Source organism: Bacillus mycoides (genome assembly GCF_001757995.1).
Taxonomy (GTDB): domain Bacteria; phylum Bacillota; class Bacilli; order Bacillales; family Bacillaceae_G; genus Bacillus_A; species Bacillus_A mycoides_B.
This window is the reverse complement of sequence record NZ_LXLV01000021.1, coordinates 1-48,279: the sequence shown is the minus strand read 5'-3', so window position 1 is coordinate 48,279 and position 48,279 is coordinate 1. Positions and strand designations below refer to the sequence as shown.

Sequence of the window (48,279 nt, the reverse complement as noted above, 5' to 3'; positions counted from 1 at the left end):
GAGTATATTTATTTTTATAACTATAAACGGTTCCCAAAACGACTCAACCACCGAGCTCCGATAGAATATCGAATCTCGATGGCTGCTTAGTCTTTTTAATATTGTCTACTTGACAGGGATAAGACCACTATTTATTTCAGGCAGTCTCACTTTTTATTTCTTTAAATCAATTACAATATCATCTAATACAATATCTTTACTCTTCGCTTCTTTTTTCGGCACTTCAATTTTCTTCTCTTTTCCATTCACATACTCCACTCCACCATGATTTTCAGGTGTATGCACTCGCAAGTGCACGTGAGGTGTAACGATAAGCTTTGTTGCATTTTCGTTCAACTTTTGGAAGGTAGCACTCCAACTACTTTTATGTGGCTCTGCTACTGTACTACTTCCGCCATTTCCTTCACCTGCATATCGATTTCCTAAATCATCTTTTATTTCTAATTCCACATCTGCACTATCCCATATACTTCTTAATGCCTTAGACTCTTCCTGATTGAAAAAAACGATAAATGACATAGGGGTTACTTCCATTTTGTCTATATTTACTTTTATGCCTTCTTTCTCGGAAACACCATTAACCTTTACTTCCTTACTATCCATTGCCTTTAAACTAAGTGCGAAATTCCAATTTCCCTTAATTGAATTACCTTTATAATCCATCTCAATTGCTTCTATATCCCACCAAACGTTTGCAACATCTAACCTTTCATTCCTATGACCACTCATTGTAGTCATACCTACGTACTTTTTCTCTCCAACCTTTGTTACTTGAGAACTACCTCCCGCACCATTAAAGCCCATAACTTGCGGGCTTCCAAATAGGAACGGTTTCTCTCCTAAATCTTTATCACTCTCAATAGAATAAGTAATTGTGATTGTTCTACCATCGAACACAGCATCATTAATTGTGACCTTAACCCCATTACTCTCCCTCGTCATATTCAACTCAGTCGAAAACTCTTTATAATTTTCATATAGCCCTGTTCTACCATTATCTAAAAATCGGAATATATCCCCTACTATAGGCAGCCCTCCGGCGTATGTAGGAAATCCAATGCCTAGCGTTGCAACTGATAATCCTACTAAAATAGACGCAGCAGCGACACCTTTTTTCCAAGTTTTCATCTTTTTCTTCGTACGTATCGATTGTTTTAAATTACGTTTTACTTTTTCTTTTTCAATTTCAGAAGTCTCAATTTCCTTAAGTTCTTTTTCATCTATATCAATCTCATTTAATAGTTCATAAATGTCTTTCATATTACACTACCCCCAAAACTAATATTCGTAGCATTTTGTTGTAGTTTCTTTTTCCCACGATACACACGATTATCTATCGCTGCTCGAGTTAATCCTAATTTGTCTCCTATTTCTTCTGTCTTCATACCGAGGAGATATTTCATAATGAATACCTTTTGATCTAAAGGCTCCAATTGATTAATGAGATTCAATAATTCTTCCCTATCTTCCATAACGATTAATTCGTCTTCTGCCGATTTTTCAGTACTTATATGAAATTCATCTGAAATGATTTCTACTTTTTTATTTGCTTTTCGGTAATAGTCAATTGCTTTAAACTTAGCAATCGCCGCAATCCACTTTTTAAAATCATTTGGTTCTCCATGAAATTTATTTGCGTTATTCCAAATGGAAAGAAATATATCATTTACACATTCCTCTATCAACCCATCATTTTGAACCGGAAGAAGAACTTTATGCGTTATCCCCTTTATGAGTGGTAAGTATGTATCAACAACAAATTCTAGCGCATCTTCTTTTTGCCGCTGTAATCTTTTTATAAAATTTTTCTCATTTGATTTCATGTAGCGATTCCCCTTATTTTTTTGTAAAAGCTTTTACACCCTATATAACGTCCAGAAAAAAGTTTTCTCTCATCTTTTTTATTATTTTTTGTATGTAATGGAATACTCTTCCACATCTATTGTCTCATATAACTTTGAATTTGAAGAAAATTTTCTCAAGTCTACAGTTTAATTCATGTAGTACACTATTTATGTAGTCGTTCTTTAACTTGGTGTATATTTTATTTTGTTAATCTACTATTTTAAATTAGGAGATGAACTGTATATGTGTGGAATTACAGGCTGGGTAAATTGGAATAAAGATCTTTCTACTGAACATGTTATTTTAGAAAAGATGGCGAATAGTATTCAGCATCGCGGTCCGGATGCTGAAGGATTTTGGTTTTCACCTCGCGCGGCTTTTGCACACCGTCGATTAATCGTAATTGATCCTAAAGGTGGCACACAGCCAAAAACATTCCGTGCTGGTGATTATACGTATGCTCTTACCTATAATGGTGAAATTTATAATTTCCGTGAGCTTAGAGAATTACTTCAAAAACAAGGTCATACATTTGAAACACACTCAGACACAGAAGTGCTACTACATGCTTATTTAGAATGGCGAGAAGATTGCGTACAACATTTAAATGGAATTTTCGCTTTTGCTATATGGGATGATCAGAAGCAACAATTATTTTTAGCACGAGATCATTTAGGGGTAAAACCACTCTTTTATACAGAAAGAAATAACAGCATTATTTTCGGTTCTGAAATAAAAGCCCTATTAGCTCACCCATCTGTTCCTGCTGAACTTGATACGGATGGAATAAATGAAATATTTGGATTAGGATTATTTCGAACTCCAGGTTGTGGCGTCTTTAAACATATTCAAGAAGTTCGCGCTGGACATTCTATAACATTCACACGTGATAAAAAAGTAGTTAAGAAGTATTGGAATTTAGAAAGTAAGATCCATACAGATTCTGTTGATGATACATCTTCACACATTTTATCTATTTTACAAGATACAGTAAAAAGACAATTAATTGCCGACGTTACCCTCGTTTGTATGTTATCAGGCGGATTAGATTCTAGTGGTATTACTGCACTGGCAGGTAAAGAATTTGCAGAGGAACACAAAACACTTCATACGTATTCAATTGATTTTGTAAACAGCGCTAAAGATTTCGAACTTACATTTGCTCGCACTGGTCTAGATGCCCCTTGGGTAAAACGTGTTTCTGAGCACGTAGGGACGTCGCATCATGACATTATTGTCAATGCAGAAGAATTAGCAAATCACTTATTTGTTCCCCTTCATGCAAGAGATTTACCGAGTGCTGGTGAAATGGAAACTTCACTATATTTACTATTTTGCGAAATGAAAAAAGATGCAACCGTGGCTTTATCTGGCGAATCTGCTGATGAAGTATTCGGGGGATATCCTTGGTTTCATCAAGAAGAACTATTATATGTAGATAAGTTTCCGTGGTTAACAAACTGGAAAAACACATCTTCTCTATTATTAAATGACGTAACGACTCAATGTAATCCTGAGCATTATATTAATAAACGATTCCACGAGGCTGCTCTTGAAGTACCTACTCTTGAAGGTGAAAGTAAAAAAGAAGCGAAACAACGTCAAATGTTTTATTTATTTTTAACACGATTCCTTCCCTTCTTACTCGACCGTAAAGATCGTATGAGTATGGCTGTAGGTTTTGAAGTTCGTGTACCGTTTTGTGATTATAGACTAGTTGAATATTTATGGAACGTTCCTTTCAACATAAAAAGTATTGATAATATTGAAAAAGGTATTTTACGTAGAGCACTGAAACCTGCTTTACCTGATGACGTACGAAATAGAAGAAAAAGTGCTTATCCAACTTCACAAGATCCACACTACTTACAAACAATCCGTAATTTAACACTTGATATGTGCAGTAATAAAAACAATCCTGTTTTCTCACTTATTAACCATTCCATATTACTTGCAATTGCTGATCAAAGTAATAAAGTGGTTAACAATTTTGAAGCAAGAAGTGCTATGGAGTATATGCTACAAGTAAATGAATGGTTAAAAACGTATCATATTCATATCGCTTAACAAAAAAGAGTTCAAGGACAAAAACCCTTGAACTCCCTTTCATTTATTAATTGGCACATTGTCTATCTTCAGTATCGATGGACCATCCAATAATAGTGGCACAATCTCTACCTTTCCACTGAAGTACATTTGTTAATACAGGCTCAATCTGTAAACAAGTTCCGTCGTGTAATATTTCTACTAAAGATTGATCATCGTCAAACTTTCGTTTATCACATTCTAAAATACCATCCGTTGCCATTACAATGTGATTCTGACCTTTTTCTAATCCCCTTATCCCTGATGTAAAGCAAGGTGTATTCGCTGCAAAAATATTTTTTCTTCCTATATATTCATAGTTCTTACGCTTATTTAGCCTACCTTTTCCATTTTTCGTTTGCTCTGAATGGAATAAATACGCGAAGCAATCACCAACTGATAGCCAATATAAGAACTCGCCTTTTCGTAAACAAATTAAACATGCAAGTTCCTCATCATCTTGGTCACATTTCTCGATAAATAACTCATCTGTAAATAACGCTAATAAATACATATGTGTATGATGAAATGCTAAATGGATTGGGTATGAAAATAACTCTTTTAGTTTTTCTTCTCTTTCTGAAATCGCTTCTATTATATAATGTATATTTTTCGTTTTATGATGTGTATCAAAAATCATAACAAATTCAAATTCTAATTTCGGATCCCACCAAGCTAGCACTGCATCTCCTCTTTCATATGCATCACTCTCTTGATTTCCTCCATATACGCCGACTGAAAGAGGACCACATTTTTCAACATGTATTTGATCTACATACATCTTTTCATGACTAATCCATTTAAATGTATTCACAGCTATCATCCTCTCTCTTGCTAAATGTATACCTTTACACATAGATTACCTTATATTTCAATAAAAATAAACTTTTTCAACATTTATTATGAAAATAACAGGATTTTAATTCTTACAAAACGAATATATCTTATAATACGATATAAAAAACAGGAGGATTTATTTTATGAAAGACATTAATCCACATTGGGAGACAATTTACTACCACTTGCGCTATGAATATGAAGACAATCTTACTCATCAAGCAATTCGTATTTTACAAATCACTTCCCGGGAGAAAGATATAACAATTGGAAAAATTGCTTCTGAACTTGGTTTATCTCATAACACAGCGTCCGAACATGTAAAACGCCTTATTCAAAAAGGATTTATCATTAAAGAAAGAAATAAACAAGATGAAAGAGTTGTGAACCTTACATTAACGACAGAAGGAATTGAAGCATTAGAAAAACATACTTTGCTAGATAAAGAAAAGATACAAATATTAGAATCACAGTTATCAAAAGAAGAGCAACACCTAATAGAAAAAGCCTTTTCGTTATTAGCTAAGGAGGCAAAATATGCATTTCCTCGTTAAAGTTATCGTTTCGGCACTTATTATCGGCGTTATTACTGAAGTCGCTAAACATTATAGTACGATAGGCGGCTTTATTGCTGCCCTTCCTCTTGTAAGTTTACTTAGTCTATTTTGGATTTCTTTCGAAGGTGGTAACAAACAAGAATTGAGTCAATTTGCTTTAGGCGTATTATATGGATTTCCTGCATCAGCACTACTATTATTTATCGTCTATATTGGTTTAAAAAATTCATTTGCACTTAGTACATCTGTCCTACTCGGTATAGGTGTTTGGTGTATCGTTTTTGCTTGTCAAAAATTATTTCAAGCTTAGGGGGAATTATTATTCATAAATTTGTAGAGATATTGGGACAAAATGTAGAAGTATATATGAGAGGTAGTAGTAAACAAACTGTAGTCATTCAAACAGGAATGGGATGCTCATTTTATGATTGGCTTCCTATTATCGAAAAACTTTCACAAAACTATACAGTCATTTCATACCATCGCCCAGGTTACGGAGAAAGTGAGCTTGGAACTAATCGACGTACAACAATGCAAGTTGTAAAAGAACTACATATGTTACTACATAAACTAGATATTTATGAGTCAATCATTTTAATCGGTCATTCCTATGGAGGTTTATGCGCACAACATTTTGCAATATTACATGAAGATAGGCTGCAAGCACTTCTTTTAGTTGATTCTACTTCCATGAACTTACACCGATTAGATGAACTGCATTTACCGGTTTCTGATCAAACTGATTCTGATGATATGTGGCTACAAAAATATCATACCTACTCCAACATGGATGCAGAAGTACTTTATAATGAACTAAAATCTATGTTCGTCAACACAACAAAACAGCATATCAAATTTTCTACATCTCCTTCATTATATAAAGCGATAGCTTCTGAACTGTCCGAGTGGAAAAATTGTGCTCGCTCAATAAAAAAACAACATAAAACATTAGAAATACCATTAATCGTTATCGGTAGAGATCCTCAATATTCTATTGCCCAATTGATTGAGGGCGGTATGCCAAAAGAAGAAGCTATACAACTTGAAGATATGTGGCAAGAACTTATTCGTGAACAATTAAATCTCTCAATAAACAGCCAGTATATTTTGGCTGAAGATGCCGGCCACAGTATAGAAAATGATCGCCCAGATACTATCATTGAAGCCATTCACTCATTGTAAATAAAAAAAGGAAGCAACTAAAGCTGCTTCCTTACTTATCTATTCATAATCTTCTTCGTCATCATCAACTTCTTCATAATACGAACTCCCATTGCTTACATATATAGGACCATTCGCAACATCAATACGTAGTACCCATGCCCATGGCACAGCTAAACGTTTATGTATTGCTCTCCAAAAATTCATTGATTTTCTTTCGTACTCCTGGAACTCCTGAAGTAACTCTTTATAGGAGGAACCGTCTAACTGAATATTTGCTTCTAATAAACGAGAATGGGCATAGTACTGTAACTCTAGTTCAGCAGCAATCTCCATTTCTTCTTCCGTTGCCATACCTATAATTGCTCCATCTGCTGGTGCGATTTCATATACGTTGTGAACTTCAATAAGCCCTTCTTTCTCTTTCTCAAACATGTAAACAGCCTCCTTTAACCAATATTTTTTATGTTACAAAGTCATACTTCTACAATACCTTCTCTCTTTCCTCTTTTTTTGATAAACTTTTACAAATTATTAATCTGGTAACCTGTTTTCTCTATTCTTTCAGCAGAAATGAAACGATTATTATCAAAAGCTAATTTATACACATCAGGCATATGAAGGGTTTTCCAAAACTGAAAATCATATTTCGAATCAAAATAATTCATAAGTAAAACCATAATATTCCCATGAGTACCTATTACAATATTCTTCCCTTTATATTTTCCCAATATATTTTGCATACATAATACAGCACGCCTTTGCGCTACATCATTTGATTCCCCACCTTCGTATGCAAAAGTCCAGTCTTCCCACACTTTCTGAATAGCATCGTTAAAATCTGTTACTGGCTCTTTACTTAATAACCTTTCCCGTAAATCTTCTTCCAGTTGTATTGATAAATTATATGTATTCGCAATTCCTTGCACGGTTTGAATCGCCCTTTTATACGGACTAGAGATCACAACATCAATATGTTCCTCTTTTAATAAATGTATTACATTATCTGCATCAAAGTGTCCCTTGTCAGATAAGGGACGTTCCCTTTCTTCCTTTGTATATGTAGAGTGAGCGTGGCGAACGAAATATATTGTAGTCATTTGTTCCTCTTCCTTTCTTAGTTTCAATCTATATTCAATGGAGTAAATAGGAAATCCTGTATCAGTAATAGAAAAGGACGCTTTCAAATAAGCGCCCTTTGTTTACATAATAAAATTATTTCATTATAACTTTCTTCTGAATTCTTCATCTGTTATAACATCTCGAATAAAATAATCTATATTATTTCTAAGCTTTTGGTATGTAATTTGATTATCTATATCATTAAACATTATTACAACCTCAACCTTATTTCCCTTCTTATCTGTAGTATACAAACTTTTTGTCAATACGAATGCGGTAGAGCCACCTTTTTGACCAGCATATTCGAATTTACTATTTTGAACTGTTCCTTTAAAAACATTCTCCATTTCATCTTGCATTGATTTTGGAAAATAATTTCTACTATTTATCTTTTCCATTAAACTCAAATAATCTTTAGCATTTGCACTCACTAATCGATCTGACCAAATACGCTGGAATTCCATATCTATTTTTAATGGTATATCACGTTTCTTCCATTCACTTTCATTTTTCATCCATTCATGTATTTGTAACACATGTTTATTATATTCATCATTAGACATGTTACGTATCATTTCTAATGATTGATCCTCTGATACATGAAGCTCTTTTTCTGCATATCCTCTCATATATAGTGAAGCAGTATACGAAGAGAACTTATCATGACTAGTAAGCTCTAATTCTTTTATACTTTCATTTACTCTATCTATCCCAAGTTTCTCTAATAAATATGTTGTATTTGCATTAGAACTATAATGAATCATCCCTTTGGCAACTTCTTCTAAAGTGATTTGTTCATTTTTCACTAACTCTCTAACTTTGGCATCTTCTAACCATGCAGGATGCGCTCCACCATCAGTGTCTTTAACGTAGTATTTTTCTAGTTCTTTCAATGAAATTTGTTCATCGCGGCGGATTTTTCCTTCTGACACTTGTTTAGCAAACTCAACTGCTATTACGATTTTTGCCATACTTGCTAATGGTAATTTTTTATTTTCATTTACAGATGTTACTACTTCACCGTTTTTTCTAATAAGTAATGAACATGTTTCATCACCTTTATGTTCTTTTATGTAGTTTAATACGTAATCAGGATCTTCTTTTGACAAATAATATTTCATAACTGCAAAGAAAGCTATAACAACTACTATAATAACTCCCGCAATTATCCCTATAATTTTTAATATATTCACAATGTGCCTCCTCTAACAAATTGCCTTCTATATATTAATTATACCGAAATGAATTACAATTTTATACAAAACAGAATAACTCTTCCTAAAAAAGAAAAAGTTATTCTATTTCACATGAAGTTATTTGTCCATTTAACGTAACTACTATATTTGAATCATCAATCTGTTTATCACTTTTTAGACGATTTGATGTGGGCGGTCCAATTACAACTGATTCTTTAATTGGCGAAAGATCAATCGCTAGCTTCTCTGCACTTACACCGTAAGCAGCTTGAAATACTTCTGGAGGCGTTAATCTAAGTACGTCCGATCCTTCTGCTGTTTCAAACTGATCATTATTGAAGAATAAATGTAATTGTACTTCCTCTGTTACAGCTGTGATCCAGTGCCACCAACCCATTGGAATAAAGACAGTTTGCCCCGCTTTCAAATGATAATTTTGTAATTGATTCGTTTCAGGATTTAAAATAGATGTAACGGCTTCTCCAGAGACAACAACATCTAACTCCCAAGCATTCGGATGCCAATGTGGTTCTCGCATATGCCCCTTCGTCATAAACAAATCAACAAATGCTCCTCCAATCATCGCCGGTAACTGTGTTGACGTTACTTCATACGCAACATTTTTTTCATCTCTTTTAAAAAAGACATTTTTTCTTGAATCAAAGAAAAGATTTGGAGTTCCTGAGCTTTTCTTTAAATTTTTATTATCCGTAACATAACCTGAATTACTCATTTTATCCCTCTTTCCCGCTCCGAACATTCTGTACTTAACGATGTATCGTATGGGAAAAATAGATGATATGTGCCTATTCAGCACATAATAAAAAACATGCTTTCCTAAAGGGAGCATGTTTTGTGATATTCTTCACATTGTTTAGTTAAAAAATAAACGTTTACTTACCATGATGTAACATTAAATCACTAAGTTCTTCTTCAATGTGATTTAATTTCGCAACGCTTTCTTTCCATTTATGAATATAACGTGAAACCCCGACGAAAAATAAAACAATAATTGTAGAAAGAATAATACCATATACGATTGTTACAGTACTCATAGTTACACTTCCTTGTTTTTAGTTATGTTGTTATTAGTTATATTTTTATTATAAACCTTTTTTTTATAAAAAGCTTTGATTTCAACTTTTTGTAACAAAATTGATTTTTCTAACATTCCGTTCGAAAAAGGAAAAATTTTCACAAAATATACAAAACTTCACCATATGTACTATTACCATATGGGTTATATTATTTAATAGAATAAAGGGGATGATATACTATGACGACTTGGTTTATTGTACTGTTAGTTGTATTTGGGGCATTTAAAATTATCGTTTCTAGCCTTCCAAACTCTGTTATTGAATCCATTATTAGCCGATATGAAACACATCCGCAACTGGATGAAGAAAATGCTACTGTAACGATCAATGGAAATAGCTTAGAAGGCGATAAGAAAAGTAAAATTATTAATGATTTTAACGAAGGTTTATTTTTAAATCGCTATTATGCACCACCACATAATGAGGGCACTCCTTTAATTATAAATACAAAACGTGGCAAAAAAGATTTCATATTTTATATTTATAGTCATGAAGAGCATGTTGATGTTGTAAAACAACATAAAAAGAAGGTAGTTGCTTATAGTTTACGCTCTAAAAACCTTCAAAATAGTGATATGTTCGTGTCAGCTGATTTAGCTTAATACTCATATATTAGAAAAAGGAATCCAAATGTCTACGGATTCCTTTTTTCCTATACATGTTAAGTTAATTCTACACATTCCATTGAAAGTGAATATATATTTTCATACCCTGCTATGCTTAGCTTGTTCTGTAATCGATCCGTATCATCTTTCAGAGCGTGTACTAACACCGTATGTTCTGGTAATAATGGAATTCTAAAATAATTTCTTTTTTACTACAGAGCATCACTTCTTTTGCAGCAAAAAATTAAAAGGCTGTCGTTATACACGACAGCCTTTCAAACTATAACTCTATTTATTTTTCTTTGCCTCAATTTTTGCTTGTGCCTCTTCAGCCTTATCTAATCCTTCCGAAACTTTTTTCTCTTTTTCTTTCACTTCATCTATACTATCGACAGCTTTAATAAGTTTATCGATTCCTTCTTCTTCTACATTTCTACGCTTTGCCACTCTTTCATTCACTTTCTCTTCCACATCTTTTGCTTTTTGAAGCATATTCTCTGCATTTGATGTCACAGCTTTTTCAAGTGCATCGTCTTTTTTCTTTTGTAACACTTCATTTGCAATGTCTTTCGTTTCTAAATACTTACCATCTTTTAATGCTGTCGCACCGTGATCTAATAACTGAGCGACTTCTTTATATGCCTTCGCTTCATTTCCTGATTTCTCTTTTTCCGCTTTTTCAAACCACATAATCGCATCACTATATTTTTCATTTTTCAATGATTGCATACCTGTTTCAATATATGTGTCATAATTACTACATCCAGCCATTACGACTAACAGAAAAAGCATAATAAAACTTAATTTTTTCATGATGTTTTCTCCTTTTCTTTGCCTGCTCACTTTACTGTAACATACATGAAAAAGAGTTTCAAAAACTAAAATACTAATTTGGTCATTTTTATATTGTTAAAATTTTCTTTTAGACCGACACATCCACTTGTTTTTTCGCCATATGCTGCTTTACTCCAACTAATACAACTAACAATAATCCCCCGCCTAATGTCATCATAACAATGCTAGTCGGCAGCATATCTAATAATAATCCATATACAATCATACCGAGCGGCGCGATTGCAGTAGCAATTGTTTCAAGCAGGCCGAATACACGCCCTAAATAACTTGGATCCGTCGTCTTTTGCATATGTACTTGCATCGGGATATTTACAACCATCATTGATATACCCGTTAAAATCATAAAAGCGATATAGTAAATAAAACTTACCACTTTCGGAATGGTAACTAACAACGGAAAGACTGTACATAAACTCAAGCCCGCAAATAAAAACAGCCCAATATAAACAGAGCGAAACGGATTATTCACTTCTTTACGTACTGATAAAACAATCGCACCAATTAGCATCCCGACTGCTAACATTCCCTCTACAACACCGAGTTGCTTCGAGGATAAATGCAAATTTTGAACAATAATATATGGAAGTGAAACGAAAAGTGCACTCGCAAAAAAGTTTACCCATAGCCCTATTTTCATTAAACCATATATTTCATGCTGTCTTTTTATATATGAAAAACCTTCTTTTATACTCGTCAAGAAATGCTCTTTACTTTCAGCCATTTCTTTTTTATATAAATCAAATACGATAAATAATTGCACAATAACCGCTAAAAAGAATGTAATGCTATTTAACAGAAAGAACGACTTAATTGAAAAAAAACCAAATACAACTCCGCCAATAATTGGTGCTAAAATATTCGATAAAGATGCTGCCGTCTGGTTCAAAGCACTCGCTTTTTGAATACGCTCCTCATCTACTAAATTAGGAATAGACGAAGTTAATGCTACAGAATAAAAACTTGCACAAATTGATAATAATGCCGCTGATACATAAATAAACAGAAGTGATGGTCCAAATATAGTAGTAAGAATAAACATAATAAGCATCGTTAAACTACTTAATAAATCTGTGCCAATGACAAGCCATTTTCGATTGACGCGGTCAGCTACAGCACCTGCAATTGGTCCACAGATCATTCTTGGTATTGATCCGCAAATAAGAGTAGTTGCAAACCCCATTCCTGAACCAGTTGTCTTTAATACGTATAACCCCATTGCAAACGTATAAATACCCGCCCCTAACAAGGACGTCATCTTTCCAATCATCATTAAAATAATATTTCTCGTTGCAATCTTCATTTTCCAATCATTTTGACCTATACTTACATCCCCCATTATGACACTCTCCCCTTAAAAGTTAAATTGTGTTAAACTTATTATATATACAACTTTCCAATTTTTACAACAGAAAAGTTTAATTGTATTTAACTTTTTGATTATAAAGGAGCATATGATGGCTACTCTCGGCGAAAAAATTAAAACGTTACGAAAAGAAAAAAAGCTTACTCAAACTGAATTAGCAGGTTCAGAACTGACAAAAAGTATGCTAAGTCAAATTGAAAATGCAAAAGCTACACCTTCCATGAAAACATTACAATATATCGCTGATAAACTTGGATGCGAAACGAGTTTTTTACTAGAAGAAGATGATGTGGAAATGATAGAACTCATTCAACAAATGGAACAACTAATAAAAGCAAATAAGTGCGATGAAGTATATGAGACTTTACTACCTATCGTTCAAAAAGAGCTACCTCCCACTTTAAATACCGCTCGTTTATATAAACAATTTGTAACAGCTGCAGCAATTATGAAAGATTACAATATTGAATATTACGTTGAAAAGGCTACTTCTATTTTTGAAAAATATACGTTATATCGAGACAGTACGGAAACAAAATTAAAATTATCCTTTACGATATTCACACGTAAAAAATATGCTGAATGTTTACAACTTATAGCTAGTATCCGAAATGACTATGAAGTGAAACATTTAGAAATGGATCTCATTATACATATCCAGTTATGTTTATATGAAGCAATTATTTTACTCGCATGTGGCGATTATAAAAAATGTGAAAGAGTCATTTTAGATGCACTTGCATTTTCAAAAAAACATCAAGTGTATTATAAAACAGATGAATTTTACCGCATATTATCTTATCAAAAAATCATTACGGCTGATAAAGAACAATATTTACACTACATAAAAAAATCTGAGCAATTTGCCATTTTTACAGAAGATACTTTATCCGCTGCGATTATTGATATTTTAAAAGCTTACTACTACAACACAATTACTAATGAATATACAATTGCATTAGAACATCTAGAACAATTTCGAGAAAAACTAAAAGATGAGCCACTTTTTCAAGACGACGGATTGTATTATCTTGAAAAAGGAAAAGCTTTATACGGCTTAAAACAATACGAGGAAGCTTTAAAAACATTACAACGTGCTATCATGCCAGATTATATGAATCATCCACTTGATCAATCATGGTTATTAACAGCTGGATCTTATCGTGCTCTTTGCTATATAGAACTTCAAGATAAAAAAGCTGCCCTGAAAGAAGCAAAAGAAGCAGTTCAAGCGATAGATGGCTATCCTGATTCCATCTTCTCTTCATTTATTAAAGAAACATTACAAATAATACAAAAACTTTAAGAATGTCTCGAAATGGTATATTATTCCTCCTTTTTAGCAAAGATAATAATAATGGGAGGAATATAAATGAATATACAACGCGCAAAAGAGCTTTCAGAGTCATCAGAAGAAGCCAATGTCAGTTTTCAAGGCATGCCTGTTATGATTCAACACGTTGACGAAAACAACGAAACCGCCCGCATATATGAAGTAACAAATCCAAGACGCGAATTAACAGTTCCGGTTAATAGCTTAGAGGAAATATAAGAAACGCCACTTCAATTTTTTGAAGTGGCGTTTCTCTTAGTTCTATTTAAGTATCATCATTCCTATTTTCTCTTTAGTAATCCATACAAACCGATACAAATTACAATGAAACCTACTACTCCACAAGCCAGTTTTATAAATATATCTCTTGTTTCATAACTGCTAACTTCTACTACACTCTTTTTGAGGTGTTCCATTTCATTTCGGTCACTTTCTACTCGCTCCCCATACACTAACAAACGATATTTACTTGATGTATATGGCTCACATGTAAGTAGTGTAACTTTGTCTTTTCCTTTTATTACATTTAATTTGTCAACTTGATTTGGATTAATGATTTCACGGCCAATTACTTTATACACTTGCTGCTTTCCAAGCACATTTACGTAAAATATGTCACCATCACTTAATCGATCAAGGTGGCGAAACATCGTCGCTCCGTGATACCCACGATGTCCTGCCAATACAGTATGTGTATCTTTCCCGCCAATTGGTAAAGAAGTCCCTTCAATTTGTCCTACCCCTCTACTTAAGTTTTCTTGACTTGCACCTAAGTAAATTGGCAACTCCTCATTTATTTTTGGAATTGAAATTGTACCAAATATCTCGTCTTTATTTATAAAATTTAACTGTTCGTTACTTATTTTAGCATCATGAACAAATGGATCATTCATTTTAAAAGTAGTTTTCTCTAACGATTTATTATATGCTTCCAACTTACGAAATTTCTCATTAACATCTTCTGCTTTTAAATCATCGACCATTTTTTCATAACTTATGACCCGTGTTTTATATACATAATGGTTGAAATAATTAGCAACCGTTGGATACAAAAATAATGAAAGCCCTGCGAGGAACAGTAACAAACTTATAAATCCCCTTCTCACACACTCACCACACAATACATACTATTTTCTCTTTTTCATATAAACAATTAGAAGAACAATACAAATAATAACGATAGGTATAATAATCATCCACTCTTCTATCATGAAAGATTTTGTAATCATCTCTTTTTCTCCCTCACTAAATGGAACACGGTGTCCTCTCACTAGTAACCGATGTGTATTCACTCCATAAGGGGTACACGTAATTAATGTTGCATAATCTTCTCCTTGTACTACTAATAAATCGTCCGTCTCATTTGGTAATACAACTTTTATTTGATCTACCCTATAGGCAAGAATTTTATCTAGCGAATGAATATAAAATATATCGTTCTTTTCGATTTTATCTAAATGAGTAAACATAAGTGCTGAAGGTAAACCACGATGTCCCGTTAAAACTATATGTGTATTTTCTCCACCTACTGGTAATGAAGACTCGTTCAGTTGTCCAATTCCGCGGCTTAACACTTCTTCCGATGTTCCTTGATAGATTGGAAGATTCACATCAATTTTCGGAATTTCTACATACCTCATCACGTCACCCATATTTAACATATCTACATGAGAAGTTTTATTCTCGTCACTCTTTTCATGGAATGGATCTGAAAATATTTGTGTCGTCCGTTGAACTTTTTCATTATACTCCTGTGCGTCTTTCTCTCTACGTTCAATTTCTTCTTTTTGTAAATTACTTACCATTTCATCGTACGTACTTACTTCTGAGTAATGTGTCTTCGTTGCAAGCCAATTACTTACAGTTGGATATAAAAATATACTTAAACCTAACAAAAAAATAGCTCCAAAAATAATATTTCGTTTCATAGCATCCTCTTTCACTACGGATAAAATGTGGAAAAGAGGAAGGCCTAATGCCTTTCCTCTTTTCCAAACTCAATTATTATAATATCAATTAAGAATTCTTCACAGGTTTCTTTCTAAAGAAAATAAACGCTGCTGTCACCATTAATAAAAGACCAACTACTGTGAAGAAAATTGTTCCCATACCACCTGTTGCTGGGATAATCCAGCCACTCTTATTATTCTCAACTTGTAAATCTATTGTTTGATGTTTTGCATCAATTTTAATATCAATCGGATCTCTTAATTTTTGATATTGTTCTACTGCTCCATCTTTATCTTTATACTCTGGTGCTACTGTTTCAACAATTTGATATTCACCGTACGGGATTTCATTCCATGCAATGATACCATCTGCATTAGTTACATCATCCATTTTTTTCTTGTTTACGGTTATAACATTCCCTTGTTTATCTCGTAATTCGAACCTTGCACCTTCTAATTTCAGAGACTTTTCCTCACCATCAACTTTTACAATTTTAATATTCCCCATTGTCGGTGTAACCACTACTTCATTAGATGGCTTTCCATCTTTTTCTGATGAAACATCTTCTTTGTTTACAAAATCAAGTACTGCTTTGTTCGGAATTTCTACTCCAGATTGAACATCACTTTTAATTTTTGCAGTAATCTGTAAGTGTAATTCTTTCCCTGTTACTTTCGAAAAATCTTCAATTGAAGTAATCACCTTTTGTCCAGCTACAACTACATTAACAATACTCTCATCAACCTTTTTCCCATCAATCATTACAATCGGTGTACCAACAATCTCTAAACGATCATCTAAAACATCAGTTACAACATAATTTTTATACGTTTGAATATCTTCTGGAAGCAATGTTTTAATATCATACGTATAATTCGTTTCTCGATTTATTCCGGCATTTTTTGAACTGTCATTAATCGTTTTTTCAATTGTAGGTTCTTTATAGTTCTTTACATCTTTTTCTAACTTAACTAGTTTACCAGTTTCTCTAATAGAAAAAGGGTGTTCTTCTTTACTTGTTATATAACCTTTTGGAGCCTTATGCTCTTTAAAGAAATAATCTCCATATTCTAAAGAATCAACTCGAAGTTTACCATCTGTACCTGTTACTAATGGCTTTGGTGTTTTCACTTCTGTACTTGTTCCATCTGTATTTTTCTTAAATAAATGGAACTCTGCCCCTTCTAATACTTTATCCCCCGCACCTTTTTTCGTAAATTCGACTGAACCACGCTTCGTTTCATTCTTTGGATAAATATGAACATCATAAATTAATTCTTTACCATCCATACTTGTCATCGGAAGATCTACAATAAAAGCGCTCGTATCTAATTCAATATGTTCTGGACCTTTAACGGCTTTTACTTCATATCGCCCTAATGGAAGATTTTGAAAGACTGCTTCCCCCTTTTCGTCTGTCACTTTTGTAATAGCACTCTCTTTAACTTCACTAATATTTTCTTTTACCACTTTTCCATCATTTGTTTGTTCAAATGATGCAATTCGTTTAACTTCAAGTGTTACACCTTCTAAAGGTTTTGCATCCTTACCTTGCTCATACTTATGGATCGTTAAAGAACCTGTACTTTTTGATTCAGCACTAACCGTCATATTAATTAATGTTGAAAAAGCTAACATACATATTAAAAACAAGCTAATAATCTTTTTCATTGTTGTCCACTCCCCCTATTGTGTCTATTGCTTTCGTTAATAAAAATTCTATTTTTCATTGTTTTTCTTTCTAATAAAGAAGAACATTGTAACAAACATCAATATTCCACCAATTACATAAAAAATAATTGTTCCTATGCCACCCGTTTCTGGGATAACCCATTCATTTTTATTATTTTCTATTCTTATTTTCTGTGTATGTACGTCGTTGGTTACATTAATTTCAATTGGATTTTTCATAAGCATGTATCCTATTGGTGCTTGCACTTCTTTTAATGTATATGTTCCAACTATTAATGGACTAGAAATCGCCATACCATTTTTATCTGTTGTTAATTTAGCTACTACACTTCCATTTTTATTTATCACTTCAAATACTGCGCCTTCTAATTTGAGATTTTCATCTTTCGCATCTACTTTCTCAATCTCAATTCCCCCTAATGACGGCGGTACTACGAATGCCTCATTTGATACGACTTTCTTATGGTCAAACAATAAATCTGCTTTATTGGGTATGCCACCTTTTGTAGTATATCTCTCTATATCTTCTACACTTAAGTTAGCATCCAATTTGGATTTAATATGCATCGTATACGTTTGATTTGCAAGATAACTATAATTGCCTTCTCGCTTCGGTAACTCGATTTTCACTTTCTTTACTCGCTCATCGATTTCCGGAATGACTTTTATTTCTTCACCATCACTACTTACAAGTCGTACTTGTAAAAGCGTTAAACTATCTTCTACATCGTCTTGTAATACTATTTTTTCAAGATTCTCTACATCATTACCAAAATCATAGTTTACATGCCACGTAAACTCTTCACCTTCACTTTGTAAAGTTGCCTTTTCTACCTCTTTTTCATCTGTATCAGAAATCGTCTTTGTTACCTTTGGGTCCTTCGCTTCCACTTTCGTTTTTACATTCGGTTTTTCTTGTGGTAAATCTTCACCGTCAGGTGTTTTTCCTTCCACAACCGCTATATTTTCAACCTCTTTCGTTTTTAACGATTCTTGCGTAACTTTTGCCTTAAAAGTAACAATTCTTTCTTTCGTATCACTTACATCACCAAAGTTTACCTTCACCATGTTTTGTTCATAAGATCCTGCATCTTCATCCGTTGCATCTGTTACCGGTTGTCCATCTACTTTCATACTGCCTTCAACATATTGTAATCCTATTGGAAGTGTATCTGTAAGACGCATGTTTTTTACAAGTCCATGTTCCACTTTGTTACGAACTGTAATCTTGTATTCTATCTCATCATTTACATGCACTTTACCATCAACTACGCCAACCACTTCTTTATCGCTCTCTAGTTGTCCATACAACGGATCGACTACTACTTCAACCTCTGGCATCTCTTTTTCTGGCAAACTAGGTGTTTCAACTACCGCTACGTTTTTTATTTTCTTATTTACCATTTCTAGATTTACAACTACTTCAAATGTAATTGTCTTTTCTTCATTACCTTTAAGGTCACCAATATACGCATAAATATTTTTTTCTTTTATATGTGCACTATCATCACCTTCCTCATCAGTTTGGTCCTTTCCATTTACCTTCAATGTATTTGGAACATATTCTACACCTTCAGGAAGTTGATCAGTTATTTTGACAGATTTTAAAATAGAATCTTGCACACTATTTTTTGCTATAATTGTATATTCTAGTTTATCCCCTACTTTAAGAGTTCCACCATTTATATCTTTCGCTAGCTTTTCTGTTTGCAACTTGCCTTTCCGTTTTAATTCCGGTTTTACTTTCACTACTACTTTATTAGAATCATTGGCTTCGATCTTACTTCCTGTTAACTCATCAATCCCTTGAACAACAGCGATATTTGGAATTTCACTTTCTATCTTCTCTCCCTTTACTTTTGCTTTAAATTCCACAATCGTTTCAAGAGTTTTATCAGTATAAATTCCGCCTTTTGTTGCACTTGCCCCTTCACCAATTCTCATCGATAACTTTCTCGTCTTCGCATCATAATCAATTAAATCATCCTTCTCTTGATCTGTTTGATTTTCTGCATTCGGACCAGAAATAATTTTCGCTGAACCGGGCACATATTCTAAACGAGGATCTAGCACATCCTCAACCCTCGTATCAACCGCACTCGAATTCGGCTCAATATTTTTTACTTTTAATCGATATACGACTTCTTCATCTGGTTCGTACTTTTCTTTTACATTAACTACTGATTTCTCGATATCAAGCTCTGGTGCTGTTGCATTTACTGCAAAGGCTAATGTGTTTAATACGTAGTCATCACCAGATGTAGCAGCTTTCAAACGTATTTCATTTTGTTCTGGTTTAATATATCCTGCTGGTAACTTAATTAAATCTGCATCAATCCCCAAATTATTTTTATAATCTGGATTGAATGTACCAGGATATTTATCACGCATATGTTCCTCATATTCAGAAATAGTGGAATTAAATATATTACCTGTTGGATTCAGCTTATCAGTAACTTCCTTCCAAGTATTATCTGTATGGACAAAAAGTTTATCACCTTTCCAATATCTATCACCTTGAACAGCGAAAACAGAAACTTTTGGATCTAAATCTCCAACTTTTGATGCAATAAAGTTTTTCACAGTAAACTCTTTCTCACCGGATCCAGTAGCTCTTTTCAGTCCACCATCATAAACAGTAAATGCTTTTCTTGTTTTTGACTTATCTTTCGTAATAACTAGCATGTACCAACCAGCAAAAGAATAATACCCCGAACTATATGCAAGCTTTGTATTCGGATACGGAATATTCGCTACAGTATAGCTCCCTCCTTTTGAATTAGACGACTTCAAAAGTTGTGTAACATCTGCATAATTGGAATAATAAGTGCCATCAATACCGAAACCATAAAGTAAGCCACTTCCATAGTACGTAAAACTTGGTGATACTTGAAAACTATCTCCTACTGGAGTAGTAAACTTAACTGGCGCTACATACTGCTGTTGCGTTAATTCGTAACGTGTTGAACTCCAATATAGTCCAGCCCATTCAATTTCAGCATCTTCTGGAACAGGAATGTATGCCTTAGATGAATTTGTAGTTGTCGGATCATCATCTACATCAATTAATTCACGAACATAACCATTTGGTGTTGTCCCGTAAATATATGCTATATCCGAGTACAATACCGTATTCTTCTGAGCTTCAGTAGCTTTAATACCTAAATTCACATTTCCAGTAGAATACATATCACCTTTATGAATAGATTGATAAGTCGGTGAATCAAACCCTTCTGCATCTGTAACTGCTGCCTTTACCGTATCAATTGGACTTAATAACTATAATTGGGATAATAATAAAAATAAACTCGTAACAACTATAAGTACATTTAATACTTTCTTATTTTTTTTCATCCTGCTGTACAGTAAGCTCACCTCCTTACTTACAATTTTTAATATATTTTTCTAATATATTTTCCTAATATACTTTATATCTATTATTCTAATATACATATTACTTTTTGTTAACAAATTTTCTTATTTTTTCTATTTTTATACATCTTTATATGTAATTTCAGTAATATAAAAATTGTTATATTATTGAAATTATAATCAAGTAAAAAATATATGTTGGATTAAAATTCACGACCTAAATAAAGAAAAATAGCCTCGTGCTTCTTTTCTTTTTATTACATGCTAAAATTAAATTATGAACTGATTTTAAAGGGGGAAACTGTATGGAGAATACTCCACAAAAAACTAGTCCTTATTATGCAGTTATTTTTACTTCTAAACTATCAAATGACACAACAGACTATAGTACAGTTGCCGAAAAGATGGAGGAACTTGCAAAACAGCAACCTGGATTTATAGGTGTAGAAAGCTCACGTGATTCATCTGGCCTGGGAATTACAATTTCTTATTGGGAATCACTTGAAGCAATTGAAAACTGGAAAATGAACTCCTTACATATAGGCGCGAAAAATAGAGGACGCGAACAATGGTATGAAAACTTTCATCTACGAATTTGCCTTGTAGAAAAAGAATATACGTTTCAAAGAGAGACCTTGTAACTATGAAGAAAAAATTAGCTCTCGTTTCTGTTCATGAAATATACGGTGTGAACGATCATATGCATCATGTTATTGACCACTTCACTACATCTCATATAGATGTATTCTGTCCTAACCTTCTACAATTACAAAGTGCATTTCATTATAGTGATGAAGAAAAAGCATACCAACATTTTATGAATCAAATTGGATTTGATAATGGAAAAAAACAAATTGAAGAATTCGTTACTAATCTTTCCAATAGTTACACACATATCGGACTTATCGGTTTTAGCGTTGGAGCGACCATTGCCTGGCTCTGTAGTAACAATCCTAGAATAGATTTTATTATTGGTTGTTACAGTTCTCGTATACGCGATTATGTTCACATGAAACCTACGTGTGCTACATTACTGATTTTCCCTGAAAAAGAAGTTAGTTTTTCAGTATCCTCCTTAACGAAAACATTACAGCAACAAGATAATCCTTTATTAGAAATAAAACAACTACAAGGTGAACATGGATTTTTAAATCCATACACTGAAAAATATAACAAGGAATCTACAAAGCAAGCATACAAAATAATAGATTCGTTTCTTGTGAAGACAATTTTATAAAGGAGCTTCAGATGTCACTAACATTACTATTACTCATTTTCATAATAATTCCCTTTCTTTCAGCATTAGCTCTCATTTTTATAAACGTTAAAAAAGGGACATTCTTAAAACGTCCCTACTTACAATCATTCATCGTATGCACTTTGTTTTTTGCTAATTGGATATTATATTTAACAAATTTTTATTCATTACTACCTGAGAAAGTTAGTCGATTTATGTTTCTACCTATCTGGTTTTTCCTTTGCGTTTTAGGCTTTATCGTTTTCGCACGCGAATGGAAGAACAATCGTATTTTTTCCATATCTATCGGTTTCCTTTCCTTTATTAGTTTTCTATTTGGGTTATTGTTGTTAGTTCTTTCAGGAATGTAAAAGAAAAGGAAGAAAAGCATGACATCAACTTTTCTTCCTTCTATTTTTACCTTTAGATTTCACTGTCACTGATTCACAAGGTGTGTAATAAATTTGAGGTGTCGCCTTATCCACAAACATCATAAACGTAATGAAGCCGATAATAAAGAAAATAAATAACGTTAATAAAATTGCTCCTATCGTTAAAAGTATCATAACACCACCCCTATATATTTCATGTTATTACACCTTTCGCTATTATATGAGCTGAATCCTTTTTAGAAAAATAAACGTAACAAAATAATTACAATGACTCCTGTTAATACTGTTCCTAATAAACTACGAGTATATATCGCTACGAAAAATGTCGGAATTGCCGCAATGATATAATCCCACTGCACTGTCTCATGCATAAATAATACTTGCGCTAACAGTGCTGCTAATATCGCAATCGGTATGTAATTTAACCATTTTAAGCCCCAATCTGGAATTTGCAATTTGCTAAATACGAGAAGAGGTAATATACGAGGCACAAGTGTAACTGCTCCTGCTGCTAGTAAAAGTAATAATACGTCTAATCTCATTTCCATTTCTCAATCACCACTCCAATCGTCGCAGCTAACAGCGTTGCGATAATAACTGCTATGCTATCTGGCATAAACAAGTGTGAAACGTATGCAATAATAATAGCTACAATCGCAACAGTAAGATGAATTGCTAGTTTCGGTTTACTACTTATCAGCTGGAGAACAAATAATCCAATAAACATTGCTGGTAAGGCATAATCCATCCCATACGTATGAGGATCTGGTATCCATTCACCAAAGAGTCCGCCAATAATTGTAGCGATAATCCAATTTAAATATGCTGTTACGTTTAGTCCTAGCATCCACCTTTCACCTAAATAACCTTTTTGCGCTGCGTGCTGCACTGCAACGCCGAAAGTTTCATCTGTAATTTGCGAACCAATTATTAAGTTTTTAAATAGAGGAATTTTCGTGAAGTAGGGTGCAAGCGCAGCGCTCATTAAAAGGTGCCGTAGATTAACAAAAAATACGGTAAAAATGATTGCCGAAGCAGGAGCACCAGCTGCGTACATACCTGCTAATATAAATTGAGCAGAACCTGCATAAATTAAAGTGGACATAAAGGCAATTTCTATAATGGAAAAACCAGCTGTTTTTGCAATAACACCCGCGGCTATACCAATGCTCAAATATCCAAATACAGTTGGTAAACAATCCTTTACACCTTGTTGAAATGTATCATCGCTCTGCAATGTCATATGTGCCTGAGCTTTATTCACCTTTCTCTCCCTCCATTTCTTCCATACTACGTTTTCCTGTTACGACATGAACTAAATCTATATTTTCGCGCCATAACGTATCTAATTTATCAGCTCCAAATTCTTTCGTAATCTCTTCCACCATAATGTCGTGCCGCACATACTCTGTAGCAACGAGAACTAAAGCCGGGTCATACGTTGTAACAGCCCATGAAGTACTATCATTTGAGAAATTAGCAATTAATACTTCTTCTCCATCACGCGCGATTACGGTTAAATGACCACCCATTCTCTTTTCAACAACGTGAGGCGTCATATAGTTATGATGAAACGTCGTTCCTATTTTTGTTTCTGGGGCACCAAATAAGATTGAAAATATATGTACTCCTTCCGCTTCCTTTTTATGAATAAGCGGTTCAATTTCATGTACTTGATCTTCCCATACAGAAATCCATAACTCTTCCTTTGCTCTATTAATTATATTGCATATTTCTTTTAAAACACGATCATTTGAGCGAATATGCGAAATTACATCTATTTGTCGTTCTTGTTCTAAACAATTCAATTTTTGATCTAAAAATTCAAAGGATCTTTCAAAATCTTTTCGCATTCGATCCATTAATTCAGTAGCTGCTACAGGTACGTATTTCACTGGTTCAGAAGGAACTAAATGCACTGCGCCTTTATCCATCAGCTTGCCAAGTACCTCATAAATCATCGAACGTGGTACTCCTGTTTGTTTACTAACTTCATAACCTGTTGCTGGATAATGTTTTAATAGGCCAATATACGCCTTACATTCATATTGGGAAAAACCTAGCTTTTGCAATTCCTTAATAATCTCATCCATCGGCAATCCCTCACAATCTATATAGCTCTATTCTCAAAACGATGATCTCACTTTACATTAGTAGTTATTGTTATACCTACTAATATAAAAAAGAAGTCTCTATAAGTCAATTGATAATTCTGAATTTTCAACCCGAAATAAAAAAGCCTTTTTTAAAAGGCTTTTTGTACATAATGTTCCTATTATTTTAACTGCAAACAATTTGATATATTACTCTCCAAATGCTCACGTAAAGTTGAACCTGTATACTCTTCTCTAAATACACCTGCTCTCACGAATAAAGGAATGACTTCACTAAAGAATAAATCCAATGATTTTGGAGGCCCCCCTGGAATTGCAATAAATCCGTCTAGTGCCCCTGCTTCAAACCTATCCATAATTTGCTTACAAACGTCTTGTGGTGTACCAATAGCAACCCAATGAGCAGAGCCAACAACTTCTGGTCGTTCTAGTATTTGCTCAACAGTTGGTTCATTTTTAATGATGAAATTCCTTAATAATTCGGCATGCGTTTTACTACGTACAGTTTGATCCCTGCTTGGAAGCATATGTTCAGTTATCTTACTTTCTAATGGAATCCCTCTAACATCTAATCCGAGAACCATTTCGAGTAAAGCGCATCTCTTCTCCCTCGTAAGATGTTGATGAGCTTGCCTGTGCATTTCTAGTGCTTCTTCATATGAATCACCAATAAAGAAATATAAACCAGGCAATACACGTATATCATCTTGCTTTCGGCCATGCTTTTCTGCTCTTCTTCTTAAATCTTGACGAAGTTCGATTCCTGATTCTACATCTGGCATCGCGGCGAAAATTGCATCCGCAACAGAAGCAGCGAAATTCCGGCCAGATTCTGAAGCACCCGCTTGAAATAAAGGCATTTCCCCAGAAATATGCTGAGGGATATTAAGTGGACCTTTCACCTCAAAGTGTTCACCACTATGCTCAATTGGCTGTACCATTTCTCTAATTACACCTGCGTTGTCTTCTTTTAAAACTTCATAAGGATGGCTCCTCCAAAGTTTTCTTACTAAATCTGTACATTCTGCCGCTTTCGCGTATCGCTCTTCAGATGGTGGCATCCCTGTCTCACCAAAGTTTTCAGCACCGTCAATGGATGTGACAATGTTCCAACCTACTCGGCCGTTACTAATCCAATTTAAAGATTGTAGTTGCCTCGCTAGTATATATGGTGGATAAAATGATGTTGAAGCGGTCGTAACGACTCCAATTTTTTCTGTCGCATAAGCAATAGCGGTAAAAAGTAATGTTGGATCTAAAATTACATTCCCCTTATTACGTGCAATTAAATCTGGATGTGCCACTAAATAATCCGCTTTAAAAACAAAATCTAACTTAGCCTTCTCTGCCAGTTGTGCTAACTCTACTTGTTCATCGATTCCTGAATCAAACTTATTCTCTTGTTCTTTCTTTCTAGAAATTAAACATAACCCAATGCAAAGTTGTTTTTTTGTAGACATATGTACACACCTTCCCCTTATTTTTAATTTACCTAGTTAAGCAATAGTTACTACCATCACATCTTGTATTTTTTATAACAAATTATTGATAATGATTATCAATATCATTTTATGATGTTACTGAAATAAATGCAACAACAAAAAAGACTCCCGCTATCGGGAGTCCCTTATCTCAATATTTCATTTGCTTCTTTTTCATAAATTTTATCAAACGAAGTCATAATACGCTGCGATGCTTGAATCATTTTTTGATTTGTCATAAGATCTGCCATTTCTTTCGTCATATCTACATTTGAATTTTCTAGCATATGATTTTTCACAATCCCTGTTCCATTCGGTAAATCAGCGAGGTTACCTTCTGCTAGTGTAAAACTTTTATTTTCTCGTTGCACAAGGCGAGCATTCGTTTCTGCATCTACTGTTTTCGTTTGCAAGCGGCCAATATTATTTTGTGTTACTTCATCGTATAATGTACCGTCTGCTTGTACAGCTACCTTTGCTCCTTCTGGAATACGAATACGTTCATTATTCTCACCCATTACGAAAGCACCAGATGCTGTTTGTAAATAACGATCACTATTTAATGTGAAACTACCGTCTCTCGTTAAAAATGTTTCATCATTTTTAGATGTAACGAAAAATGATGATGTGCCAGCCGCACCGTCGTCTAAAAAGAAATCTGTAGCACTATTTGTCATTTGTACATTTCCTTGTACTAAGTTCACATGCGTCGCAGCTGGTACTACGGCGTAATCGACCGAACCGATATTTGTCGCCGATCCATCTCCGCGGCGATATGTGTCTTGCACATCAAATACTTTAGAAGTCATGTTTTCTGCTTTAAATCCTGTCGTTTGGGCATTTGCAACGTTATTCGAATGAACATTAATATGCTGCATGTAATTCATCATACCCATAGAACCTATATAAAGACCGTTCATACTCGTTTGAATAAGGCAAGCGCTAATACGAGATCACCGTTATTTTTCTTTAAATAACCGCTTAACTCTTTCACACCGCCCTCAATACTTTCAGCTGGTGAAAATGGATTCTTTATCCCCATCTCTTTCACATTCGCTGGCATAAGCTGCATAAGTCCCATCGCCCCTGCATGTGACACCGTTTTCGGATTAAAATTAGACTCTACTTCAATCATTTTTTGAATTAACGTTTTCGGAATTCCGTATGTATGACTAGCGCGATCAATAATATCCTCATACTTACCTTCATTTGAAGAACGTATTTTCTGAATATTATACTTATTCGTTAATCCCCACGTATCAGCAGGCTCATTTTTCGTTTCTGGGAAACGTCGCTCAAACTCTTTTTGCGCGACTTGTACTTCATCTACTTTCTTCGTTTCAGCTTTCTCCGTCTCCTCAAGCTTACTCGTTTCCTCTACCTTAGGCTCTACTGGTTTATTAACAACCGTTTCTATTTTCGTAGATTGTACCGGCCTTCTACTTTTGCCGTTTGCGGAGTAACCTTCGTCTCCTTCGCAGGTTCACTTTGCAATTGATCTTGAAAACGACTACTAACGAACGCCTGCGGACTACTTAACTTTTGCTGAATTTGTCCTTTTTTATATGCAAGAACCTCTTTTACTATATTTCCAACTACCATAATATCACCTTTTCGATAAACAAAGATAATCTAATATTAGAGTTTTTTAAAAAAGTTTGCAATAATCCTTTGCAATAAAAAAACAACTAAATTGTTAAACTGTTATTTTTTTATATTTATTAATTCAAATTTTCAGTTGAAACTTGATATAGCAAGACTTACAATAAATTCGAAATCGATTTTTTTCGCATATTACCGTTTTTCAATTTGCAGAAAAGTCAATATAAAAAAATGGGGGTTCTTCACATGAGAATCAATACAAACATTAATAGCATGCGTACGCAAGAGTACATGCGTCAAAACCAAGCTAAAATGAGTAACGCTATGGACCGTTTATCAAGCGGTAAACGTATCAACAACGCTTCTAACGATGCAGCAGGTCTTGCTATCGCAACTCGTATGCGTGCACGTGAAAGCAGATTAGGTGTTGCAGCTAACAACACACAAGACGGTATTTCTTTAATCCGTACAGCTGACTCAGCAATGAACTCAGTATCTAACATCTTACTTCGTATGCGCGATATCGCTAACCAATCTGCGAATGGTACAAATATAAAAGAAAACCAAGATGCATTAAACAAAGAGTTTAGTGCGTTAAAAGACCAAATTGATTACATTTCTAAAAATACTGAGTTCAACGATCAAAAATTACTAGATGGCTCTAAAGGTTCTATCGCAATTCAAACTTTAGACAATGCTGATACTAGCAAACAAATTAATATTAATTTATCAAATGTATCTACTGAAACATTACAACTTAACGATTTATCAATTAGTGGTTCAAAAACTGAAACTATTAAAAAAGAGCTTAAAGATACAGATATTACTCCTTTAGCTACTGAAATTGCTGGTGCAAAAGGTGCTTTCGACGAACTATTAGAAACAGATAGTGGCGGTAAAAAAGCATCTACAGAAGGCGAAATCAAAGCTATGGTTGCAGACTTCAAAGAGAATTTCGAAAAAATTAAAGGTCTAATGAGTACTACTAAAGTTGAAGCAATTGAAACAGCAATTAAAACTGCTGAGACAACTGCAAACTTTAAAAATGCAGCGGCTATCAAAACTGCTTTCGGTACAGAGCCTAAAGCAGCAGACAAATTAGATATTAAGATAACAAAACCTAATGCATCTAATGCAATTTCATCTATTGATTCAGCTCTAGAAACAATTGCATCAAACCGCGCAACTCTAGGTGCTACATTAAACCGTCTAGACTTTAACGTAAACAACCTTAAGAGCCAACAATCTAGCATGGCTTCAGCTGCTTCTCAAGTAGAAGACGCTGACATGGCGAAAGAAATGTCTGAAATGACTAAGTTCAAAATCTTGAACGAAGCTGGTATCAGCATGCTTTCTCAAGCAAACCAAACTCCACAAATGGTTTCTAAATTATTACAATAAGCCATTTGAGTTAGTTTCATGAACAAACCTCTCTGCTTGCGGAGAGGTTTGTTTTTTCTATATAAATAGATTAAAAGCTTTCTTTTTAGCCTGAAGAGAAGCTCCAGCCATATTTAGAAGCGGTCAGGGCTTATTTTTTCCTCGTCCCATTGATTAAAACCAAAAGATAAAGTGAGCATAAGACCTTTTTTCTCTTCATAACCGTTTATTAGCTCTAGAACACCGGATATATAGATCTATAAGAAGTGTCTATTATGCGTATTGGCACGAATGTTTTAAGCATCAAGGCGCATGAAAGACGTATGCATGTTGTACTTACTATGGTTTCAAGCAAATCAAATTCCACAAATAGTTTCGAAGTTATTGCAGTTTTAAATATAACCTTTAAAACTGTTGAAATAACTCCATTAAAAATAAAAGTGGGATACATACGTGCTATGTATCCCACTTTTATATCAGCCTATCCTTTATAAATAATATCCTCCGCTAAAGAAGTAAAAATCTCCCCAACGAGCGAATCTTCGTCATATACACATGAACCACCATTCTCTTCACGCTTCGCAAACGGTATTTGGGCAATTACTTCTGTTTGCAGTTGTTCTGCTAACATTTCACCACCGCCTTTGCCGAAGAGATAGTTTCTTGAGCCATCCTGCTCCTCATAATATGCCATATTTTCAACGATACCTAAAATATCGTGTTTCGTATGTTTTGCCATTACTCCTACTCTAGACGCGACAAATGAAGCTACGTTATGAGGCGTCGTAACGATAATTTCCTTCGCTTGTGGAATCATTGCAGCGACATCAATGGCAACGTCTCCTGTTCCAGGTGGTAAATCTAGAAGAAGATAGTCTAATTCTCCCCAGTGCGTGTTCGCAAGGAAGTTTTGTATCCATTTGTTTAACATCGGTCCGCGCCACATGACTGGGTTGTTTCCTTCTGTGAAGAATCCCATCGACATAATTTTAACACCGTGACTAACGACTGGAATCGCGGTTTGATCGATCATCGTTGGCTTTTCATTCGTTTCCATCATAGCAGGGATGCTGAACCCGTATATATCTGCATCTAAAATTCCAACCTTTTTCCCCATACGAGCTAACGCAGTAGCAAGGTTAATCGTCACAGTTGATTTCCCGACTCCCCCTTTTCCGCTCGTTACAGTAATAAAACGCACACCAGAATCAGGTCGAAGCATACTAGGCATTCCTGTTTCCGTTCTAGCTTCTTTCTTTAAAGACGCTGTTAATGCCGCACGTTCTTCTGGTGTCATTGAGCCAAATGTTAAGGAAACTTTCGACGCTCCAATGTTTCGAAGTGAGTCTTCAATATCTTGTTGTATTTTTGCTTTCAACGGACAACCTTGAATTGTTAAAACTACTTCTAGCCCAACCTCTGTACCATCAATTTTTATATTTCTAACCATGTTTAATTCCACAATACTTTTGTGTAACTCTGGATCTTCTACATGGCTTAAAGCGTTCATAATCTGTTCGTGAGTAATCATCATACACATTCCTTCCATTGTAATTATTTTACCTTGTGAAAAAAGCCTCCGCTTTTCCCACCCGTTTTTTGTACTAAATATGTTTCTTTCATAACCATCGTTTTATCAACAGCTTTACACATATCGTAAAAAGTAAGAGCTGCAATCGTTACGGCAGTTAATGCTTCCATTTCTACACCTGTTTTCCCACTACATTTTACTGTCGCTCGTATTATCAACTCATAGCCATCGGTTTTCTTTTCATAATGGAACGTAAAATCAGTTCCTTGGATTAATATCGGGTGACACATCGGAATAATATCCGCTGTTTTTTTAGCACCGATTATGCCAGCAACTTGTGCTACTTGGAGCGGGTCACCTTTTTTCAATCCACCACTTTGAATTGCTTGGAATAATTCATTTGATAAAGAAATTGTACTTTGCGCAATAGCTGTGCGTGTTGAAATGTCTTTTTGAGAGATATCAACCATTTTAGCTCTTCCTTCTTCATTCCAATGCGAAAATTCACTCATAATGATCCTCCTTAACGTATGAAAGATGAAATATTCAAACTGGAAGAATTAACCCCCACTTACAGGCGGGATAAACGCGACGGTATCTCCAGCTTTTACGATTTCTTCGTCCGTTACAAATTCTTCATTAATCGCAATCATAACTTTATCTAGCGTCTGTAATTGATAGTTATCTTTCAGCCATTTTTTCAATTGATGAACATTCATCTCTCGTTTTTCTATTATTACTAATCTCTCTAAGCCGACTTCTTCTCGTAAATTTGCGAACAGTAAAATTGTTATCATTCTCTCATTCTTCTTTCTCTGGTTTTCCTTCTGGATATGAAGTATTTTCAAGTTGATCTCCAATCCACTCCGTTCCATCTTCCCAAAATTCTTTTTTCCAAATTGGGACAATTCTCTTTATACGTTCGATTGCGTATTCATTCGCTTCATACGCCACTTTACGATGCGGAGACGATACTGCAATGACAACGGCGATATCCATTATTTCTAGTCGCCCTACTCGGTGCTTAATTGCTATTTTCGCATCTGGCCACTTTTTCTTAATTTCTTCTCCAATTTCAGCAAGCTTTTTTACTGCCATCGGTTTATATGCTTCATACTCAAGGTGTAACGTTCGTTTTCCTTTCGTTAATTCTCTTACAGTTCCAATAAAAGTTGTAATGGCTCCCGCTTCGCGTCTTACTACTTTATTCGTTACTTCTTGAACTACAATCGGATTATCTACAATTTCAAATAGTACTTGTCCCATCAAAACCTCTCCCCACTTTACGGAATGTCCAAGGCCATTCACTACCTTCGTTATCTTCTAATAAGAGAACATCTACAAACATTCCTTTCTTATATCCTCTCGTTCCGCCTAGTAGTACGATAAAAATATTTGATTCCGCTAATGAAGAAACGGAACTAGATTTATCAAATCCTGAAGGATAAGCGATTAGTTGTCCTTCGTTATATTTCAGCTTTGCTCGTACAAATCTTGTAAATGGATTAGGTTTTAGAAAATCTTCTCCGAGTATTGCTTTTTCTCGCTTTACATGCGGCTTTTCACTAAACATATACGTACGAATGCTAGGTTTTACGAATAATTCAAAACCTACGTAACAAGCAGAAGGATTACCTGATAATCCGAATAATAATTTTCCTTTTAATTGCGCTACAGTCGTGACACTCCCCGGCCGCATGGCTACTTTATTAAAAAGAACTGATGCGCCTAATTTTTCATATATAGCTGGCAAATAGTCATAGTCGCCTACTGAAACACCACCAGTTGTAATTAACATATCAGCTTCTCTTAACGCTTTTTTCACTGCTTCGTAGCACGTATGAAAATCGTCGCTAAACTTCCCGAAGTATTTTACTCTTCCACCTGCTCTTCGAATTTGAGACGATATCATGTACGTATTACTATTTCGAATTTCCCCAGGTTGTAGTTCTTCATTTACATCGAGAAGTTCACTTCCAGTCGCTAATATTCCAATGACTGGCTTTTTCGCAACTGGCACTTCGCTATAACCGAATGTAGCAAGAAGAGCTGAAATACCTGGGTTAATGTAACAACCTCTTTTTACGAGAACGGTTCCTTTACGTGCATCTTCACCTTGAAAGGAAATATTGTCCCCCTCTTTAAATGAGCGTTTCACTTCCATATAACTTTTTCCGATATTCTCATATTGACGATGACGAGTCAGTTCTAGCATGACGACCGCGTTACACCCTTTCGGAATTTGTGCCCCCGTCATAATTCGAACTGCTTGGAATGCCCCTACCTCTGTAGGAAATACGGAACCTGCTCCAATTTCACCGATGACTTCAAATACAATTGGATTCTCACGACTAGCTCGTAAAGTATCTTCAGCCCTAATAGCAAATCCATCATATGGCGAGCGATCGAAGGAAGGAACATCGTGATCAGCTACTAAATCGTTTGCTAATGTTCGCCCGTATGCTAATTCAAGTGGTACTAGTTCTTTTACACCACAATTAGCAAATCCCATTACTTTACGGACAGCCTCTTCAACTGTAATTGGCACTCTTCTTTCCATCATTACCAATCCCTTTCTATTAGCCTAATAACCGATAGTATAGTTGTTTCGCTTTTGGGATTTCATTCGTTCCATGAATAAATACACGACCATCTTGAAAAATGACCATGCGGTAATCGTCTAGTTGGCAAGATAGCAAATATGGATTTCGATCTACTTTCCCGTGGTTCTTTAATACTTTTTCTAACTCACCAAAGTTGTAATGACTATTATGCGCCGGTCTAATTTGAACTGTATTTCTTCCGCATAAAACAGCTGTCTTCGTTTGATTTTCGTATGATAAATAAGGATAAGTTCTATTTGTTCCGCACGAAGGGCAGTCTTCCGTTTTGATTTTCCCTAGTTTAATAGAATGATGTTGATTACTCCATATATCAAACATTAAAAATGTTTTCCTAACTGCTTCGTAATCTTCTACTAAAATTTTGAATGTTTCTGCTACTTGGTATGCTGCGACGATTTGAACGGCAGGACTAATAATTCCAACTGTGTCACACGTCGCCCCTGTAACAGGAACACTTTTCAACACACAATGTAAGCACGGTGTTTTCTTCGGAATAATTGTATAGCTCATGCCATAACTTCCGACACAAGAACCGTAAATCCAAGGAATATTATATTTTTGTGATAAGTCATTGATCACGAACCTAATATCGAAATTATCTGTGGCATCAATAATGACATCAACACCGTCCAATAAAGATTCCATATTATCTACTCTTGCATCCATTACAAGAGCTTGAATTTGCACGTCTGAATTGATTTGTTTTAAACGATTCTGCGCTGCGATTACTTTTGGCAACTTTTCTATCGCATCTTGTTCAGCGTAAAGTTGTTGCCGCTGTAAATTGCTCCATTCTACGTAATCGCGATCAATAATCGTTAATTTCCCGATACCTGCACGCACAAAGCTTTCCGCACTTGCACTTCCTAATGCACCTGCCCCGACTATCAACACATGCTTATTTCTAATCTTCTCTTGGCCTTTACTTCCAATAGGAGTGAACAACTGTTGTCGTGAATACCGTTCTATCATGAGGTAGCCTTCCTTTCATTTAGAAAATCCGCTTCAATTACTATTATTTTTTCAATACATCTTTTTCGGTAGCACTTTGTTTCTGATAACAAGAAAAATAAGCGAATCCAACAAATCCAGCTCCTCCAATTACATTTCCGATAAAGACAGGCACAAAGTTTTTAGCAAGATCCATCCACGTAAGATGCCCGGCAAAAATAACGGCTGAAATGACAAACATATTTGCTACTACTTGCTGAAATCCAATTACGACAAAAGCCATAATCGGAATCCAAATTCCAACAATCTTCCCAATTAAATCGTTCGTTCCGTAAGCTAACCAAATTGCAAGACAAACGAGCCAGTTACAACCAATTGCTAAAATTAACGTTCTCCCGAAAGATTCATGTAACTTATCTTGAGCTATCGCTATCGTCTTATTTAAATACGCACCCTCAGTTAACCCGCCAAGATGACCGAAACAATACGCTACGAAAAGTGCACCCACGAAGTTAGTTAAAGTAATCCAGGCCCAATTGTGTAACACATGTTTCAATGAAATTTTCCGCGCATACAGTGCCATGGCCATCGACATCATATTTCCCGTAATTAATTCTCCTCCCGCTAAAACAACGAGCATAAGTCCAATAGGAAAAACCGCTCCTCCTATAAAATTGACTAAACTTCCCCACTGCTCTGGTACATTACCTAGAACACGAATATTAAGTAAAAATCCTAACGAAATGAATGCTCCTCCTAAAAAACCAAGAATAAGCATTGCGGATAACGGTTGCCTTACCTTTTGAACACCGGATTCAATCACAAGCGCAGCAATTTGTTCCGGTTTATGAAATGCCATAACTAATTCCTCCATTTTTCTCATCTAAAAAAAGCAGCACCAAAAACCCTTAACATCGTAAGGATTTTTGAATGCTGCTTAATCTCTCTGCATATCTCTTACAGAAATATCAATCATCATTTTTACTATACTCATAGAAAGTGTACAAAACTTGCACACTTTCCACTATTTACGTTAACAAAGAGAGTCTACATTCATAGTAGTTTCTCAGCCACCGATATGCGACATTTCAATTTTCGGCATTGTTTTTTTATTCGTATCGCTTAACCGTTCATCTGAATAACGGTCTGAACGATTATTCCAAATGTCACTAATAACATTAGTAATTTCCTCATCCGTATATCCAGAGCGAAGTAATTCTTTAAGATTGTTTCCTTTAGAAGCAAACAAACATGTATACAATTTTCCTTCTGCGGAAATACGTGCTCTTGTACATGATGAGCAGAACGAATCTGTTACAGATGAAATAATTCCTATTTCTTCATCACTACCGATATAGCGATAACGTGTCGCAACTTCACCAGGATAGTTCGCCTCAATTTTTTCAAGCGGCATAACTTCATTAATCATCTTTAGTATTTCTTGCTTAGAAACTACTTCGCCTAATTCCCAGCCGTTATAATTACCGACATCCATATATTCAATGAACCGAAGGATATGCTTATTCTCTTTAAAGTACTCTGCCATCTGAACGATGTCTTGTTCATTTTTCCCTTTTTGAACAACCATGTTCATTTTAATTTTCATTCCGGCTTCCGCTGCAGCCTGTATTCCTGCAAGAACAGTTTTCACTTTACTTCTATTCCCATTTAAATAAGAGAAGCGCTCTTCATTTAATGAGTCTAAACTAACTGTCACACGAGATAAACCCGCCTTATATAAATCTGGAGCAAATTTTTTAAGTAATGATCCATTTGTCGTTAAACCAATATCCTCTACGCCATCAATTTCATTTAACCGCTGTATGAGTTCAGGTAGGTCTTTTCGAAGTAAAGGCTCTCCCCCAGTAATACGTAACTTTCTGACACCTAAAGAAACGAAAATACGTGTAATCCTTTCAATTTCATCAAAAGATAAAATTTTATCATTAGACAAAAAAGAATAATCACGACCAAATATCTCTTCTGGCATACAATATCGACAGCGAAAATTACAGCGATCAGTGACAGAAATACGTAAATCCTTTAAAGGACGCTCTAATTTGTCTAATGTGACAGATTTCATGATTATTGCCTCGTTTCTACTTATTTTATATTTATAATCCGCTCTGGATGCGTATATATATTTAAAGATTTATTACGAATGAAGCCTATTGTAGTAATCCCTAACTGCTCCGCTAGCTCAAGTGCTAACTCAGTTGGAGCTGATTTTGACAATATTACTTCACAGCCAATTTTCGCAACTTTTAATAGAATTTCAGAAGAGATACGTCCACTAAAAACAATAACTTTATCACCAATCGAAATGTTATTTTTTAAGCAATAGCCGTAAATTTTGTCTAAAGCGTTATGTCTTCCTATATCCATGCGGCTTAAAACAATTCCACTCACATCACATAAAGCTGCATTATGAACGCCGCCTGTATGTTGAAACGTAGACGCAGATTGTTGCATATCATTCATTAGCCGAAAACAATCCTCGGCAGAGATCTTTACACGAATATCACTCATCTCTTTCGCCGTCAGCGCATCGTTCGCAAAAACAAATCCTTGCCTACTCATTCCACAGCACGAAGTAATATAACGTTTGTTTTGCATGTCACGATAATAAGGATTGATTTTCATCGTTTTTACATGTACATACCCTTCTTTTTCCTGTACCCATATTTCATCAATATCTTCATACTTTCGGATAATGCCTTCAGAGGCTAAAAAGCCAATTACCATATCTTCAATATACTCCGGAGTACTAACCATTGTAACAAATTCCTGGCCATTAATTTTAACCGTAACAGGAAACTCTGTTACAATGCTGTCCTCTATATGTTTAAATTCCCCTTGCTCATATTTGAAAATATTCCGTTCCACCTGAATCGATTTCACGATGAGCATCCTTCTCTCACGTTATATTTTTATCAAAAACAAACACGGAAACTGCAATATCTTCATCTACTTTCATATCAGAAAACAGATGAACTAACTTCGCACCAACAAGTTTTTCTAAATGTTCATGAGGATTAGCCACATACACTTCTTGAATCATTTTCGTTCGAGCCATATGAACCATTTCCGCACCATCCATAGTTCCCGAAATGAATTTCTCTGTAGGTGTCAAATTCCCATAAAGTGTAGCAATCGCCATGTTTTCAGTAAATACAGTATGAATTCGTTCCGGTCCTTTCCCAAACAACTCTTTGCGAAGCTTTCGGATCATATCATTAAATTCATGTACCATTTTTGACATACTCTCATTCCTTCCTAGTTATTCCATCACAACTATTTTAACAAAATGACCATTTCGCCTAAACTATTTAATAATGAGACGAAATGGATCATCTTGTACAATTATCTCAAGTACGCAAACAACATATGAAATACTATTATTGTTGCTTATCTATTCTTCTTTTAACCCTTTACCCATACCTTTTAAGAAATGAAGACCAAATCCGATAGCACGATTAATATCTGGATCCTTCAGTACTTTCATAAGATCGAATACCCCAACCTTTTTATTACTTTGCAGATGCTCATTACCTTCTTCCAGCCCTACTAATAAACTACCTATAAGCTTTTTCGTAAGTTCTGGGTCAAGTTCTGTTAAAGCACCTGCAGCGCCCATCATATTATTAATTAAATTTGTAACAGGTTCACGAGTGACTTGACCTAGAACAATTTTTGCGATTGGTTCTTTCGCTTTCAGCATAGAATTTGCAGCTTCCAGCATCCCAATGTCATTTAGTTCACCTACTATATTAAACATTTGATTTAAAGCATCTTCATTATTAGCTAGCAGTTCTTTTAAATCTTCGAGTTTTTGTTGTTTGAGTTCTTCCTCAGTTAGCTCCTGCTTGTGGATCGCTTGAATAGGTGCTGCCATATTCTTTTCTCCTCCCTATTTATCCCGCTATTTGCGGGCAGTAAGACCCCTACCTCAAAATTCAACGAAAGCAAAGAAGTTAGGTGGGGGTTGGGCTGCCCGTAAAAGCCCGATTGGTGAAGGCTAATAATCAGTGGGAGATAAAGAAAACCCCCACTGATTAAAGTTTCACTTTATCCGTTAAGTGTACGTATCCTGGACGAGCCCACTTACGATTTACCTCAATACCTTTTTGAGGATGGCGCTTTTTATTACGTGGGTTCGTTTTTGGCATCGGATTTTCACCTTCTACTTCTAACACTTCCATACGTACTTTCGTTTGTTTATATGCAGGCGTGTTTGTACGTAAGTCAACGGCAGGACCTGTTAAGAAATTAATTGCCGATTCTTTATCAGTCGAATTCATCGGTAAATACAGTTCATTCGCTTTTACACGATCTGTTACAAGTGCACGTAATTTAAGTGCTCCAAATGGAGAAACAAGGCGTACTAACGAACCAGTTTTCACTCCGCGTTCCCTTGCTAATTCTGGAGAAACTTCAACGAAAACACCTGGTACTTTCGATTGAATACCAGTTGATTTATTTGTCATGTTCCCTTCATGGAAATGTTCCAGCATACGACCGTTATTAATGTGAAGATCGTATTCTGCTGGGAATTCAGCAGGACGTACCCAATCAGCTATCGCAAAACGAGCCTTTTTGTCTGGGAAGTTAAATCCATCTTTGAATAGAAGCGGCGTATTCCTTCCATCAAAACTTCCCCAGTGGAAACTGTTCCACCCTTCAAGCACTTCATAGTTTGCGTGTGCGAATAGTGGTGATAAACTCGCCATTTCAGCAAAGATTTCACTTGGATGATTATAGTTCCAGTTTGCACCTAACTTATTAGCAATTGCCTGCACGATCCACCAGTCTGGTTTCGCATCTTCTAGCGCCGGAAGTACTTGATATAATCTTTGTACACGACGTTCTGTATTTGTAAAAGTACCCTCTTTCTCAAGAGATGGCGCTGCTGGTAATACTACATCAGCGTATTGAGCTGTTTTAGAAAGGAACACATCTTGAACGACAAAGAATTCAAGGCTTGATAACACTTCATGTACGTGATTTGCATTGGAATCTACAAGAGCCATATCCTCTCCAACAAGATACATAGCTTTCATTTTTCCTTCATCAATTGCGTGAAGCATTTCAATGTTATTTAGACCTGGTTTATTATCAATTTTTACTCCGTAAGCTATTTCAAATTTCGCACGCTCTACATCGTCAGTAACGTGCTGATATCCTGGAAGCCAGCCTGGAAGTGTTCCCATATCACAAGCACCTTGTACGTTATTATGACCTCGAAGCGGGTATGCACCAGCACCTGGACGGCGATAATTTCCTGTTGCAAGAAGTAAGTTTGAAATTGCAGCGGAAGTATCTGAACCACCAGTATTTTGCGTTACACCCATTCCCCAAAGAATACACGTACCATCTGCATCACGAATCATTTCTGCCATTTTAACGAGAGTTTCTGTTGAAATACCTGTAATCTCTTCTGCATATTCAAGCGTATATTCCGCGAGACTATCTTTGAAATCATCAAAGAAGTTTACATTCTCGTCGATGAACTGCTGATCGTGCCAATCTTGATCAATCATATATTTCGTAACAGCCATTAACCATACTTGGTCTGTTCCTTGCTTTGGACTAATAAAGATATCTGAACGCTCTGCCATTTCAGTTTTACGAAGATCTGCAACAATTAGTTTTTGACCGTGAAGTTTATGCGCACGTTTCACACGAGTCGCTAATACTGGGTGACCTTCTGTTGGATTACAACCGACGATAATAACAAGACCCGATTGTGCGATATCTTTAATCGTCCCTGCATCTCCGCCCATACCAATTGTACGGAACAATCCATCTGTCGCTGGTGATTGACAATAGCGTGAACAGTTATCAACGTTATTCGTTTCGAACACTTGACGCGCTAATTTTTGAATAACATAATTATCTTCATTCGTAATTTTAGAAGAAGAAATAAAGCCGATAGAACCTTTACCGTACTCTTCTTTAATAGAGCCCAATTTATTCGCCACTACATTAAGCGCTTCTTCCCAAGTTGATTCAACGAACACTCCATTTTTACGAATTAAAGGTTTCGTAAGTCTTTTTTCAGAATTAACGAAATCCCAACCGAATTTTCCTTTTACACAAGTAGAAATTGCATTAACTGGTGCCTCAGAAGTTGGTTGCACCTTTAAAATTTTGCGCCCTTTCGTCCATACTTCAAATGAACAACCTACACCACAAAACGTACATACTGTTTTCGCCTTCTTCGTACGAGTGTCGCGCATTGCAGCTTCTACTTCTGACACAGCGAAAATACCGCTATATCCAGGTTCAACCTCTTTAATAAGATCAACCATAGGCCCCATAATATCCGGTTTTAACCCTGTCATAAATCCAGCTTCACCGAGCATCGATTTCTCCATTAATGCATTACAAGGACAAATTGTTACACATTGACCGCAGCTTACACATGAAGAATCGTTAATATCTACTCCTTCGTCCCAAATAACACGCGGGCGCTCTGCCTCCCAATCAATAGATAACGTTTCATTTACTTGTAAGTTTTGACACACCTCTACACATTGACCGCATGCGATACATTGATTCGGGTCATAGCGGTAAAATGGATGGGACATATCAACTTCGCCTGTCTCAACTTTTGGTTCGTAAGGATATTTTTGATGCTCAATTTCCATTAATTCTGCCGTATTATGCAATTTACAATTCCCGTTATTGTTGTCACATACCGTACAGTAAAGTAAATGATTTTCTAGTAAACGGTCCATCGCCTCATGTTGTGCTGCCTTCGCACTAATAGAGGACAACTCAATATTCATACCGCTCGTCACTACAGTAGAACAGGATCGCACAAGCTTTCCGTTAACTTCTACAATACAAGTATCACACGTTTGAATAGGATCCACTTCTGGCACGTAACAAATTTGTGGATGTTCAATTCCGTTCTCATTAATAATGCCCAGTATAGTTGAACCAGGCTCAGCATTATACTCTTTGCCGTCAATTGTAATATGAACCATGCTGTCGTTCATGGTTACTCCCCCTTTTTGAGAATAAAAAAAACTCCACCACGAAAATATACGCACCACATTTTTGGCACGTTATCATCATGGTGGAGTAGTTTATTAGCACATCTTGCTAAAATACCAATCCATTTATTCATAAATAAAATGATAGATTCATAACAGGTCATATCACGATTCCATCTTTAACACTGTAATTATAGCGTTAAATCGAAAAATACACAATATAATTATCATTAAAAAGGACAAAGCACATAATGCTCTGACCTTTTTATTATCTTTCGGGATTATTTTTGGCTGACTTATTTCCCGGTGCAAACCAACCAATTAGTGCGATAGCAACTAATACTCCATAGAAGATTAAAGTCCAAGTTGTACTGTGCGGAAAATCATGGTCTAAAATACCAATATCCTCATGAGCCAGTGTAATTACAGCTAATTTGACACCAACCCAAGCAACAATCGCATATGCTGTTGTTTCCAATGCTGGCCGTTTCTCAAGTAATTGTACAAACCAAGTTGCCGCAAATTTAATTAAAATAAGTCCAGCAATCCCACCAAGAAGTACAACAATGAACTGTCCTCCATCCATACCTCCGAAATCGTCAAGCGGTGAATCCGGAAGCCCTAGAGCAAGAGCAACTGCGGCTAATATTGAATCAATCGCGAAAGCAAGGTCAGCTAATGCAATCTTTCCTACTGTGAACCAGTAGCTTTTACCTGCCGCTTCCTTTTCATCTTCCTCATGAATATTTTGATTGTCTTTTCCAAATTGCGCCTGAATGACATGCTTCAATCCTAAATATAGAAGATAGGCCGCTCCTATTGCTTGTATTTGCCAAACATTTGCAATAAATGAAATCGCAAACAGGGCTGCAAATCGAAAAACAAAGGCCATAATGATTCCATAATTTATGGCTCTTTTCTTCTCTTCTTCGGGTAAATGTTTCGCAATAACCGCTAGGACAAGGGCATTGTCAGCCGATAACAATCCTTCTAATCCAATTAGAATTAATAATGCCCAAGCGTACTCTAGCCATATTGACTCCATCCGCTTCTCTCCTTTCTAAAACTAAAATCAGATAAGGTCTTTGCTCATTAGAATTTCCTATTAAGCCAAATTAAATGCTAAAACATTTTGACAGTTACTTTGCTGTCCTCTATTTGTTATAATTTCAACAAAGAACAAATCTAGATTGTGGTTTTCTTAGAAAAGGTGACGCGACATTGTGCTTAAAAACTTGATGAATTCATCTTCACTTACAGGTTTACTGTAGTAATAGCCCTGAATTAGATAACATGCATTACGTTGTAACACTGTTAATTGTTCCTTCGTTTCCACCCCTTCTGCGATCACTTTCATGTTTAAAGTATGCGCTAGTGAAATAATGGTATGAATAATTTCATTTCCATCAGTAGAATTTTCGATCCTATTAACAAATTCTCTTGGAATTTTTAAGGTATCGATTGGATACAAAGGGAGATATGCTAATGAAGAATACCCTGTACCAAAATCGTCAATTGATAAATGTACACCATATGATTTTAATGCTTTTAACTTCGATAAGGTTTCTTTTTCATCTACCATTGCTATTCTCTCTGTTAATTCTAAATCAATCGAACTAGCAGGTACCCCTACTTCTTCTATGGTAGATATGATTGCTTGAACAAAATCTTTCTGTTCAAACTCTATAGCTGATAAATTTATCCCCATTTTTAGATTTGCATAGCCTGCAGAATGCCACTTTTTCAGTTGTCGACACGCTTCCTGTAACGTCCATTTCCCAATTGGAATAATTTGCGACGTTTCTTCCGCGATAGGTATAAATTCAAAAGGAGAAATAAGTCCCAGTTCTGGATGTTGCCAACGAATTAAAGCCTCTGCACCAATAACCATACCAGTCTTACTGTCAACTTGTGGTTGATATAATAAAAACAACTCATTATTTTCTAATGACTTCGGTAAATCCTGTTCTAATCGTAATCGTCTTGTTATTTTTTTTGATAATGTCTCGTCATACATGCAAACAGCATTATTACCTTTTTCCTTTGCACTATACATAGCAATATCAGCATGTTGTAAAAGTGTAGTAGTATTTATTCCTCCAAACGGATACACTGCTATTCCTATACTAAGAGATAAGTAAAAGCTATGCTGATTTACTACAAATGCTTCTTCAGTTATACGAAATAGAGTTTCACACAAATCCAATAGCTGTTGCTCTGTGTGGTTATGGACTATGATCGCAAACTCATCTCCCCCTATTCTCGCTAGAGGAATAGCCGGTGACAGACATGTCCTAAAACGTTTAGCAACTTCTTTTAAAACACTATCACCAATTGAATGTCCCAGTGTATCGTTAATGGTCTTAAAACGATTTAAATCTATATACAAGAGTCCAAATTCACCCTGCGTTTTTCGTGCACGCTCAATGGATTTTTCTAATTCTTGTTGGAAGAATATTCGATTTCCAATCTCCGTCACTGTATCATGGAATGCTAGATAGTTTATCTCAACTTGTTGTTTCTTCATTCTCGTAATGTCTTTTACCATTACATAACTCCCAAAAGTTTGTCCTTCTATCATAATAGGAACAATGGTGACGTACCAAAAATGAATGTCCTTCTCATTATTATTTTTCACACGTAATTGTAACGAAGCCGAACTGCATCGTTTCCCTTCCTGTAGAGCTGCTTCCAATTCAGATCTATCTTCGTCTAAAAAAATCGAGAAGCACTCTTTACCTATTAATTCATCACTGTTTTTTCCTAATAACATACTTCCAGCCTGGTTTATATTTAACACAGTACCATTTGAATTAATCGTTAAAATAGGATCTGGATGATACTCATATAATGACTTAAATCTCTTTTGATCTTTGACCAAGTCATTGGATTTGTTTATTAAATCTTCTGTTCTTTGAGATACTTTTTGTTCTAATTGATTATTAAACACTTTTAACATTTCGGTTAAATCTCTGTTTTGCATTCGTACGATAGTATGACGAATCAGCACAAATACAAATGCAATACAATTTCCAGTAATAAGTGTAGCCGAGGAAGTTTGCTCTTTAAGAGTAAAACCAATTAAGACTGCAACTGCAAGATAAGGAAATATGACAAGAAGTTTCTTTCCGAATGTCGGATCAATAATAAAATAATTTCTTCTAGAAGAAGCATTCTTCGGTACAGCAGCAGCAATAGCAATTAATAATAGGAAAACTCTATACAAACACCTTAATAATATAAGTGAACGCTCTGACAAATCATCTTGTAAGTAAAAATACAAGTAGTCCGTAATAGCCAATCCAGTTAATACGAGAATAAAAATAAATAATTTACTTTTCGCATTAAAAATAGCTGGTCGAAAGATCAGGCTAATTCCTAGTAAAAGAAGCAATAAATCTATAATCGGAAAAATAAATGAAAGAAAAACATCTCCAATTGATAAGAATAAGATATTTGCAGAAGGTTTATTAAATAGGTACCACTCTAATGTAAAAATAGCAGTAACAACAATACATAAATCACAAAGTAAATACGCCTTTTCCCACTTGTTACATTCCATAATGATTTTATAAAAGAATGCAAAGAGAAAGAAGAATAAGAAAAACAACAAAAACACATCAGAGATATTAAAATTTTGTATTGGTAATTCTACATTAAGTACTTGAAAAGCGGATATAAAATTCCCTATCAAGAAACACCCTATTGCAATAGTAATGCAAACCCAGAATACTCCTAACTTAATTTTTCTGGATAATATAGAATACAGTAATGAGATAAATACAGTAGTTTCAACAACTAAGGATGATAGTCGGATATTAAAATCTGATACGAAATATTGATTCGGAAAAACAAATAAAAATATATAGCAAAAGCTTATATAGAATATTAGAGCTATTGTTAATAAGATAAATTGCAAATGTGAATGTTTAAGCAATATATTCACCTTCTTAAGTCTTTCATCATTTTTTAAAATTTGTATCTAATTATTATTCATATTATGACCATTTCAAAAGATTTCTTTCAAAATAAAGCACCCTTATATTACACCTGCAGATATTTAAAAATTCCATAACAGGAATTACAACAAATATCTGCAGCTATGTCCTTAACAATATCAATTATTGTTATACGATCTATTTATGTAACAAGTAGATTTAATAGCTAATTAGTTCAAAGAATGTTTTCTTTGAACTAATTGTATACTGCCCATCTGAATCATATAACTTAACTATTTTTAAATTAAAATTTCACGTAAAAATAATGAATGTAGGTGTATGCCCCTATCTATTTATCTTTTTTTCTTCATAACTTCTATAGTATTCATTAAGTACGCTAACTTAAACACCGACTTATTTATAATCCTTAATAATTCGGTGCTAGTATACACTATAAAACTAAAACACATTTCAAATAACAAAACTATACTTTAGCAATTAATAAATTGCATATTCCTAGAATTACTAAATTTCCTTGTACTTATTACAACCTATATTCAGATACATTATTTCCTTTCCATTCATAATAATCTAAAATCCCTTCATAAATGGCTTCTGCTGCAATCTGTCTGCCGTTTGCCGTAGATAGTTTACTGTAATCGATACCATTATCTATAAATGCCAGTTCCGTTAACACAGCTGGCATGTCGTTTTCTCTTATAACATGAAGATCTCCATGTTTAACGCCTCTATCACGTGTTTGAAGAGCCTCTACTAAACGTGTTTGAATTTTTTCCGCTAACACACGACTTTCTTCCACATGAGGATTTGTTTTTTCGGATTCAGAAGATTTATAGTAGTATGTTTCTGTCCCTTTTGCATTACCATTATAAGCATTTGCATGAATGCTTATAAAGATATCCCCCTCATTTTGCTTAGCAAATTTAACACGTTCCTGTAAAGAGCTTTTTTGGTCATGTCCAGGTCTAGTATCAGATTCACGAGTTAGTAAAACTGTAAATGGTGTATGTTTTTCGAGCAATTGTTGTAGGCGTAAGGAAGTGTCTAATACGATTTTACTTTCAGGCAATCCTTTTGTGGACTTTCCGGGATCTGCACCACCATGTCCAGGATCAATAATGATTGTTTTACTTTCTAAAGGGTTTTTCGGACTGTATTGAAGGGTATCTGTTTTGGCAGTAAGTTGTGCGGCTTCTGCACGTGTTATGAATTTATTTGGTTGCCAACCATTATCAGTACCAACAGAAATCTTTAAATCAATTAAAATATTGGCAAATTTTTCACCCCAATGTCCTTTTAAATCATCAAATTTACTTTGCCCACTACTATTTGTTCTATCTTGTAGCTTATATGCATTTACTAACATTGTTGCCATTGCAGCACGAGTAACTTTTCCAGAAGGATTAAATATTCCATTTCCTTCACCTTTAATTATTCCTGCTTTTTCAGCAGCAGCAATATAAGGGGTTGCCCAATGATTTTGAGAATCTGTAAAAGAAGGTTTTGCATTTGTATCAACTTGTATACCTAGAGCTTTTGTCATAATGGTTGCTGCAGAAGCCCTATCTAATGTATCACTTGAACCAAAAGTTCCATCTGGATAACCACTCAATACCTTTTTGAATAAAAGGATTGTCTACCTGCTCTCCATCAACTTCTAATGAAAGCAATCCGTGTTTTTTAGACTTTTTTGAAAAATCAACGAACAAATCCGTTAACTGTTCTAAATCTTCTTCTCTTCTATGTAAAAAAGTAAAAATACTTTTCGTATATTTTTTTATTTCTCCAAATCTATATGCCACAATGATTGTCGCTGTTGTTCCTCCTATAACGATAAAAATAGATGAAACATCTAAGAAGTTTTTAAAACCTTTTATTCCACCGCCGCCAAGCATGATTGCCGCTATTACAATCGCAAAACCTACTGTAATGCCAATTGGGCTAGAAATGTCAAACTTCCTTTTTTTTCTTTGTGGTCTAGCTAATACTTGATTTTCGTCTCCCATATTCCTGCCCTTCCTTTTCATTTTTATAAAACATTTTTTTATTTTAATAATGCGTTTTCACATATAACATTCATTATACGCTTATCATCTATTTATCGCAATATACTCATAAAATTGACACATTTCATTTCCATATTAGAATTATAGTATGGAAATATGAGGAGGATCACGATGGAACATAACATTTTGCAAGTCATTGCATTAGCAGAAAAACTAAAATATGAAATGCGACATAGTTGGCTTTCTAACGGACGTCAAGAAAGTGTTGCTGAACATACGTGGCGTATGTCCCTAATGGCTATCTTAGTTGAGCCTTATTTGGATCAAAAAGTAAACATAGAAAAATTACTTAAAATGGTCATAATTCACGATCTTGTTGAAGCAGAAGCTGGTGATATTCCTGCCTTTGATACGATGAATAGCCGTGAATTACAATTACAAAAACAAAAAAATGAGCAAAAGGCTATTTTAAATATTAAACATACACTAGAAGGTTCTCTTGGTGAAGAATTATACGATTTATGGATGGAGTTCGAAGCGAAAGAAACGTATGAAGCAAAAGTTGCTAATGCACTTGATAAACTTGAAGTGAAAATTCAGCATAACGAAGCTGATATTGATACTTGGCTACCAATTGAGCATAAAATGACTTTCCAAGTTGGTAAACATACAGATTTTGACTCTTTCTTATCTAAATTACAAAAAATCATTGAACAAGACGGAGAAAAAAAATTACTCACTGCCGGCATTGACGTTGAAGCATGCAAACAGTAACCATTTAATTATGAAATAAGACACTCAAAATGGACTTATCCCCGTCAAGTAGACAACTGTAAAAAAGACTATGCAGCCATCGAAATTCGATATTCGATCGGAGCTCGATGATTGAGTCGTTTTTGGAATCGTTTGTAGTTATAATGATAGATGTATG

At 35.0% G+C, this 48,279-nt stretch carries 50 protein-coding genes and 4 pseudogenes; 15 read left to right on the top strand and 39 right to left on the bottom strand.

Going from position 1 to position 48,279, the window contains the following annotated elements:
* Positions 1–6: 6 nt before the first annotated feature.
* Entirely contained in the window at positions 7–90 is an 84-nt protein-coding gene (locus tag BWGOE10_RS33940; protein WP_415858225.1) for a hypothetical protein, read from the top strand.
* A 63-nt stretch (positions 91–153) separates the two neighbouring features.
* Here BWGOE10_RS33940 and BWGOE10_RS08215 read toward each other — a convergent pair whose 3' ends face one another.
* Together BWGOE10_RS08215 and BWGOE10_RS08210 are read right to left on the bottom strand one after the other, a co-directional pair.
* Positions 154–1,260 carry a DUF4179 domain-containing protein gene (locus BWGOE10_RS08215; RefSeq protein WP_070141644.1) on the bottom strand — a complete coding sequence of 369 codons (1,107 nt, stop codon included), beginning with the start codon at positions 1,258–1,260 and terminating at the stop codon, positions 154–156.
* Positions 1,257–1,823 (bottom strand): sigma-70 family RNA polymerase sigma factor, encoded by a 567-nt coding sequence (locus tag BWGOE10_RS08210; RefSeq protein ID WP_070141643.1) that lies wholly within the window; start codon positions 1,821–1,823, stop codon positions 1,257–1,259. Before BWGOE10_RS08210 ends, BWGOE10_RS08215 begins: the two co-directional genes overlap by 4 nt.
* Before the next feature lie 265 nt (positions 1,824–2,088).
* Between BWGOE10_RS08210 and asnB the strand changes: the two genes are divergently transcribed.
* Positions 2,089–3,912 (top strand): asparagine synthase (glutamine-hydrolyzing), encoded by a 1,824-nt coding sequence (gene asnB, locus BWGOE10_RS08205; RefSeq protein WP_070141642.1) that lies wholly within the window; start codon positions 2,089–2,091, stop codon positions 3,910–3,912.
* A 46-nt stretch (positions 3,913–3,958) separates the two neighbouring features.
* On the opposite strand, the gene BWGOE10_RS08200 is transcribed toward asnB, so the two are convergent.
* Positions 3,959–4,786 (bottom strand): protein phosphatase 2C domain-containing protein, encoded by an 828-nt coding sequence (locus BWGOE10_RS08200; protein ID WP_070141641.1) that lies wholly within the window; start codon positions 4,784–4,786, stop codon positions 3,959–3,961.
* A gap of 124 nt (positions 4,787–4,910) precedes the next feature.
* Here BWGOE10_RS08200 and BWGOE10_RS08195 point away from each other — a divergent pair, with 124 nt between their 5' ends.
* Genes BWGOE10_RS08195 through BWGOE10_RS08185 form a run of 3 tightly spaced genes read left to right on the top strand, consistent with a single transcriptional unit; the run spans position 4,911 to position 6,506 of the window.
* On the top strand, positions 4,911–5,321 hold the full coding sequence (locus BWGOE10_RS08195) for a MarR family winged helix-turn-helix transcriptional regulator (RefSeq protein ID WP_070141640.1): 411 nt from the start codon (positions 4,911–4,913) through the stop codon (positions 5,319–5,321).
* Positions 5,305–5,634, top strand: a complete 330-nt coding sequence (locus BWGOE10_RS08190; RefSeq protein ID WP_070141639.1) for a DUF3147 family protein — start codon at positions 5,305–5,307, stop codon at positions 5,632–5,634. Before BWGOE10_RS08195 ends, BWGOE10_RS08190 begins: the two co-directional genes overlap by 17 nt.
* Complete coding sequence (locus BWGOE10_RS08185) at positions 5,595–6,506, top strand: alpha/beta fold hydrolase (RefSeq protein WP_070141638.1); 912 nt, start codon at positions 5,595–5,597, stop codon at positions 6,504–6,506. Before BWGOE10_RS08190 ends, BWGOE10_RS08185 begins: the two co-directional genes overlap by 40 nt.
* Positions 6,507–6,545: 39 nt before the next feature.
* Here BWGOE10_RS08185 and BWGOE10_RS08180 read toward each other — a convergent pair whose 3' ends face one another.
* The 5 genes from BWGOE10_RS08180 to BWGOE10_RS08160 form a co-directional block, all read right to left on the bottom strand.
* On the bottom strand, positions 6,546–6,920 hold the full coding sequence (locus BWGOE10_RS08180; protein WP_000461761.1) for a hypothetical protein: 375 nt from the start codon (positions 6,918–6,920) through the stop codon (positions 6,546–6,548).
* A gap of 89 nt (positions 6,921–7,009) precedes the next feature.
* Positions 7,010–7,585: a histidine phosphatase family protein gene (locus BWGOE10_RS08175; RefSeq protein WP_070141648.1), complete on the bottom strand. Its 576-nt coding sequence runs from the start codon at positions 7,583–7,585 to the stop codon at positions 7,010–7,012.
* 123 nt (positions 7,586–7,708) lie between these two features.
* Entirely contained in the window at positions 7,709–8,800 is a 1,092-nt protein-coding gene (locus BWGOE10_RS08170) for a serine hydrolase (RefSeq protein ID WP_070141637.1), read from the bottom strand.
* Between the two features lie 100 nt (positions 8,801–8,900).
* Positions 8,901–9,536, bottom strand: a complete 636-nt coding sequence (locus tag BWGOE10_RS08165) for a cupin domain-containing protein (RefSeq protein WP_070141636.1) — start codon at positions 9,534–9,536, stop codon at positions 8,901–8,903.
* A gap of 160 nt (positions 9,537–9,696) precedes the next feature.
* Positions 9,697–9,858 carry a peptidase gene (locus BWGOE10_RS08160; RefSeq protein ID WP_070141635.1) on the bottom strand — a complete coding sequence of 54 codons (162 nt, stop codon included), beginning with the start codon at positions 9,856–9,858 and terminating at the stop codon, positions 9,697–9,699.
* A gap of 221 nt (positions 9,859–10,079) precedes the next feature.
* Here BWGOE10_RS08160 and BWGOE10_RS08155 point away from each other — a divergent pair, with 221 nt between their 5' ends.
* Positions 10,080–10,502, top strand: a complete 423-nt coding sequence (locus BWGOE10_RS08155) for a YfmQ family protein (RefSeq protein WP_070141634.1) — start codon at positions 10,080–10,082, stop codon at positions 10,500–10,502.
* A 291-nt stretch (positions 10,503–10,793) separates the two neighbouring features.
* On the opposite strand, the gene BWGOE10_RS08150 is transcribed toward BWGOE10_RS08155, so the two are convergent.
* Both BWGOE10_RS08150 and BWGOE10_RS08145 read right to left on the bottom strand, forming a co-directional pair.
* The gene (locus BWGOE10_RS08150) at positions 10,794–11,318 is read right to left on the bottom strand and encodes a DUF4398 domain-containing protein (RefSeq protein WP_070141633.1); all 525 of its coding nucleotides are present in this window, start codon (positions 11,316–11,318) and stop codon (positions 10,794–10,796) included.
* A gap of 109 nt (positions 11,319–11,427) precedes the next feature.
* Positions 11,428–12,696: an MFS transporter gene (locus BWGOE10_RS08145; RefSeq protein ID WP_070141632.1), complete on the bottom strand. Its 1,269-nt coding sequence runs from the start codon at positions 12,694–12,696 to the stop codon at positions 11,428–11,430.
* A gap of 118 nt (positions 12,697–12,814) precedes the next feature.
* Between BWGOE10_RS08145 and BWGOE10_RS08140 the strand changes: the two genes are divergently transcribed.
* Entirely contained in the window at positions 12,815–14,029 is a 1,215-nt protein-coding gene (locus BWGOE10_RS08140; RefSeq protein WP_070141631.1) for a helix-turn-helix domain-containing protein, read from the top strand.
* A 66-nt stretch (positions 14,030–14,095) separates the two neighbouring features.
* Positions 14,096–14,275, top strand: coding sequence for an H-type small acid-soluble spore protein (locus BWGOE10_RS08135; protein WP_002064678.1), 180 nt, complete (start codon positions 14,096–14,098; stop codon positions 14,273–14,275).
* A gap of 62 nt (positions 14,276–14,337) precedes the next feature.
* On the opposite strand, the gene BWGOE10_RS08130 is transcribed toward BWGOE10_RS08135, so the two are convergent.
* From BWGOE10_RS08130 to BWGOE10_RS08115, 4 genes and pseudogenes are all read right to left on the bottom strand, one after another.
* Positions 14,338–15,162, bottom strand: a complete 825-nt coding sequence (locus BWGOE10_RS08130; protein ID WP_070141630.1) for a class C sortase — start codon at positions 15,160–15,162, stop codon at positions 14,338–14,340.
* A 21-nt stretch (positions 15,163–15,183) separates the two neighbouring features.
* Positions 15,184–15,984: a class C sortase gene (locus tag BWGOE10_RS08125; RefSeq protein ID WP_070141629.1), complete on the bottom strand. Its 801-nt coding sequence runs from the start codon at positions 15,982–15,984 to the stop codon at positions 15,184–15,186.
* Positions 15,985–16,072: 88 nt separating this feature from the next.
* Positions 16,073–17,677 (bottom strand): SpaH/EbpB family LPXTG-anchored major pilin, encoded by a 1,605-nt coding sequence (locus BWGOE10_RS08120; protein ID WP_070141628.1) that lies wholly within the window; start codon positions 17,675–17,677, stop codon positions 16,073–16,075.
* 48 nt (positions 17,678–17,725) lie between these two features.
* Positions 17,726–21,052, bottom strand: a pseudogene (locus tag BWGOE10_RS08115) (isopeptide-forming domain-containing fimbrial protein).
* Between the two features lie 323 nt (positions 21,053–21,375).
* Here BWGOE10_RS08115 and BWGOE10_RS08110 point away from each other — a divergent pair.
* Genes BWGOE10_RS08110 through BWGOE10_RS29660 form a run of 3 tightly spaced genes read left to right on the top strand, consistent with a single transcriptional unit; the run spans position 21,376 to position 22,678 of the window.
* Positions 21,376–21,711: an antibiotic biosynthesis monooxygenase family protein gene (locus tag BWGOE10_RS08110; protein WP_070141627.1), complete on the top strand. Its 336-nt coding sequence runs from the start codon at positions 21,376–21,378 to the stop codon at positions 21,709–21,711.
* 2 nt (positions 21,712–21,713) lie between these two features.
* Positions 21,714–22,307, top strand: a complete 594-nt coding sequence (locus tag BWGOE10_RS08105; protein WP_070141626.1) for a dienelactone hydrolase family protein — start codon at positions 21,714–21,716, stop codon at positions 22,305–22,307.
* Positions 22,308–22,318: 11 nt separating this feature from the next.
* On the top strand, positions 22,319–22,678 hold the full coding sequence (locus BWGOE10_RS29660) for a hypothetical protein (RefSeq protein ID WP_081338090.1): 360 nt from the start codon (positions 22,319–22,321) through the stop codon (positions 22,676–22,678).
* Between the two features lie 24 nt (positions 22,679–22,702).
* Here BWGOE10_RS29660 and BWGOE10_RS08100 read toward each other — a convergent pair whose 3' ends face one another.
* The 7 genes and pseudogenes from BWGOE10_RS08100 to BWGOE10_RS08070 form a co-directional block, all read right to left on the bottom strand.
* The gene (locus BWGOE10_RS08100; protein WP_000602235.1) at positions 22,703–22,873 is read right to left on the bottom strand and encodes a DUF3951 domain-containing protein; all 171 of its coding nucleotides are present in this window, start codon (positions 22,871–22,873) and stop codon (positions 22,703–22,705) included.
* A gap of 62 nt (positions 22,874–22,935) precedes the next feature.
* A complete protein-coding gene (locus tag BWGOE10_RS08095; protein ID WP_070141625.1) occupies positions 22,936–23,247 on the bottom strand; it encodes an AzlD domain-containing protein in 312 nt (103 codons plus the stop codon).
* A complete protein-coding gene (locus tag BWGOE10_RS08090) occupies positions 23,238–23,942 on the bottom strand; it encodes an AzlC family ABC transporter permease (RefSeq protein ID WP_410254622.1) in 705 nt (234 codons plus the stop codon). Before BWGOE10_RS08090 ends, BWGOE10_RS08095 begins: the two co-directional genes overlap by 10 nt.
* Before the next feature lie 13 nt (positions 23,943–23,955).
* Positions 23,956–24,792, bottom strand: coding sequence for a TrmB family transcriptional regulator (locus BWGOE10_RS08085; protein ID WP_070141623.1), 837 nt, complete (start codon positions 24,790–24,792; stop codon positions 23,956–23,958).
* Between the two features lie 182 nt (positions 24,793–24,974).
* Complete coding sequence (locus BWGOE10_RS08080) at positions 24,975–26,273, bottom strand: NtaA/DmoA family FMN-dependent monooxygenase (protein WP_070141622.1); 1,299 nt, start codon at positions 26,271–26,273, stop codon at positions 24,975–24,977.
* A gap of 167 nt (positions 26,274–26,440) precedes the next feature.
* Positions 26,441–27,214, bottom strand: coding sequence for a flagellar basal-body rod protein FlgG (locus BWGOE10_RS08075; protein ID WP_081338089.1), 774 nt, complete (start codon positions 27,212–27,214; stop codon positions 26,441–26,443).
* A gap of 8 nt (positions 27,215–27,222) precedes the next feature.
* Positions 27,223–27,896 (bottom strand): annotated as a pseudogene (locus BWGOE10_RS08070) (lytic transglycosylase domain-containing protein); the annotation flags it as partial.
* A 246-nt stretch (positions 27,897–28,142) separates the two neighbouring features.
* Here BWGOE10_RS08070 and BWGOE10_RS08065 point away from each other — a divergent pair.
* Entirely contained in the window at positions 28,143–29,297 is a 1,155-nt protein-coding gene (locus BWGOE10_RS08065; protein WP_070141621.1) for a flagellin, read from the top strand.
* Positions 29,298–29,551: 254 nt separating this feature from the next.
* A complete protein-coding gene (locus BWGOE10_RS08060; protein ID WP_070141620.1) occupies positions 29,552–29,770 on the top strand; it encodes a hypothetical protein in 219 nt (72 codons plus the stop codon).
* On the opposite strand, the gene BWGOE10_RS08055 is transcribed toward BWGOE10_RS08060, so the two are convergent.
* The 15 genes and pseudogenes from BWGOE10_RS08055 to BWGOE10_RS07990 form a co-directional block, all read right to left on the bottom strand.
* Entirely contained in the window at positions 29,758–30,810 is a 1,053-nt protein-coding gene (locus BWGOE10_RS08055) for a P-loop NTPase (RefSeq protein WP_070141646.1), read from the bottom strand. The two genes, BWGOE10_RS08060 and BWGOE10_RS08055, sit on opposite strands and share 13 nt — an antisense overlap.
* Before the next feature lie 20 nt (positions 30,811–30,830).
* Positions 30,831–31,319, bottom strand: coding sequence for a cyclic pyranopterin monophosphate synthase MoaC (gene moaC / locus BWGOE10_RS08050; protein ID WP_070141619.1), 489 nt, complete (start codon positions 31,317–31,319; stop codon positions 30,831–30,833).
* Positions 31,320–31,367: 48 nt separating this feature from the next.
* Entirely contained in the window at positions 31,368–31,604 is a 237-nt protein-coding gene (moaD, locus tag BWGOE10_RS08045) for a molybdopterin converting factor subunit 1 (RefSeq protein ID WP_070141618.1), read from the bottom strand.
* A gap of 4 nt (positions 31,605–31,608) precedes the next feature.
* On the bottom strand, positions 31,609–32,073 hold the full coding sequence (locus BWGOE10_RS08040) for a molybdenum cofactor biosynthesis protein MoaE (protein ID WP_070141617.1): 465 nt from the start codon (positions 32,071–32,073) through the stop codon (positions 31,609–31,611).
* Positions 32,054–33,367, bottom strand: a complete 1,314-nt coding sequence (glp, locus tag BWGOE10_RS08035; protein WP_070141616.1) for a gephyrin-like molybdotransferase Glp — start codon at positions 33,365–33,367, stop codon at positions 32,054–32,056. Before glp ends, BWGOE10_RS08040 begins: the two co-directional genes overlap by 20 nt.
* 19 nt (positions 33,368–33,386) lie before the next feature.
* Complete coding sequence (locus BWGOE10_RS08030; protein WP_070141615.1) at positions 33,387–34,403, bottom strand: molybdopterin-synthase adenylyltransferase MoeB; 1,017 nt, start codon at positions 34,401–34,403, stop codon at positions 33,387–33,389.
* Positions 34,404–34,446: 43 nt separating this feature from the next.
* On the bottom strand, positions 34,447–35,241 hold the full coding sequence (locus tag BWGOE10_RS08025) for a formate/nitrite transporter family protein (RefSeq protein WP_070141614.1): 795 nt from the start codon (positions 35,239–35,241) through the stop codon (positions 34,447–34,449).
* A gap of 207 nt (positions 35,242–35,448) precedes the next feature.
* Positions 35,449–36,465 (bottom strand): GTP 3',8-cyclase MoaA, encoded by a 1,017-nt coding sequence (moaA, locus tag BWGOE10_RS08020; RefSeq protein WP_070141613.1) that lies wholly within the window; start codon positions 36,463–36,465, stop codon positions 35,449–35,451.
* Between the two features lie 20 nt (positions 36,466–36,485).
* A complete protein-coding gene (gene fdhD, locus BWGOE10_RS08015; RefSeq protein WP_070141612.1) occupies positions 36,486–37,283 on the bottom strand; it encodes a formate dehydrogenase accessory sulfurtransferase FdhD in 798 nt (265 codons plus the stop codon).
* A 16-nt stretch (positions 37,284–37,299) separates the two neighbouring features.
* Positions 37,300–37,644, bottom strand: coding sequence for a DUF2294 domain-containing protein (locus tag BWGOE10_RS08010; RefSeq protein ID WP_070141611.1), 345 nt, complete (start codon positions 37,642–37,644; stop codon positions 37,300–37,302).
* 150 nt (positions 37,645–37,794) lie between these two features.
* Entirely contained in the window at positions 37,795–38,277 is a 483-nt protein-coding gene (locus tag BWGOE10_RS08005) for a DUF1641 domain-containing protein (RefSeq protein ID WP_070141610.1), read from the bottom strand.
* Positions 38,278–38,437: 160 nt separating this feature from the next.
* Positions 38,438–41,386, bottom strand: coding sequence for a formate dehydrogenase subunit alpha (gene fdhF / locus BWGOE10_RS08000; protein ID WP_070141609.1), 2,949 nt, complete (start codon positions 41,384–41,386; stop codon positions 38,438–38,440).
* A pseudogene (locus tag BWGOE10_RS29655) lies at positions 41,355–41,547 on the bottom strand (hypothetical protein). Before BWGOE10_RS29655 ends, fdhF begins: the two are co-directional and overlap by 32 nt.
* A gap of 104 nt (positions 41,548–41,651) precedes the next feature.
* The gene (locus tag BWGOE10_RS07995) at positions 41,652–42,428 is read right to left on the bottom strand and encodes a TerC family protein (RefSeq protein WP_070141608.1); all 777 of its coding nucleotides are present in this window, start codon (positions 42,426–42,428) and stop codon (positions 41,652–41,654) included.
* A 156-nt stretch (positions 42,429–42,584) separates the two neighbouring features.
* Positions 42,585–45,320: a GGDEF domain-containing phosphodiesterase gene (locus tag BWGOE10_RS07990; protein ID WP_070141607.1), complete on the bottom strand. Its 2,736-nt coding sequence runs from the start codon at positions 45,318–45,320 to the stop codon at positions 42,585–42,587.
* Between the two features lie 304 nt (positions 45,321–45,624).
* Between BWGOE10_RS07990 and BWGOE10_RS33935 the strand changes: the two genes are divergently transcribed.
* Positions 45,625–45,816, top strand: a complete 192-nt coding sequence (locus BWGOE10_RS33935) for a SemiSWEET family transporter (protein WP_415858224.1) — start codon at positions 45,625–45,627, stop codon at positions 45,814–45,816.
* A gap of 49 nt (positions 45,817–45,865) precedes the next feature.
* Here BWGOE10_RS33935 and BWGOE10_RS07985 read toward each other — a convergent pair whose 3' ends face one another.
* Together BWGOE10_RS07985 and BWGOE10_RS07980 are read right to left on the bottom strand one after the other, a co-directional pair.
* A complete protein-coding gene (locus BWGOE10_RS07985; RefSeq protein ID WP_070141645.1) occupies positions 45,866–46,885 on the bottom strand; it encodes an N-acetylmuramoyl-L-alanine amidase in 1,020 nt (339 codons plus the stop codon).
* Between the two features lie 67 nt (positions 46,886–46,952).
* Positions 46,953–47,348, bottom strand: a pseudogene (locus BWGOE10_RS07980) (flagellar motor protein MotP); the annotation flags it as partial.
* Between the two features lie 171 nt (positions 47,349–47,519).
* On the opposite strand from BWGOE10_RS07980, the gene BWGOE10_RS07975 reads away from it, so the two are divergent.
* Entirely contained in the window at positions 47,520–48,122 is a 603-nt protein-coding gene (locus BWGOE10_RS07975; RefSeq protein ID WP_070141606.1) for an HD domain-containing protein, read from the top strand.
* Between the two features lie 68 nt (positions 48,123–48,190).
* On the opposite strand, the gene BWGOE10_RS33930 is transcribed toward BWGOE10_RS07975, so the two are convergent.
* The gene (locus BWGOE10_RS33930) at positions 48,191–48,274 is read right to left on the bottom strand and encodes a hypothetical protein (protein ID WP_367890491.1); all 84 of its coding nucleotides are present in this window, start codon (positions 48,272–48,274) and stop codon (positions 48,191–48,193) included.
* Positions 48,275–48,279: the final 5 nt, after the last annotated feature.

Coding starts and splice junctions, on each gene's coding strand:
- BWGOE10_RS08215 (WP_070141644.1), bottom strand. CDS start 1,260: ATGAAAGACATTTATGAACTATTAAATGAGATTGATATAGATGAAAAA.
- BWGOE10_RS08210 (WP_070141643.1), bottom strand. CDS start 1,823: ATGAAATCAAATGAGAAAAATTTTATAAAAAGATTACAGCGGCAAAAA.
- asnB (WP_070141642.1), top strand. CDS start 2,089: ATGTGTGGAATTACAGGCTGGGTAAATTGGAATAAAGATCTTTCTACT.
- BWGOE10_RS08200 (WP_070141641.1), bottom strand. CDS start 4,786: ATGTGTAAAGGTATACATTTAGCAAGAGAGAGGATGATAGCTGTGAAT.
- BWGOE10_RS08195 (WP_070141640.1), top strand. CDS start 4,911: ATGAAAGACATTAATCCACATTGGGAGACAATTTACTACCACTTGCGC.
- BWGOE10_RS08190 (WP_070141639.1), top strand. CDS start 5,305: ATGCATTTCCTCGTTAAAGTTATCGTTTCGGCACTTATTATCGGCGTT.
- BWGOE10_RS08180 (WP_000461761.1), bottom strand. CDS start 6,920: ATGTTTGAGAAAGAGAAAGAAGGGCTTATTGAAGTTCACAACGTATAT.
- BWGOE10_RS08175 (WP_070141648.1), bottom strand. CDS start 7,585: ATGACTACAATATATTTCGTTCGCCACGCTCACTCTACATATACAAAG.
- BWGOE10_RS08165 (WP_070141636.1), bottom strand. CDS start 9,536: ATGAGTAATTCAGGTTATGTTACGGATAATAAAAATTTAAAGAAAAGC.
- BWGOE10_RS08160 (WP_070141635.1), bottom strand. CDS start 9,858: ATGAGTACTGTAACAATCGTATATGGTATTATTCTTTCTACAATTATT.
- BWGOE10_RS08155 (WP_070141634.1), top strand. CDS start 10,080: ATGACGACTTGGTTTATTGTACTGTTAGTTGTATTTGGGGCATTTAAA.
- BWGOE10_RS08150 (WP_070141633.1), bottom strand. CDS start 11,318: ATGAAAAAATTAAGTTTTATTATGCTTTTTCTGTTAGTCGTAATGGCT.
- BWGOE10_RS08145 (WP_070141632.1), bottom strand. CDS start 12,696: ATGGGGGATGTAAGTATAGGTCAAAATGATTGGAAAATGAAGATTGCA.
- BWGOE10_RS08140 (WP_070141631.1), top strand. CDS start 12,815: ATGGCTACTCTCGGCGAAAAAATTAAAACGTTACGAAAAGAAAAAAAG.
- BWGOE10_RS08135 (WP_002064678.1), top strand. CDS start 14,096: ATGAATATACAACGCGCAAAAGAGCTTTCAGAGTCATCAGAAGAAGCC.
- BWGOE10_RS08125 (WP_070141629.1), bottom strand. CDS start 15,984: ATGAAACGAAATATTATTTTTGGAGCTATTTTTTTGTTAGGTTTAAGT.
- BWGOE10_RS08120 (WP_070141628.1), bottom strand. CDS start 17,677: ATGAAAAAGATTATTAGCTTGTTTTTAATATGTATGTTAGCTTTTTCA.
- BWGOE10_RS08110 (WP_070141627.1), top strand. CDS start 21,376: ATGGAGAATACTCCACAAAAAACTAGTCCTTATTATGCAGTTATTTTT.
- BWGOE10_RS08105 (WP_070141626.1), top strand. CDS start 21,714: ATGAAGAAAAAATTAGCTCTCGTTTCTGTTCATGAAATATACGGTGTG.
- BWGOE10_RS29660 (WP_081338090.1), top strand. CDS start 22,319: ATGTCACTAACATTACTATTACTCATTTTCATAATAATTCCCTTTCTT.
- BWGOE10_RS08100 (WP_000602235.1), bottom strand. CDS start 22,873: ATGATACTTTTAACGATAGGAGCAATTTTATTAACGTTATTTATTTTC.
- BWGOE10_RS08095 (WP_070141625.1), bottom strand. CDS start 23,247: ATGGAAATGAGATTAGACGTATTATTACTTTTACTAGCAGCAGGAGCA.
- BWGOE10_RS08090 (WP_410254622.1), bottom strand. CDS start 23,942: ATGACATTGCAGAGCGATGATACATTTCAACAAGGTGTAAAGGATTGT.
- BWGOE10_RS08085 (WP_070141623.1), bottom strand. CDS start 24,792: ATGGATGAGATTATTAAGGAATTGCAAAAGCTAGGTTTTTCCCAATAT.
- BWGOE10_RS08080 (WP_070141622.1), bottom strand. CDS start 26,273: ATGTCTACAAAAAAACAACTTTGCATTGGGTTATGTTTAATTTCTAGA.
- BWGOE10_RS08075 (WP_081338089.1), bottom strand. CDS start 27,214: ATGAACGGTCTTTATATAGGTTCTATGGGTATGATGAATTACATGCAG.
- BWGOE10_RS08065 (WP_070141621.1), top strand. CDS start 28,143: ATGAGAATCAATACAAACATTAATAGCATGCGTACGCAAGAGTACATG.
- BWGOE10_RS08060 (WP_070141620.1), top strand. CDS start 29,552: ATGCGTATTGGCACGAATGTTTTAAGCATCAAGGCGCATGAAAGACGT.
- BWGOE10_RS08055 (WP_070141646.1), bottom strand. CDS start 30,810: ATGATGATTACTCACGAACAGATTATGAACGCTTTAAGCCATGTAGAA.
- moaC (WP_070141619.1), bottom strand. CDS start 31,319: ATGAGTGAATTTTCGCATTGGAATGAAGAAGGAAGAGCTAAAATGGTT.
- moaD (WP_070141618.1), bottom strand. CDS start 31,604: ATGATAACAATTTTACTGTTCGCAAATTTACGAGAAGAAGTCGGCTTA.
- BWGOE10_RS08040 (WP_070141617.1), bottom strand. CDS start 32,073: ATGGGACAAGTACTATTTGAAATTGTAGATAATCCGATTGTAGTTCAA.
- glp (WP_070141616.1), bottom strand. CDS start 33,367: ATGGAAAGAAGAGTGCCAATTACAGTTGAAGAGGCTGTCCGTAAAGTA.
- BWGOE10_RS08030 (WP_070141615.1), bottom strand. CDS start 34,403: ATGATAGAACGGTATTCACGACAACAGTTGTTCACTCCTATTGGAAGT.
- BWGOE10_RS08025 (WP_070141614.1), bottom strand. CDS start 35,241: ATGGCATTTCATAAACCGGAACAAATTGCTGCGCTTGTGATTGAATCC.
- moaA (WP_070141613.1), bottom strand. CDS start 36,465: ATGAAATCTGTCACATTAGACAAATTAGAGCGTCCTTTAAAGGATTTA.
- BWGOE10_RS08010 (WP_070141611.1), bottom strand. CDS start 37,644: ATGTCAAAAATGGTACATGAATTTAATGATATGATCCGAAAGCTTCGC.
- BWGOE10_RS08005 (WP_070141610.1), bottom strand. CDS start 38,277: ATGGCAGCACCTATTCAAGCGATCCACAAGCAGGAGCTAACTGAGGAA.
- fdhF (WP_070141609.1), bottom strand. CDS start 41,386: ATGAACGACAGCATGGTTCATATTACAATTGACGGCAAAGAGTATAAT.
- BWGOE10_RS07995 (WP_070141608.1), bottom strand. CDS start 42,428: ATGGAGTCAATATGGCTAGAGTACGCTTGGGCATTATTAATTCTAATT.
- BWGOE10_RS07985 (WP_070141645.1), bottom strand. CDS start 46,885: ATGACAAAAGCTCTAGGTATACAAGTTGATACAAATGCAAAACCTTCT.
- BWGOE10_RS07975 (WP_070141606.1), top strand. CDS start 47,520: ATGGAACATAACATTTTGCAAGTCATTGCATTAGCAGAAAAACTAAAA.